A 56,439-nucleotide genomic window follows, 5' to 3' on the forward strand; every position below is an offset into this window, starting at 1 on the left:
CATCAAGGACCCGGACGAGTGGGTCACCGGCGAGGAGCCGCCGACCGCCGCCCAGGAGTCCTACCTGGCGACCCTGGCCCGGGAGGCCGGCGAGGAGCCGCCGGAGGGCCTGACCAAGGCCGAGGCCTCCAAGCGGATCGACCAGCTCCAGGAGGAGACCGGCCGCGGTCAGTGACCGGGCGGGCGGCGCGGTGGCAGGCGGTGCAGCTCGACCTCGTCGAGCCGTCCCGCCGCCACCCGCGCCGTCAGGTACGTGGCGTGGGGCTGGGCCCGCCGGTCGGTGGGCGAGCCCGGGTTGAGCAGCCGCAGCCCGCCCGGGGCGACCGTGTCCCAGGGGATGTGCGAGTGGCCGAAGACCAGCACGTCGGTGTCGGGGAAACGGGCCGCGCAGCGGCTCTCCCGCCCGGTCTTCGAGCCGGTCTCGTGCACGACGGCGACCCGCAGCCCGTCGAGGTCCACCCGGGCGACCTCCGGCAGCCGGGCGCGCAGCGCCGGCCCGTCGTTGTTGCCGTACACCCCGACGAGGCGGCGGGCCCGGGCGGCCAGGGCGTCCAGCAGCGACTCGTCGACCCAGTCCCCGGCGTGCAGCACGACGTCGGCGGCGTCGACCGCCGCCCAGAGCGGCTCCGGCAGGTCCCTGGCCCGCTTCGGCACGTGGGTGTCGGCGATGATCACCAGGCGCATCCCGCCATTCTCCCCGCAGACCGCGCCCCGCGGTCGGCACGACGGCCCGGAAAGTCGCCGGTCGCAACGCGGACTCTTCACATCGGCGCAATCAGCACGTAGTTTGACGGCGATGCATGGGAGCGCTTCCAGCGGTGCTCCTCGATGGATGGGAGATCCCGTGAGAAGCAGACCCGCACTCGCCGCGCTGAGCGCCGCGGCGGCGCTCACCGTCGCCGCCACCGTCGCCGTCGGCATCGTCCGAGCACCCGCCGCGGTCGCCGCCGACTCGGCCTTCTACGTCGACCCGGCGACGGCCGCCGCCGCCTGGGTCGCCGCGAACCCCGGCGACCCCCGGGCCGCCGTGATCTCCGACCGGATCGCGAACGTCCCCCAGGGCCGGTGGTTCACCCGGACCAACACCTCGACCGTACGCTCCGAGGTCGACGCCCTGGTCGGCGCGGCGGCGGCCGCCGGCAGGGTGCCGATCCTGGTCGTCTACAACATCCCGAACCGGGACTGCAGCGGGGCGAGCGGCGGCGGCGCGCCCGACCACGCCACCTACCGGCAGTGGGTCGACCAGGTCGCCGCCGGTCTGGCCGGGCGGCCGGCGACCATCGTCCTGGAACCCGACGTGCTGCCGCTGATGACCAGCTGCCAGAACGCGGCCCAGCAGGCCGAGACGAAGGCCTCGATGGCGTACGCCGGCAAGAAGCTCAAGGCGGGCTCGGCCGCCGCGAAGGTCTACTTCGACACCGGGCACTCGGCGTGGCTCTCCCCCGGCGAGGCCGCCTCCCGGCTGCTCGGCGCCGACATCGCCAACAGCGCGGACGGCATCTCGCTCAACGTCTCCAACTACCGGCGCACCGCCGACGAGGTCGCCTACGCCAAGGCCGTGATCGCGGCGACCGGGGTGTCGCGGCTCAAGGCGGTCGTCGACACCAGCCGCAACGGCAACGGGCCGGCCGGCTCCGAGTGGTGCGACCCGGCCGGGCGGGCGATCGGCACCCCGAGCACCACCGCCACCGGCGACCCGGCGATCGACGCGTACCTCTGGGTGAAGCTGCCCGGCGAGGCCGACGGCTGCATCGCGCCGGCCGGGCAGTTCGTGCCGCAGCGGGCGTACGACCTGGCCGTGGCCGCCGGCCCGGCACCCACCACCGCCCCGCCCACGACGACGCCCCCGACCACCGCCCCGCCGACCACCGCCCCGCCCACGACGCCCCCGCCGACCACTCCCCCGCCGACCGGCGGCTGCGCGGTGTCGTACACCCCGAACTCGTGGTCCGGCGGCTTCACCGCCGAGCTGCGGGTGACCAACCACGGCGCCGCGCTGACCGGCTGGACCGTCACGTTCGCCCCCGGCGCCGGGGTCCGGCTGACCAACGGCTGGAACGGCGACTGGACCCAGTCGGGCGAGCGGATCACCGTCCGCAACGCCACGTGGAACGCCGGCCTGCCCACGGGCGGCACGGTCTCGGTCGGCTTCCAGGGCACCTGGCCGGGCGGCGCCCTGCCCACCCCGACCGGATTCACCCTCAACGGCACCGCCTGCTCCTGACCCCGCGCGCCCGGGTCGTGCCCCGCCCGCGCGGGCGGGGCACGACCCGGGCGTTTCCGGGACGGGCGGTCGACGCCCGCATCATCTGCCCCGAGCGACGGCGCGCCCGCCGCGCCACCTGGCGGCGTACGGCAGCACGAACAGGTACAGACCGGTGAACATGAGCAGGACGAGCGGCGGTAGCGGCGCGTAGGACACCCAGACGACGGGCTCCTCCTGCGCCAGAGCGACGAAGGTGACGACGACCGTCACCGTGAAGATGATGGCCAGCCAGCGGTGGATCTGCCGGATCCACGTGTTCCACCTCAACGGAACCTCCTTGAGAAGGCGAGCTACCCGAACCCCGGCGACCTGGGGGTACGGCGTCCACGACCGCGACGCTAGGCGCAGTCCGACGACCGACGCTTCTCGATTCCTGACCGGTCGCCTCGCCTGTTGCGCCCCGCCCGACGGCCCCGGCGCCCGATACCGGTGGACGCGAATGACGGACGGGCCCGCCTAGGATCGGCGCGTGGGTGTGGCGGTGGAGGAGCGGCGGGCGCCGGTCGGGGCGCTGCTGCGGCAGTGGCGCAGGCGGCGCGGGCTCAGCCAGCTCGCCCTCGCGGTCGGGGCGGAGATCTCCACCCGGCACCTCAGCTTCCTGGAGACCGGGCGTTCCACGCCGAGCCGGGAGATGGTCCTGCGGTTGGCCGAGCACCTCGACGTGCCGCTGCGCGACCGCAACCGGCTGCTGCTGGCCGCCGGGTACGCCCCGGTCTACTCCCACGCCCCGCTGGACTCGCCCGAGCTGCGCCGGGTCCTCGACGCGGTACGCCGGGTCCTGCGGGCGCACGAGCCGTACCCGGCCGTCGCGGTGGACCGGCGCTGGAACCTGGTCGCCGGCAACGCCGCCCTGCCGCTGCTCACGGAGGGTGTCGCCGCGCACCTGCTCCGGCCGCCGGCCAACGCGCTGCGGCTGACGCTGCACCCCGAGGGCATGGCGCCCCGGATCACCAACCTCCCCGAGTGGCGGGCCCACCTGCTCGCGCGGCTGCGCCGGCACCTGGGGCTGACCGACGACCCCGAACTGGGCGCGCTGCACGACGAGCTGCGCGGCTACCCGGGCGGGCCGGCCGATCCGGCCGTGGGCCTGCCCCGCGCCGGGGACGTGGTCGTGCCCCTGCGACTGCGTCACCCGGACGGCGAGCTGGCCTTCCTCAGCACCGTCTCGACCTTCGGCACCCCGCTGGACGTGACGGTCGAGGAGCTCTCCATCGAGTCCTTCTTCCCCGCCGACGAGGCCACCGCCGCGTACCTGCGCGCCGCCGCCCGCTGAGCGCGGCTCCACCGGACGCCGAGCGGGTCTCCGCCTGCCGCCGCGCTCCTCGCCGCCGGCCGCCTCGCACGCCTCGCGCCGACCCCGGAGCCGGCATCCGCTCCGGTGCTGGCGTTACCCGTCGGCGGCGGCGGGAACGCGGGCGGTCGACGAAGGAGGAGCCCATGACCAACCCGTCGAGCCCGACCTCGGCATGGCGGCCCGGGATGCCGGGCGGCGACACCCTCCCGTCCGGTCCCGCCGGCCGGCCGACCGCCCCCGGCCACGACGGCCACGGCCCGGAGACCGGTCCGCCCACCGTGACGATCGGGTCGTACCCGGACTATCCGTCCGCCCAGCGGGTCGTCGACTACCTGGCGGACAACCGGTTCCCGGTCGAACACAGCGCCATCGTCGGCACGAACCTCACCCTGGTCGAGACCGTGCTCGGGCGGATGACGACGGGGCGGGCGGCCCTGGCGGGCGCCGGCACGGGTGCCTGGTTCGGGCTCTTCATCGGGCTGCTGTTCGGGATCTTCACCGCCGGCAACTGGATCGCGGTGATCCTGGTCGGGCTGGTCGTCGGCGCGATCTGGGGAGCGGTGTTCGGCGCGGTCGCGCACGCGATGACCGGCGGGCGGCGCGACTTCACCTCGGCCAGCTCGCTGCGCGCCGGCCAGTACGCGGTGATCGTCGACGCGCAGTACGCCGAGCAGGCCCGTCAGCTGCTCGGCCGGATGCACGTGGCGGCCCCGCCGCCCGCCCGCTGAGGCCTCCGCGCGGGGGCGTCCGCCGGTCGCGCCCGCCCCGGGGTACGTCGTCCGGCCCGGGGCGGACCGCCCCGGCGACCCCCGCGCCGCTCCGGGCTCCGGGCTCCGGGCTCCGGGCTCCGGGCTCCGGGCTCCGAGCTCCGGGCTCCGGCGAGCGCGAGCGTCCTTCGAAACCGAACGGCGCAGTTGCTTCGGAGGTGAGCGCCCTCACGGGGGACTAGTTAAATTTTGAAAGAGTGCTACTGTCGTGGCGTGACCGAGAGCCTGGACAGTGCCCGACTCGCCGCCTGGCGCGCCTACATCGAGGCCAGCCAGCGGCTCTACACGCGGTTGGAGGACGACCTGCGCGCCGACAGCGCGCTCAGCTTCGCCGACTACCACGTGCTCGTCCTGCTCTCCGAAGCGCCGGGCCAGCGGCTGCGGATGGGCGAGCTGGCGAGCCGCCTGGTCTTCTCGCCGAGCCGGCTGACGTACCAGATCACGACCATGCAGCGGCGCGGCCTGGTCGCCCGGGAGTCCTGTCCCGACGACCGCCGCGGCAGCGAGGCCGTGCTCACCGCCGCCGGGCTGCTGGCCCTGCGCGAGGCCGCCCCTCACCACCTGCGGTCGGTGCGCGCCCACCTGATGGACGACCTCGACGACGCCGAGGTCGCCTGCCTCACCCGGATCTTCGAGCGACTCGGCCGGCGCCTGCGCGCGGACCGCGACGCGTCGACCGCCCACCCGCACAGCTGAGGAGCCCCCGATGCCCGCCATCACCGTCGACAACGTGCTCGTCCTGCCCCGCCTGCCCAGGCTCGACGAGTCCACCGCGTTCCGGCCGGTCCGCCGGCTGACCACCGCGCCCAGCGGCTACGAGGGCGAGGGCTTCCCGGTCCGCCGGGCGTTCGCCGGCGTGCCGGTGGCCGAGCTGGACCCGTTCATCCACCTGGACCAGATGGGCGAGGTGGACTACGCCCCGGGCGAGCCGAAGGGCACGGCCTGGCATCCGCACCGCGGCTTCGAGACGGTGACGTACATGATCGACGGGATCATGGACCACCAGGACTCGCAGGGCGGCGGCGGCACGATCACCAACGGCGACACCCAGTGGATGACGGCCGCGAGCGGGCTGCTGCACATTGAGGCGCCGCCGGAGCACCTCGTCGTCAGTGGCGGGCTGTTCCACGGCACCCAGCTCTGGGTCAACCTGCCCCGGGCCGCCAAGATGAACCCGCCCCGCTACCAGGACATCCGCGGCCGGGAGGCGGCCCTGCTGACCACGCCCGACGGGGGCGCGCTGATCCGGGTGATCGCCGGCGAGATCGCCGGGCACCGGGGGCCGGGCTCCACCCACACCCCGATCACCATCACCCACGTGACCGTGCAGCCGGGCGCCCGCGTCGACCTGCCGTGGCGGCCGGACTTCAACGCCCTGGTCTACGTGCTGGGTGGGCGGGGCACGGTGGGCACCGACGGGCGGCCGGTGCACACGGGCCAGCTCGCCGTGCACGGCCCGGGTGACGCGCTGACCTTCGCCGCGGACGCCAGCCAGGACGGCCACACCCCGACGCTGGACCTCTACATCATGGGCGGCGAGCCGATCCGGGAGCCGGTGGCACACTACGGCCCGTTCGTCATGAACACCCGCGACGAGCTGCTCCAGGCGTTCGAGGACTTCAAGGCGGGCCGGCTCGGTGTCGTCCCCGCCGAGCGGCTGCCGCACACCGACGGCCCGGCCCCCAGGCCCTGAGCCACGCACGGCGGATGGGCGCCCCCGGCACGGCCGGGGGCGCCCACCGGCGCGTCGGGACGTGGCGTCAGGAGACGGCGAAGATGCCCGCGACTCCCAGGATCACCATGAGCAACACCGTCACCAGCGCACCCCGCTCGCTTTCGACCGCCGGCTCGCGGTACTCGGTCACGGGGTTCGTCGTCTCGCCGGGCATGGTGTTGCCTCCTCGGTGTTCGCGTCGTTATCGGGCGGAGGTCGGGGGTCGCCCGACCGGTCACCGGAGTGCCGGCCGGGATGCGGACCCGCGACCTGGGTCCTACCGTGAGGACGTTGTCGACCTCGGGGGGCTGGAACGGTGGCACCGCGCAACTGGTTCCTGAGCGCAGCCGAACGCGCCAACCCGGTGTCAGAGTTACCCGTCTGGAGCAGCGGAAACCTTGCCGAGCCGTTAATTCACGGTGCCGCATACTTCGACCGGCTGGTCGACGAGGTGGAGTCGCTGGAGGCCGGCGACCACCTCTTCTTCACGGACTGGCGCGGCGACCCGGACCAGCGGTTGCGTCCGGACGGGCCGACCGTGGCGCAGCTCTTCGCGCGCGCCGCGCAGCGGGGCGTGGTGGTCAAGGGCCTCATCTGGCGCTCCCACCTCGACGTCCTGGCCTACAGCGAGGCGGAGAACCGCACCCTGAGCGAGACGGTCGCCGCCGCCGGCGGTGAGGTGCTGCTCGACCAGCGGGTCCGCCGGGGCGGCTCGCACCACCAGAAGCTGGTGGTGCTGCGGCACCCCGCCGCGCCGGAGCGGGACGTCGCCTTCGCCGGCGGGATCGACCTGTGCCACAGCCGGCGCGACGACGCCGCGCACCGGGGCGACCCGCAGGCGGTGCAGATGTCCGCCCGCTACGGCGACCGCCCGCCCTGGCACGACGTGCAGCTCGCGGTGCGGGGGCCGGTGGTGGGCGCGCTGGACACCACCTTCCGGGAGCGCTGGACCGACCCGATGCCGCTGGACTCGGAGAACCCCCTCGCCTACCTGCGGGACCGGCTGCGCGGCGCGGACCTGCGGCCCGACCCGCTGCCGCCGCAGCCGGCCGACCCGCCGCCCTGCGGCCCGCACCACGTCCAGGTGCTGCGCACCTACCCCGCGGTCCGGCCCCGCTACTCCTTCGCCCCCGACGGCGAGCGCACGGTGGCCCGCGGCTACACCAAGGCGGTCCGGCGGGCCCGGCGGCTGATCTACCTGGAGGACCAGTACCTGTGGTCCACCGAGGTGGCCGACCTGTTCGCCCGGGCGCTGCGGGACAATCCCGACCTGCACCTGGTCGCCGTGGTCCCCCGGTTCCCGGACGTGGACGGCCGGCTGGCGCTGCCGCCCAACACGGTCGGCCGCGAGCAGGCGCTGTCGCTCTGCGAGCGGGCGGCCCCGGAGCGGGTGCACGTCTTCGACGTGGAGAATCACGCCGGCGATCCGGTGTACGTGCACGCCAAGGTGTGCGTGGTCGACGACGTGTGGGCCAGCGTGGGCAGCGACAACTTCAACCGCCGGTCCTGGACGCACGACAGCGAGTTGTCCTGCGCGGTGCTCGACGACACCCGCGACGACCGGGCGCCGACCGACCCGGCCGGCCTCGGCGACGGCGCCCGGGTCTTCGCCCGCGAGCTGCGGCTGCGGCTGTGGCGCGAGCACCTTGACCGCGATCCCGACGGCGGCGAGGACGCTGACCTGATCGACCCGGCCGACGCCGTGGCGGCGGTCACCGACGCCGCCGACGCGCTGCAACGGTGGTACGACGCCGGGCAGGCCGGCCCCCGGCCGCCGGGCCGGCTGCTGCCGCACCGGGCGGAACGGCTGCCCTGGTACACCCGGGCCTGGGCGCTGCCGGCGTACCGGCTGGTCTACGACCCGGACGGCCGGCCGCTGCGGGCCCGCCGGGCAGGCACGTGGTGAGCGTCCGGGCCCGGCACGGGGTGGAACCTCAGGCGGGCACGAAGAGGGCGTCGGCCCGGCTGCGGTCTGGCGCGGCCTCGACGTCGGCGGGGTGCACCGTCAGCCCGCCGGGGTAGGCGAACGAGGCGCGCGGCGAGTAGAACCCGAACCCGATCGTCAGCGGGTTCTCGGGGCGGAGCGCGTAGATCGGGTGTGTCGGCTCCAGGAACTCCACCGACTCGATCACGAACGGGTCGACCGGTTCGGCGACGTACGGGTAGACGGCGCTGAGCAGCTGCCCGTCCCGGGCCGTGAAGTAGCGGTGGTGGCCGCTGCTGATCGCCCGGCCCGTCTCGCCCACCTGGCAGCGGGCCCGGATCACCGGTACGCCGTCGATCTCCGTCTCGGCGACGATCTCCCCGTCGTGGCGCTCGATGCGGGTCCGGCCCGCGACGGCGGGCGCCCCCCGGGCGGTGGCGTAGGCGCGAACCGGTTCGCTACAGGTCACGTAGTGCGTCCACCAGCCGCCGGGGTTGACCCCGCCCGGCGCGTCCACCCCGGCCAGCGCCACCCCGAGGTAGGTCAGCGAGTACGCGCCGAAGCCGGAGGTCTGGCTCTCGTCGTCGACGACGTACTGGTTCATGAAGACCAGCCGGTCGGCCGACGGGCGCAGCCCGGCCGGGACCAGCGCCGCGACCGCGTCCGGGTCCGCCGGCAGCCAGCCGAAGAAGAGCGTGCGGCTGCTGACGACGAGATGGGGGGCGGCGGGGTCGAGCACGGCACCTCCGGAGCGGGGCAGGTACCCGCACGCTACGGCCCGTCCCGCCGACGGGACAACGACGGAAAGCCGACATTCGGCGCTGGCCATCCGGGGACCGTGACCGCTCGGCCCGCCGGTCCGGGCCGCACGGATGGGGCGTCGTCGATGTCCGGCGGGGCCGGCTGACCGTACGCCCGACGTAGGGCGGCTCACAATCCGAGGCTGCTTCGCCCCATTCGCACCGTACGCGCCCAAAAATTACTTAAGTACATCGTACTTTCGGCTAGATTTCGGCAGACCGATCGGGCTAAGGTGACTTCCGAACGGACATCTGAACTTAAACCTAAGCGTCACGTCTTTTCATCCGCGGACGAGGTGCAGGGAGGACCACCCATGACCGCGCCAACGATCAGCGAGCCGGCGACCACGACACCGCCGAGCACCACCCAGAAGCTCGACCCGCGTGCGCTCACCGACAGCGCTGCGGACCTGCTCAACGCGATGGCCGCGTTGCCGGCCGACCACCCGTCCCGCGCCGCCCTGCGCGACAAGGCGATCGAGGCCTGGCTGCCGCTCGCCAACCACCTCGCCCACCGCTACAGCGGCCGGGGCGAGCCCACCGACGACCTGGCCCAGACCGCCGCCGTCGGCCTGATCAAGGCGATCGACAAGTTCGACCCGTCCCGCGGCGTCGACTTCGCCGGCTACGCGATCCCCACCATCATCGGTGAGCTCAAGCGGCACTTCCGCGACCGCACCTGGGACATCCGCGTCCCGCGCCGGCTCCAGGAGCTGCGACTGGCCATCTCCGACGCCAACAGCTCGCTGCTGCAGACCCTGGGCCGGTCGCCCACGGTGGCCGACATCGCCGCCCACCTCAAGCTCACCGAGGAAGAGGTGCTGGAGGGCCTGGAGGGTGCCCGCGCCTACAACGCGGTCTCGCTCTCCACCCCGACCGGCGACGGCGACCGCGCGACCGAGCTGGGCGACATGCTCGGCGGCGTGGACGGCGAGTTCGAGCTTGCCGAGCTGCGGGTCGCCCTCGGCCCGGCGCTGGCCACGCTCGACGAGCGGGAGCAGAAGATCCTCACGCTGCGGTTCTACGGCAACCTGACGCAGTCGCAGATCGCCGAGCAGATCGGCGTCTCGCAGATGCACGTCTCCCGGCTGCTGGCCCGCGCGCTGACCAAGCTGCGGGGGCAGCTCGACGGCACGTACTAGGGGTGGTGGGCGATGGCCGGGCCGGCGGGCCCGGCCATCGCCGTGTCCGGCGCGGTCGCGCCACCACTGAGTTCCGGCGCCCGGGCCACCTCGACGGGTGGCCCGGGCGCCGTCGTTCAGCGGGCGGGCTCCCGCCACATCGGCCAGAACGGCGTGCCGTCGGGCAGGTGGAAGGGCTCGGCGACCTGGTAACCGTGCCGCGCGTAGAGGTCGCGGCCGGTCTCGCTGGCCGCCTCCAGGTAACCGGGCACCCCCTCGGCGTCGAGGACGGCGTGGTGGTGCCGCAACAGCGCGCTGCCCAGCCCCTGCCCCTGCCGGTCCGGAGCGACGGCGAGGAAGGCCAGGTGGTGGTGGTCCGCGTGCGGGTGGTGGGTCTCGAAGAGCTTGTCCAGGTGCGCGAACCGGTCGGTCCACTCCCCGCACGCCGCAGCCAGCCGGGCGTCGTAGTCCTCCGGCGGCGGGGCCGGGTCGCCCACCGACGGGAACCAGACCGCCACCCCCGCCCGGTCCGCGGTCGCGTGGACGAGGCCGTACCGCATCGCGTGGTCCACCAGGATCGCGAAGTTGCCGGCCAGCACGGACTGCCGCCGCCCGGCGTCGGGCACCAGCCACCGGGGCGCGTCGAGGGCCATGAACGCCTCGGCGATCCGGCCGGCCACCAGCGACGTCTCCTGCGGCCCGAGCCGCTCGACCCGCACCTCGCTCACCGCCGCGCCGCCGTCCCGCTCGGGACGGGCCCGCCGACGTGCCCGGCCGCCGGCACCGTCGCCGCCACGCTCTCCGCGCCCAGGCCGATCCGGGCGTACGTGTCGGGGCGGCTGCCGCGCAGCACCAGCGCCCACAGCAGGCCGAGCAGCGCGGCGACCGGGTAGACCGCCGGGACCGCCCAGCGCAGGGGCGAGTCCGGGGCCACCCCGAGCAGGTCGGCGAAGTTGGCCACCGCCAGCATGACGATCACGGCCAGGGCCACGGCGGCGAGGCCGGGGGCGACCGCGCGACGCCACAGCGTCTCGTCCACCCCACTGCGGGCGAAGAAGGCGATCACCGCGACCGAGGTGGTGGCGATCAGCAGCAGCACCCCGAAGCCGCCGGCGGTGCCGACCCAGTAGAACAGCTGCACCACCGGGTCCCAGCCGTTGAGCGCGTAGAGCAGGATCACCACCAGGCCGAGCGCGCTCTGCGCGAGGGAGGCGGCCCGGGGCGATCCGGTGCGCGGCGAGGTCTGCCCGAACACGGCCGGCAGCACCCGCTCCCGGCCGAGCGCGAACGTGTACCGGGCGGTGGTGTTGTGGAAGGAGATCATCGCGGCGAGCACCGAGGTCAGGAAGAGCGCCTGGCCGATGGTGACGGCGGTGCCGCCGAGGTGCGCCTCGGCCAGGTTGAAGATCAGCCCGATGCTCTGCTCGCCCGCCTCGGCGGCGATCCGGTCCGGCCCGACGGCGACGGTCATGCTCCACGACGACAGCGCGTAGATGCCCGCGATGATGGCGATCGAGAGGTAGGTGGCCAGCCGCACCGTCCGCCGCGGGTCCTTGCTCTCCTCGCTGAACACCACGGCGGACTCGAAGCCGACGAAGCCCAGGATGGCCAGCACCAGCACCGCGCCGGCGCCGGGCACGACGAGGTTCTCCGGTGACAGGGCGGCGAAGCTGACGTTCCCGCCGGCCGGGTGGGTCAGCTGCCCGAGGTCGAAGACGACGATCACCACCATCTCGGCGACCAGCAGCGCCGCCAGCACCAGGCCGTTGAGGTCGACGCGGAGCAGACCGAGCACGCCGACCGTCGCCCAGGCGGCCAGCGCCACCACCCACCACGCCGGGGCCACCCCGAACAGGCGGCCGAGCACCGGCTCCGCGGCGGCGCCGATGGTGCCGTAGAGCCCCACCTGGAGGGCGTTGTACGCGATCAGCGCCACCCACGCCGCGCCGACGCCGGCCGGACGGCCCAGCCCACGGGCGACGTAGGCGTAGAACGCGCCGGCGTTGGCCATCCGCCGGGCCATCGCCACGTACCCGATCGAGAAGAGGGCGAGCACCGCGGCCACCGTCAGGAAGGCCAGCGGGATGCCGAGCACCCCGACGACCCCGTAGCCGGTGGTGACCACGCCGGCCACGACGGTCAGCGGGGCGGCGGCGGAGAGGACGAAGAAGATCACCGACGGCACGCCGAGCCGGCCGCGGGCCAGGGCCTCGGAGACGTTGCTCGGTCGGCCGAGCGTTGGTGTCGACATACGCGGACTCCGGTTCGAGGGGAGGAGGGGGTGGAGGGGCGTCAGCCGACGCCGCGCAGCACGGCGGCGCCCACCGCGGCCTCGGTGTGCGCCACGAGTTCCCGCAGCGGCGGGGGCAGCGCCGGGATGAGCACGCCCAGCCGGTGGTGCGCCCGGGGGCCGGCGCTCCACAGCACCTCGCGGCTCAGCCCGGCGGCGACGACCAGGCCCAGCAGCGTCCCGTCGGGCACGCTCGGCGGTTCCGGCCGGTCGAGCAGGGCGCGCAGCCGGGTGGCCGGCCAGGCCACCGCGTTGAGGTCGATCGGCAGGTAGCTGACGGTGGTGCGGAGCAGCCGCCGGCTCTCCTGCCGGCGCAGCACTCCCGCTCTGACCAGCCGCTCCCCCACCGAGGTGGTGGCGGTCTGCGCCAGGAAGCTCAGCCAGGTACGCACCGGGTGCTGCTGCGTCTCGCCGACCAACTGGTCCAGCACGGTGTGCGCCAGCGCGTCCGCCGGCGGGCGTCGGTCGACCACCGTGACGAGCCCGGCGGAGACGGTGACGTGTCCACGCAGGACCAGTTCACCGAGCAGCCCTCCGGCAAGGCCCAGGCCGGTCGCCGTCGGGTGCAGCTTCGGCTTGCCCCGACTGTCGTTGTGGGTGATCAGGAAGAACTCGTCGGCGATGAGCAACCGGTCCTCCCACGCGGGTTGTCCACAGTGATCGCAACCGGGCAAGGATGCACCGGCCGTGACTGCAACGCAACTCCCGTTTATGGAAGTTGCACTCCGTACTTGCGCGACCTGCGGATCTTGCCGTGACAGACTCGGAGGGTGACCGCGAGCCCCACCGTCCGCCGGCGCCGCATCGCCCGGGAACTCCGCCAGTTGCGCGAGCGCGCGGGCATGACCCTGGATGTCGCCGCCCGGCAACTGGACATGTCCAAGAGCAACCTGTCCCGCATCGAGAACGCCCAGATCGGCATCAAGCCGCGCGACGTCCGCGCCGCGCTGGCGCTGTACGAGGTGACCGGGGCGGACGCCGAAGCGCTGATCGAGATCGCCCGCGGGGCGCAGCAGCGCGGCTGGTGGCAGAAGTACAGCGACGTCCTGCCGGAGTGGTTCGAGTTCTACGTCGGACTGGAGGCGGAGGCGGCCAGCCTGCGCACGTACGAGGCCGAGGCGGTGCCCGGGCTGTTGCAGACCGAGGCGTACGCGCGGGAGGTCTTCCGGCGCACCGCGGGCGAGGACGGCATCGAGCGCAAGGTCGCCGCGCGGCTGCACCGGCAGAACGTGCTGCACCGCGACAATCCGGTCGAGTTGTCCGTGGTGCTCAACGAGGCGGTGCTCTGCCGCCCGGTCGGCGGCAACGCCGTGATGGCCGATCAGATGGCCCATCTCGCGAAGGTCTCTCAACTACCGAACGTGACTCTCCAGGTACTTCCGTTCTCGGCCGGCGGGCACCCGGCGATGAACGCCCCGTACGTCGTGCTGACGTTCGCCGAGGCCGCCGACGCGGCCGTGGTTTACCTGGAAAACCTCACGATGGGGCTGGCTCTGGAGGAGGTCGGCCAGGTGCGCGGGTATAGCCTTGTGCACGAGGAGATGTGCCGGATGGCACTCGGTCCGGAGGCGTCCCTGACCCGCCTGACGGAAGCTTCTCGTCACTTTGCGTGACCGCTGACGCGGCGCGCCGGCACAGACGGGGGTACCGCGATGACCGCGTTCGACCTGACCCGGGCCCAGTGGCGCACAAGCAGCCGCAGCGTGGGCAACGGCAACTGCGTGGAGGTCGCCACCGCCGGGGACCGGGTCGCCGTCCGGGACAGCAAGGACCGGCCCGGCCCCGTGCTGGCCTTCCCGGCGTCGGCCTGGCGCGCCTTCGTCACCGGCGTCGACGGGGTACGCCCCGACTGAGCCGCTCCCCGGGCGGTGCGAGACTGGGCCGTGCTCTCGGACGTGCCCCTCGACCTGCCCGTGCGGCCGGTGCTGCCAGAACTGGTCGCGGCGCTGCGCGGCGCCGGCGCCGGGGTGCTGGTCGCCCCGCCCGGGACCGGCAAGACCACCCTCGCCCCGCTGGCCGTGGCCGACGAGGTCTCCGGTCGCGTGCTGGTCGCCCAGCCGCGCCGGGTGGCGGCCCGCGCGGCGGCACGCCGGATGGCCGCGCTGCTCGGCGAGCCGCTCGGCGAGCGGATCGGGTACGCCGTGCGCGGCGAGCGCCGCAGCGGACCGCGGACCCGCGTCGAGGTGGTCACCACCGGGCTGCTGGTGCGGCGGCTGCACCGCGATCCCGAGCTGGCCGGCACCGGCGCCGTGCTGCTCGACGAGTGCCACGAGCGGCAGCTCGACGCCGATCTGGCGCTCGCGTTCGCGGTGGAGGCCCGGGCCGCGCTGCGCCCCGACCTGTGGCTGCTGGCGATGTCGGCCACCCCGGAGGCGGACCGCTTCGCCGCGCTGCTCGGCGGCGGGGGCGCTCCCGCGCCGATCGTCCGGGCGTCCTCGGCCCTGCACCCGGTGACCCGGATCTGGGCGCCGCCGCCCCGGCCGGTGGCCGCGCCGGGGGCCGGCCGGGTCGACCGGGGCCTGCTCGACCACGTCGCGGCGACGGTGCGCCGGGCGCTGCGCGAGTGCGACGGGGACGTGCTGGTCTTCCTGCCCGGGGCCGGCGAGATCGGTGCCGTCGCGGGCCGGCTGGCCGACCTGCGCGACGCGGTCGCCGTCCTGCCGCTGCACGGCCGGCAGCGCGGCGCCGACCAGGACGCGGCGCTGCGCCCGGCCGACCGGCGGCGGGTGGTGCTGGCGACGGCGGTCGCGGAGAGCAGCCTGACCGTGCCGGGCGTCCGGGTGGTGGTGGACGCCGGGCTGTCCCGGGTCGCCCGGATGGACCTGGCCCGGGGCCTGGGCGCCCTGGTCACCGTCGGCGTGTCCCGGGCGGCGGCCACCCAGCGGGCCGGCCGCGCGGGCCGGGAGGCGCCCGGGCACGTCTACCGCTGCTGGTCGGCGGCCACCCATGAGCGGCTTGCCGCACAGCCGGAGCCGGAGATCGCCACCGCCGACCTGACCGGCTTCGCCCTGGAGCTGGCCGCATGGGGGTCGCCGGACGGCGCCGGTCTGGCCCTGCCCGACCCGCCCCCGGCGGCGTCGATGGCGGTGGCCCGCGACACCCTCACGACCCTCGGCGCGCTCGACGCGGACGGCCGGATCACCGACCGGGGCCGGGCGATCGCCGCGGTCGGGGCGCATCCCCGGCTGGCCCGGGCGCTGCTCGACGGGGCCGGCCGGGTGGGAGTGGACCGGGCGGCGGAGGTCGTGGCGGTGCTCGCCGAGGACTCCGCCGCCGGGCCGGGCGACGACCTGACCGCCGCCTGGCGCCGGCTGCGCGCGGGCACGGACCCGGGTGCCACCGCCCGCTGGCGCGCGGAGGTACGCAGACTGCGCGCCGCCCTGCCCGACGCTCCCGCGCAGCGGCCCGACCGGGCCCGCCCGCCCCACGGCTCCGGCGCGGCGACGGCGGGCGGCACCGGCCGGACGCGGCCGACCCGGCACCCGGCCGATGAGCCGCCCGCCGTGCACCCGCTCGGGCACGGACCCCTGGCCCCGCCCGGGGACGCGGACCGGGGCCGGCTGACCGACGACCTGGCCGCCGGGCTGCTGGTCGGGCTCGCCCACCCGGAGCGGCTGGCCCGGGTGCGGCGGCCGGGCGGCTCGGCGTACCTGATGAGCGGCGGGACCGCGGCGGAGCTGGCGCCCGGGTCGGGGCTGGCCGGCGCCGACTGGCTGGCGGTCGCGGTGGCGGACCGCTCCCCCGGCGCGCCGACCGCCCGGGTGCGGCTGGCCACCCCGCTCGACGAGGCGACCGCCCGGGAGGCGGGCGGGCCGCTGCTGCGCACCGAGCGGGAGGTCGGCTGGGCCGGCGAGGAGGTGGTGGCCCGGGAGGTGCTGCGGCTGGGCGCGATCGAGCTGATCGAGCGACCGCTCGCCCGGCCGGACCCGGCGGAGGTGGTGCAGGCCCTGCTGACCGGCCTGCGTCGTACCGGCCTCGGCCTGCTGACCTGGACCCCGGCGGCGCGGGCGTTGCGCGAGCGGCTGGCGTTCTGCCGGCAGTCGCTCGGCGGCGACTGGCCCGACGTGGGCGACGAGGCGTTGCTCGCCGACGCACCCGCCTGGCTGGGCCCGGAGCTGGCCCGCGCCCGCCGCCGCGCCGACCTGGCCCGGATCGACGTGGCCGGGGCGCTGCGCCGGCTGCTGCCGTGGGCGCTGGCGGCCCGGCTGGACGAGGTGGCACCGGAGCGGATCGCGGTGCCGAGCGGATCGCGGATCCGGGTCGACTACGCCGACCCGGCGGCGCCGGTGCTCGCGGTGAAGCTCCAGGAGACCTTCGGCTGGCGGGACGCGCCGCGCATCGCCGACGGCCGGGTGCCGGTGCTGCTGCACCTGCTCTCGCCGGCCGGGCGGCCGGTGGCGGTCACCGCCGACCTGGCCTCCTTCTGGCGCACCGGCTATCCGCAGGTACGGGGGGAGCTGCGCGGGCGCTACCCGCGCCACCCGTGGCCAGAGGACCCGACCACGGCCCCGCCCACCCGGCACGCCACCCCGCGCCGCCGCTGAGGGGGCTCATGTCGTCGTCTCCCTGCGGTCGGCGACGCCACGAGGCTCCAGGGCGCTGAACCGGCTGGTTCGCGCGCGACGCTCGCTCACTCCTCCACGACGTCGGCGACGACCACCGTGACGTTGTCCGGCCCGCCGGCGCGCAGCGCCAGGTCGATCAGCCGCCGGGCGCAGTCCGCGCGGTCCGGGTGCTCGGCGAGCACCTCGGCGAGGGTGTCCGGGCGCACGACGTTGGACAGCCCGTCGCTGCACAGCAGCCAGCGGTCCCCGACCCAGGGCACCATCGTCGCGTACGCCGGGGAGACCTCCTCGCCCTGCAACGCCTGGGTGACCACGGCCCGGCGGGGGTGGCTGCTGGCCTGGTCGGCGGTGATCACCCCCTGGTCGACGAGCATCTGCACGAACGTGTCGTCCCGGGTGATCTGCTTGAGCACGCCTTCGCGGAACAGGTAGGCGCGGGAGTCGCCGACGTGGGCGAGGGCCAGGCAGCTGCCCGTCCGGGCGAAGAGCAGGGCGGTCAGCGTGGTGCCCATGCCCTGCCGCTCCGGATCCTCGGCCACCGCCTGGTGGATCCGCTCGGTGGCGAGCTGGATGCCGCTCTGCAGTGCGGCCACCAACGCGTGCTCCGGGGTCTCCACGTCGAGCGGTGCGACCGCCTCGATGGCGATCGCGCTGGCCAGGTCGCCGGCCGCCATCCCGCCCATGCCGTCGGCGACGGCGACGAGCCAGGTGCCGGCGTGCAGGGCGTCCTGGTTTCCGCTGCGGATCAGCCCACGGTCGCTCGTTCCCACGGAACGCAGCTTCAGGGTCATGGGTGGCAGCCTGCCAGGCGGAGGGCTCGGTTGTCTCTAGGAGATCGAGACCTCGGCGCGTCGCGCGGCGAATCTCACTGTCCCGCGGGTCCCGCCGGGCGGTTCCGAACCATCCAGCCGGATCGATTGACAGGGCGCCGGAGGCACTGGAACCATCGACACGAACTGGGAGCGCTCCCAGGTCGCCCCCGCCGCCCCCGTCCCCCGCAGTCGTCCGGAAGGAACACCCGTGACGCCATCCCGACGTCGCCTCGCGCTGCTCGCGACCGCGACCACCATCGCCCTGACCGGAGCCACCGCCGGCACGGCCCACGCCGAACCGCCCCCCGACGCCCCCGAACAGATCGACAACGGCGACTTCAGCGCCGGCGTGTCCCCCTGGTTCTCCTACGGCACCGGCCCGCTCGGGGTCACCGACGGCCGGCTCTGCACCACCGTGCCCGGCGGCCTGGCCAACCCGTGGGACGCCGGCATCGGCCAGGACGGCGTGCCGCTGGTCGCCGGGGCCGAGTACACGCTCGGCTTCGACGTCTCCGCCACCCCCGGCACCGCCGTCAAGGCGGTCCTGCAACTGGGCACCGCCCCCTACACCACGTACGCCAGCGTCGACGCCACCGCCAGCGGCACCGCCCAGCGGTTCGAGAAGACGTTCACGGTTCCCGAGGCGAACCCGGCCGCCCAACTGATCTTCCAGGTCGGCGGCGGCGCGGCCGAGCAGACCGTCTGCCTGGACGACGTCTCGCTGCGCGGCGGCGACCCGCCGGAGCCGTACGTGCCCGACACCGGGCCGCGGGTGCGGGTCAACCAGGTCGGCTACCTGCCCGGCGGGCCGAAGAACGCCACCGTGGTCACGTCGGCGACCGAGGCCCTGCCCTGGCAGCTCCGCTCCGCCGCCGGCGCCGTCCTGGCCAGCGGCAGCACCACCCCGCGCGGCGTGGACGCCGCCTCCGGGCAGAACGTGCAGACGCTCGACTTCTCGTCGTACCGGACCCCGGGGGCGGGGCTGACCCTGGTCGTCGACGGAGAGACCAGCCACCCCTTCGACATCTCGGGCACCCTCTACGACCGGCTGCGCGCCGACTCCCTCCAGTTCTTCTACGCCCAGCGCAGCGGCATCGCCATCGACGGCGACCTGATCGGCGCCGAGTACGCCCGCCCGGCCGGGCACCTCGGCGTGGCGCCCAACAAGGGCGACACCTCCGTGCCCTGCCAGCCGGGCGTCTGCGACTACTCGCTGGACGTGCGCGGCGGCTGGTACGACGCCGGCGACCACGGCAAGTACGTGGTCAACGGCGGCATCGCCACCTACCAGCTGCTGAACACCTTCGAGCGGACCCGCACGGCCGCCACCGCCGGGCACGGCGCGGCACTCGGCGACAGCACGCTGCGGGTGCCCGAGCGCGGCAACGGCGTACCGGACGTGCTCGACGAGGCCCGCTGGGAGCTGGAGTTCCTGCTGCGCATGCAGGTGCCGGCCGGCAAGCCGCTCGCCGGGATGGCCCACCACAAGATCCACGACCGGAACTGGACCGGGCTGCCGCTCGCCCCGCACGACGACCCGGAGCAGCGCGAGCTGCACCCGCCGTCCACCGCCGCCACGCTCAACCTGGCCGCCGTCGCCGCCCAGTGCGCGCGGCTCTTCGCCCCCTACGACGCGGCCTTCGCGAAGCGCTGCGGCACGGCGGCGAAGACGGCCTACGCCGCCGCCAAGGCCAACCCGACGCGGTACGCCAGCCCGACCGACAGCACCGGCGGCGGCGCGTACGACGACACGAACGTCACCGACGAGTTCTACTGGGCCGCCGTCGAGCTCTACCTGAGCACCGGGGAGCAGCCGTACCTGGCGGACCTGACCGCGTCGCCGCACCACACCGGGAACGTGTTCGACCCGCGCGGCTTCGGCTGGCAGGGCGTCGCCGCGCTGGGCCGGCTCGACCTGGCCACCGTGCCGAACGGGTTGCCGGCCGCCGACCTGGCCCGCGTCCGCGCCTCGGTGACCGCCGACGCCGACGCCCACCTCGCCGAGGCGGGCCGGCAGGCGTACGGGCTGCCCATGCCCGGGGACGCGGGCAGCTACTTCTGGGGCGGCAACAGCAACGTCATCAACAACGCGATCGTGCTGGCCACCGCCTTCGACCTCACCCGGGACGCGAAGTACCGCGACGGCGCGGTGCAGGCGATGGACTACGTCCTCGGCCGCAACGCCCTGAACATCTCGTACGTGACCGGGTGGGGCGAGCACGCGGCGGAGAACCAGCACAGCCGGATCTTCGGCCACCAGCTCGACCCGGACCTGCCGAAGCCGCCCGCCGGCTCCCTGGCCGGTGGCCCGAACGCCGCCCTCCAGGACCCGTTCGCCGCCAAGCTGCTCGCCGGCTGCAAGCCGATGTTCTGCTACGTCGACGACATCAACTCGTACGCGACCAACGAGGTCGCCATCAACTGGAACTCGGCGCTGGCCTGGATCGCCTCGTTCCTGGCCGACCAGGGTGACTCCGCGGCGGTGCCGGCGCCGACCTGCGCGGCCACGTACACCAACCACGGCGCCTGGCAGGGCGGCACCGGATTCACCGCCCAGGTGACCATCCGCAACACCGGCACCAGCACCGTCGACGGGTGGACGGCCCGCTTCGCCTTCACCGGCGACCAGAAGGTACGCGAGGCGTGGCTGGCCAGGGCGACCCAGGCGGGGGCCACGGTCACCGCGAAGAACGAGTCGTACAACGCCAGGATCGCCCCGGGCGGCACCGTCACCTTCGGCTTCAACGCGGTGACCGGCGGCGGCGCCAACCCGGCACCCGGCCTGATCACCGTCAACGGCGCGGCCTGCACGCTCTCCTGACGATCCGGTCCGGGCGGTCCGCCGCCCGGACCGGCGAACACCCTCGCGAGCCGGGGGAGGCGGGTCGCCGCCTCCCCCGGCGTCGCCGACGGAACGGCCCGGCCGTCGATTCTCGATGGACGGCGGCCCGGGGCGTAGGACAGGGTGGCCGGCATGGACGACGCGGAGCGGCGGGTCTGGTCGCGACTGCCCGACGGCACCCGGAGCGCCCTGGCCGGCCTGGCCCCGGCGGACCTGCGCACGCTGCTGCTGGCGGTGGCCCGGGACCGGGCGGCGGCGGTACGCCCCGCGGACCTGGTCCGCCGCTGGCGCACGGACCGCTTCACCCGGCCGGCGGCGGCCGACCCCCGCGCGCTGGCCGCCGTCGAGGCCCGCCTGTGGCGGCTGCTGCCCGCCGAGTTCGCCGGCGTCGACCTCTCCCCCGTCGCGCCGCTCGGCACCTGCTCGGCCGTCACGCCGATGAGCCAGAACCGCATCGTCACCACCTTCCGCGCCACCGAGGTGCTCAGCGACCCCACCAACGCGCTCGCCATCGAGGCCGCGGTACGCCGCCGGGAACAGCCGGCCGACGGCGCCGTGCACCTGGCCGCCTGCCACCGGGTGCTGCGGGCCCAGGGCTTCGGACCGGGCTGGTCGGCGCACTTCCGGCTCTTCACGCTGGTCTCCAGCGCCCGCGACGGCGGCTCGGGGCGCACCGAGGCACGGCTGCTCACCCTGCACCTGGCGTACTGGCGGACGGTGCTGGCCACCCTGCTGCCGCAGTCGGCGGCGGCCCGGGTGCGCCTGACCGTGCTCGACAGCCCTGTCGTCGGGGAACGCATCGAGGACACCGTCCGGCCGGCGCTGGGCCCGTCGGGCGTACCGCTGGTGGACGACCCGGAGCGCCGGCGCGGCCGGGGCTACTACGTCGGCGCGGCGCTGCGGATCACCGCCGGGCACGGCGCGGACGAGATCGCACTCGGCGACGGCGGCTTCACGGACTGGACCGCCCGGTTCACCAGCGACGCCAAGGAACGCTGCCTGACCTCCTGCCTGAACACGGAACGCCTGACCACCCTCACCCCCTGACCCGCCTCCCGCACTCCCCTCCCGCCGCCCCCGCTCCCAGCGCGGTCGATCATGCAGTTGTGGTGGGCGGCCTGCCCTGGATCGCACCTCTCGCGGGGCACCGCAACTGCATGATCGAGGCGGTAGGGGCGGTAGGGGCGGTAGGGGCGGTAGGGGCGGGCGGGGCGGGCGGGGCGGGCGGGGCGGGCGGGGCGGGGACGGGTGTAGCAGCATGTCCGTCATGAGCGATCAGCGGAGCCCTAGCCTGCGTCCCGGCGGGTTGACGGACGCGCCCGCCGTGCTGCGGCTGCTCGACGACGCCACCGCCTGGCTGGTGGCGCGGGGTCGCACCGGCCAGTGGGGCACCGAACCGGCCTCGACCGACCCGCGGCGCATCACGCAGGCCGAGGCCTGGGCGACCGGCGGCGGGCTGTGGTTGGCGACGCTCGCCGAGCGGCCGGTCGGCGCACTGGTGGTCGGAACGGCGACGGAGTACGTGCCACCCGCCACCGAGCCCGAGCTGTACGTGAACCTGCTGGTCACCGACCGCGCGCACGGCGGGTCGGGCATCGGCGGCCGGCTGCTGGCGCACGCCGCCGAGCTGGCCCGGGAGCGCGGGCTCGGCCTGCTCCGGGTGGACTGCTACGCGGGCGGCGACGGCGCGCTGGTCCGCTGGTACGAGCGGCAGGGCTTCACCGCCACCGACCCGTTCACGGTCGAGCGCCCCGGCCGCGACCCGTGGCCCGGGCAGGTCCTCGTCCGCCGCCTGCCCTGACCCACCCGCCCGTCGACACGGCACGTCCCGACGCCGGCGCGGGTCGCCACGGCTCAGCCGGCGCTGCGCAGCTTCGGCAGCACCTCGGCGCCGAACGCGTCGATGAAGTCCCGCTGCTCCTGCCCGACGTGGTGCAGGGCGATCTGGTCGAAGCCCAGCTCCAGGTACTCCTCCAGCCAGCCGACGTGCCGGCCGAGGTCGGCGGAGACGTTCACGACGTCGTGGACCTTCTCCATCGGCACGTCCTGCGAGACCGCGTCGAAGTGCTCCGGGGTCTCCAGGTCCCAGCAGATCGGCGGGGCGAAGACGTTGCTGCGCCACTGGTCGTACGCGAGCCGCTCGGCCTCGGCCTGCTCCGGCGCCCAGCTCACGTGCACCTGCAGGTGCAGCGGGCCGCGCCCGCCGGCGTCCCGGTACGCGTCGATCATCTGCCGCAGGTGCGCGGTCGGGGCGTTCACGGTGATCAGCCCGTCCGCCCACTCGGCGCACCAGCGGGCGGTGGCCACGCTGACCGCCGCCCCGATGAGCGCCGGCGGCTGCTCCGGGCGGGTCCACAGCTTCGCCCGGTCCACCCGGACCAGGCCGTCGTGGCTGACCTCCTCGCCGGCCAGCAGCGCGCGGATCACGTCCACGCACTCGCGCAGCCGGGCGGCGCGGACGTCCTTGCGCGGCCAGCCGTCGCCGGTGATGTGCTCGTTGCTCGCCTCGCCGGTGCCCAGCGCGGCCCAGAACCGGCCCGGGTACATCGCCCCGAGGGTGCCGATCGCCTGCGCGATGATCGCCGGGTGGTAGCGCTGCCCGGGGGCGTTGACCACCCCGAACGGCAGGTCGGTGGCCTGGAGCGCCGCGCCGAGCCAGGACCAGGCGAAGCCGGACTGGCCCTGCCGCTCGCTCCAGGGCGCGAAGTGGTCCGAGGACATGGCGGCGTCGAAACCGGCCCGCTCGGCGTGGATCACCGCCTCCAGCAGGGCGCGGGGATGGATCTGCTCGTGGGACGCGTGGAAGCCGAACACCGTCATGACGTCACTCCGTACCCATGACGGCGTCCGGCTACGCCGACGAAGCCGGACGGGGCTACTCCGCGTGCGCCCCGGCGCCGGCCGAGGCGGCCCCCTCACCCACCCAGACGGTCTTGGTGTTGCAGAACTCCCGCATGCCGAGCGCGGAGAGCTCGCGGCCGTAGCCGGAGTTCTTCACCCCGCCGAAGGGCAGTTCGGGATAGGACGTGGTCATCCCGTTGAGGAAGACGTTCCCGGCGTCCAGATCGGTGGCGAAGCGCTCCTGCTCCTGCGGGTCGCGGGTCCAGGCGTTGGAACCCAGGCCGAAGGAGGTGCCGTTGGCCACCTCGATCGCCTCGTCGTACGACGACACCCGGTAGAGGCCCGCGACGGGCCCGAAGACCTCCTCGGACCACATCCGCATCTCCGGCCTCAGGTCGGTGACCACGGTCGGCGGGTAGAACCAGCCCGGGCCGGCGGGCGGCTCGCCGCCGCAGAGCACGGTGGCGCCCTTGTCGACCGCGTCCCGCACCTGCGCGTGGATCTCGTCGCGCCCACCCTCGCTGGCCAGCGGGCCGACGTCGGTGTCGGGGTCCATCGGGTCGCCGACCCGCAGGGCCGACATGTTCGCGGCGAACCTCTCGGCGAAGGCGTCGAAGACGTCGGCGTGCACGATGAACCGCTTGGCGGCGATGCAGGACTGGCCGTTGTTCTGGCAGCGGGCGGTGGTCGCGACCTCGGCGGCCCGGTCCAGGTCCGCCGAGGGCATCACCACGAACGGGTCGCTGCCACCGAGCTCCAGCACGGTCTTCTTCAGCTCCCGGCCGGCGATCTGGGCGATCGACCGGCCGGCGCCCTCACTGCCCGTCAGCGTCGCCGCGCGCACCCGCGGGTCGCTGAGCACCCGGTCGACCTCGGCCGAGCCGACCAGCAGGGTGGTGAACGCCCCCTCCGGGAAGCCGGCGCGGCGGAACAGGTCCTCCAGCAGCAGCGCGGTCTGCGGCACGTTGGAGGCGTGCTTGAGCAGGCCGGTGTTGCCGGCCATCAGGGCCGGCGCGGCGAAGCGCAGCACCTGCCACAGCGGGAAGTTCCAGGGCATCACCGCGAGCACCGGCCCGATCGGCTGGTAGCGGACGAAGGCCCGGACGGCCTTGACCGCCCCCGCGTCGGCGGGCTCGTCGGCGAGGAAGTCGGCCGCCTTCGCCGCGTAGAAGCGGCAGGCGCTGGCGCACTTGGTGACCTCGGCCTTGGCCGACGCGTACGTCTTGCCCATCTCGGTGGTCATCAGCCGGGCGATCTCGTCGCGCTCGGCCTCCAGCAGGTCGGCCGCCGCGTTCAGCCAGCGCCCGCGCTGCTCGACCGTGGTGCCGCGCAGCTGTCTGTATGCCAGGTCGGTCCGCTCGATCGCGGCGTCGATCTGCTCCGGCGACATCGGGTCGTAGGTCTTGAGCGTCTGTCCGGTGGCGGGATTGGTGGTCGCGATGGGCATCTCGTACTCCTGTCACTCGAAGAGTGAGTGGCGGGCGCCCGGCTCCTCCCGGCGGCGGGCGGCGCGGCGGCGCTGGATGATTACCAGGTCGACCACGGCGACCACCGCGAAGACCACGCAGAGGACACCCAGCCACACCAGGTCGGCATTGAACGCCAGCACCGCGAAGACGGTCATGGTCACCAGCCCGAACCCGGCCAGCAGGAGCCGCATGTTGAGCGCGCTGTAGGCGTGGCCGACCGTGCCACGGGCACGCCGGGGCTGCGATCTCGTCATTGCACCGACCTACCCCCGATCGACCCGCTTAACCCGCCCCGGCCGGTCGGCTCCCGCGGGCGCCCTCGTCGGTGCGCCAGGCGCCCCTGGCCGCCGCGTCGGCGGCGTACGCCGTGAAGTCCTTCGGCGCCCGCCCCGTGACCTGCCGGACGGTGTCGGTCGGCTCGGCGTCGCCGAGCTCCCGCAGGGCGGCGAAGGCGCGGATCTCCGCCTCGATCTGCGCGGGCGGGAGGCCCAGCGGGGCCATCGCGGCCCGGTAGTCCTCGGCGGCGCCCAGGTGGCGGACCGGGCGCCCGGCGGCCCGGGCGACGATGTCGACCGCCTCGCCGAAGGAGAGGGCGCGGGGCCCGGTGATCTCGTGGACCCGGCCGTGGTGGCCCTCGCCGGTGAGCGCCGCCACGGCCACCGCCGCGATGTCGTCGGCGTCGACGAATCCCTGGCGGGCGTCCCCCACCGGCACGGCCACGGTGCCGGCGAGCACGGCGTCGCGGAAGACGCCCTCGTCGAAGTTCTGGTCGAACCAGTCCGGCCGGAGGATCGTCCACTCGACGCCGCAGTCGCGCACCAACTTCTCGGCGGCCAGCAGCCGCCCGTCACGCATCGCCTCGATCGCCCGGCTGGACAGCAGGACGACGCGTCGCACGCCACTCTCCACGGCGAGCCGGACGAACGCCGGGTCGACCGGCACGTCGTGCGGGGCCATCAGGTAGAGGCGGGAGGCGCCGGCCACGGTCGGCTCCCAGGTCGCCGGCAGGGCCCAGTCGAAGCGGACGGCGCCCCGGCGCGACGCGGCCCGGACGGGCAGGCCGGCGTCCGACAGCCGGCGCGCCACCCGCCGGCCGGTCGAGCCGGTGGCGCCGAGCACGAGGATGTCGTCTGCACTCATGGGCCCAGTCGACCACCGACCTCCGACAGTTTCCGCGGCGCGTGAACCGGTCGACCGCCACCCGCCGGCGGCCCCCGTGGGTGGGCTGCCGTCAGCCCTGCCGGTGGGCCGCGTCACCCCGCTGGTGGGGTGCGTTACACAGGCGGCCGGTGAGCCGGTCGAACCGGCTCCGACCGGAGAGGATGGCCGGTATGACGATGACCCACGCGCTGCCGGTGACCGTCGCCGTCGCCCGGCGCACCGACCCCGCCCGGACCAGCGAGATGGTGGCCTGGATGCGGGCCGGCACGGCGCTGGCCGAGGCGTTCCCGGGGTTCCTCGGGTCCGGCTGGGTACGCAGCGCGCCCGGCTCCGGGGAGTGGCACATCATCTACCGCTTCGCCGACCACGACACGCTGCGCCGCTGGGAGGAGTCCCCGCAGCGGCACTGGTGGCTCTCCTCCGCGCAGGGCATCGTCGAGCACACCCGGGTCGAGCGGCGTACCGGCGTCGAGGGCTGGTTCGACCCGCCGCGGGAGCACGCGGCGCAGACCGTGCCGGTCAGCGCCGAGCCGACCGTCCCGCCGCCCTCCCCACCGCGCTGGAAGCAGGCGGTGACCATCTGGCTGGCGTTCTTTCCGCTCAGCCTGACCGCGACGCTGCTCACCAGCCGGTTCCTCCCGGACGTGCCGCTGGCCGCCCGGGTGCTGATGATGACCCTCACGCTGACCCCGCTGATGACCTACCTGGTGCTGCCCCGGATCACCCGGACCCTGCACTGGTGGCTGCACGGCCAGCCCGCGCCCTGGCGCCTCGCGCGCTGACCGCCGCCTGCCGCGCTGATCCCGGCCGGCGCGCCGACCGCCGTCTGGCACGCCGAGCGCGCTCTGACACACTGATCCCACCCGACACGCCGTTTGCCGTCTGGCGCGCGATCCGCGCCTAGCACGCGGAGTCGCGGCGGACCAGCCCTCTGCCGCATAGTCGACAGCGGCGGGTTGCCCCACCGGGCCCGCGCTTAGAGTTACCGCGCTGTCGGCTCTCCGCTGCGGGACTGGGGATGGTAATGCCTCGACGTTGGGTCACCGTGGCCGCCTGCCTGCTGGCGCTGGTCGCGCTCGCCTGCGAGGGCGGCGGGGAGCCCGGCTCCCGCCCGCCACGGGAGACGCCGTCGCCCGGCTCGCCCGGTGGCATCGCAGCCCTCGGCGACTCGATCAGCACCGGCTTCGGCTCCTGCCTGGTGCTCGTCTCGTGCCAGCGCAACTCCTGGTCCACGGGGGACGGGCTGCGCGTCGACAGCCTCTACCGCCGGCTGCTCGACCGGAACCCGGCGATCCGGGGCAAGGTCCACAACCACGCCAGCCCCGGCGCCCGCGCGGCGTCGCTGGAGGGGCAGGCCCAGCGGGCGGTACGCGACCGCGTCGACCACGTCACCGTGCTGATCGGCGCCAACGACGTCTGCCGGGGCGGCATCGAGGCGATGACCCCGGTGAGGCAGTTCCGCGCCGAGGTCGACCGCGGCCTGCGGGTGCTGCGGCAGGGCCGGCCGAAGGCCCGGGTGCTGGTGGTGAGCGTGCCGAACCTGCACCGGCTCTGGGAGGTCGGGCACACCGACGCACGGGCGGTGCGGGCCTGGAAGCGGGGCGTCTGCCCGGCGCTGCTGGCCAACCCCACCTCGACGGATCCGCTCGACCGGGCCCGCCGGGCGGCCGTCCGGGAGCGGATCGCCGACTACAACGCCCAGCTCGCCGCCGCCTGCAAGGCGTACGGCTCACGCTGCCGATACGACGGCGGGGCGGTGCACCGGGTGCGATTCGACCTGGAGCTGGTCAACCCGCTGGACTGGTTCCACCCCAACGCCGCGGGGCAGGACCGGCTGGCCGACGTGGCGTGGCGCGCCTCCGGCCTCGGCTCCTGACCCGCCGACCGACCGCACCGGCCCACCTGGACCGGGCGGCGGGATCGACGTACGGTGGCCCGCCTCAGGGCCGGCGGGGCTCGGGGACGGTCGGTCCGCCGCACTGGCGGTAGAGGGCGTGGGAGCGCGCGGCGAGATCCTTGGTGGCCGACGAGTTGGCCCAGGTGCCGAGGACGATCGCCGCGCCGGGCACCACCTTGGCGAAGACCCGCTTCGCCGCGCGCACCCCGGCCATCTGGGCCAGTCGCACGCCGAGGCGCAGCATGACCTTGCCGAGCGGGTTCTGCCCGCCGCTGCCGAAGAGGGCCCCGGCGCGCTCCCGGCCGGCGGCCACCCCGAGCGCGAGCCGGGCGCTCTCGGCGACCTTGTGCACCTTCTGCAGCACCAGCAGGTCGGTGGCCCGGTCGCCGTGCAGCGGGTCGACGCCGTACGCGGCGGCGACGTGCAGCACCATCCGGGCCTGGGTCCAGGCCAGCACGCCCACGTCGATCACGGCGCCGGGCAGCCCGGCGGCGCCCGACACCGCCCCGGAGAGCCGGGCGTGGTTGACGAACTTGCGTACCGCCTGCTCCGCCAGGGCCTCGGCGGAGATGCCGGGCTGCTCTGCCCGGGCCCGCGCGGCCCACTGTGCCGCCTCCGGCCCCATTCGGCGTACGGCCTCCAGGGCGAGGTGCTCCGGGGCGTACTGCGGGTCCTCCCGCATCCGGTCCCAGAGCTTCAGCGGCGGCGCCTCGGTGGCCTCCTGCGTCGGTGCCGGAACCACGGCCGGCGGCTGCGGTCCTCCGGCGACGTGCTGGTCGTCGGCGGGCGCGGAATCGGTCACAGGGGTCTCCCGGGGGTCGGAGAGGTCGGCGGTGACGGGTCAGCGGCGGTTCTGGAACTTGGCCGCGAGGCCCTTCAACTTCTGCTGGGTGCCGGGCTTGTTCAGCTCGCGTCGGCCGCGATCGACCATCTGCTGGCCCTTGGGCGAGCGCAGGAAGGCGCTGATCCGCTGCATCAGTGACATGTCGTCCTCCAGTCGGTGGTGCCTGCTCCATGTGTACCTCGGAGTGACAACACATGTACCCCGGATGCCCGAACCGCAACCGTCCACTGTGGCTGGTGCAAGCCTACTGCCCGGCCTCCAGGCACGCGGCGACGACCTTGGTGGCGCGCCACTCGTGCTTGGCGTAGTGCTCCGGGTAGGCGGAGATCTGCACCGCCTGGGCGGCGTCGGTGAGCCGCATCTGTTGCCAGCCCGGCACCTGGGCCAGCGCCGAGAGGAACTGCCGGGTGGCGAACTCCGGGTCCATCAGCTCACCGACCTCGCCCCAGCCGCTGCTGGAACGCTGCTGGAACAGCCCGACCGAGTCGTGGTCCCATCCGATGCCCTGGTGCGGGTACTCGCGGGACTCGGGAAGCACCCCGCTGGCGACGTTGTAGAGGTTGCTCTCCTGCATCGCGGTGGCGACCGCGATCACCAGCGCCCGCCGGGGCATCCCCATCTCGCGCCCGGTCCGCACGATCTCCTCGGCGTTCTCCATCTGGGCGTTGTCGAGCCCGACGACCGGGGCGGGGTCGACCGGCTTGCGGGTGGTCTTCTTCGGCGCCGGGGTGGTGGTGTCCGGGTCGGCGGCGCGGGTCGGGCTGGCGGAGGCGGCGACGCGCTCCACCCTGCGGGAGGCCGGGTCCGGCTCGGCGCGCTCGGTGAGCGCGGGGGGAGCGGCGGCGGGGGCCGGGTCGGCGGAGTCGTCGCGCGCGCCCTGGGCGACGGCGGTCAGCCCGAGGCAGCACAGCACGCCGGTGGCGAGGGCGATCCGGGCCCGGGCCGGCCCGCGCGTCAGCAGGCGGGCGTACGCCCCGGCGGCGCGGAGGACGATTGACCGAACGTACGAGGGGGTATCGTTCGAACGGTCAACCGGGTCACCGGGGGCGGTCTGGTCATCGAGGGTGGGGTCGTCACGCATCAGCCGAGGCTAGGCAGGCCCACCCGCCGATCACCCGGGGTGATCTCGTGGCTTTCCTCACGATATGGGCTGGGCCGGGTGGACGCCCCCGTCGCCCCGGACAGCCCGGGGGACGGACCTCGCGGACCGGTCAGACCTCCGGGTCGCCCCCGGCCCGCCCCTGCGCGGCCGGAACGCGGACAAAACCCCGACGTCCAGCCCATGATCCCCAAACTCCCCCGTTCGACCGATAGCCTGATCGTCCCGACGGTCATCGTTCGCCGCCCGACGGCGGGCTTGCGGGCATACGCCCGATTACTGGTCAGGTGACGACCCGCGGCGGGGCGCGGCGAGGAATGCACGAGGATGGCGGGTACGTTTCCCCGAACCGGGTGCCGTCGCGCGGCGACCCGTACGCACGACCAGGGAGGTCCGCACCGGTGCTCGACCCACACGAGCTCTACGAGCTCACCGACGATCTGCCCGACCTCGGTCAGCCGGTGCTGATCCAGACCCTCACCGGCTTCGTCGACGCCGGCAGCGCCACCCGACTGGCCAGGGAGCAGCTGCTCACCTCCCTGGACGCCCGCCCGATCGCCCGGTTCGACGTCGACCAGCTCTTCGACTACCGCTCGCGCCGCCCGGTGATGACCTTCGTCGAGGACCACTGGGAGTCGTACGACGCCCCGGCGCTGGAGCTGCACCTGCTCCGCGACGACGACGAGACCCCCTTCCTGCTGCTCACCGGCCCGGAGCCGGACCTGCAGTGGGAGCGCTTCGTGGCCGCGGTGGCGGGGATCTCCGCGCGACTGGACGTCCGGCTCACCGTCGGGCTCAACTCGATCCCGATGGCCGTGCCGCACACCCGGCCCGCCGGGGTGACCGCACACGCCACCCGCCGCGAGCTGATCGCCGGCTACGAGCCGTGGTTGCAGCGGGTGCAGGTGCCGGGCAGCGTCGGCCACCTGCTGGAGTACCGCCTGGGCGAGCTGGGCCGCGACGCCCTCGGCTTCGCCGCCCACGTGCCGCACTACGTGGCGCAGACGGAGTACCCGGCCGCCGCCGAGGTGCTGCTCGCCTCCGTGTCCCGCAGCACCGGGCTGTTGCTGCCCCGCGACGGGCTGCGTTCGGCGGCCGAGGTGGTCCGCGTGGAGATCGACCGGCAGGTCGCCCAGACCGACGACGCCGCCCAGCTGGTGCAGGCCCTGGAGGAGCAGTACGACGCGTTCGCGCGCGGCCGGGGCGAGAAGAACCTGCTGGCCGCCGAGGCCGGGCCGCTGCCCACCGCCGACGAGCTGGGCGCCGAACTGGAGCGGTTTCTGGCCGAGCAGACCCGCCCGGGCGACACCCCGGGCAGCTGAACCGGCGACGCGCGCGGGGATGGGGCAGGCTGGTCACATGCGTCTGGCGACCTGGAACGTGAACTCGGTGAAGGCCCGCCTGCCCCGGCTGCTCGACTGGTTGGCCGGCACCGGGCCGGACGTCGTCTGCCTTCAGGAGACCAAGTGCCCGGACGGCGCCTTCCCGGTGGCCGAGGTGGGCGAGCTGGGCTACACGGTGGCCAGCCACAGCGACGGCCGGTGGAACGGGGTGGCCATCCTGTCCCGGGTCGGCCTGGCCGACGTGACGGTGGGGTTCCCCGGCGAACCGGGCTTTCCCGATCCCGAGGCCCGGGCCATCTCGGCGACCTGCGGCGGGGTCCGGGTCTGGTCGGTGTACGTGCCGAACGGTCGGGCGCCGGACGACCCGCACTACGCGTACAAGCTCGCCTGGTTCGTGGCGCTGCGGGACGCGCTGGAGGCGGAGCTGACCGGCGGCCTGCCGCTGGCGGTCTGCGGTGACTTCAACGTGGCGCCCACCGACGCCGACGTCTGGGACCCGGCGGTGTTCACCCACTCCACACACGTCACCCCGGCGGAGCGGGCGGCCCTCGCGGCGCTGCGCGACCTCGGGCTCTCCGACGTGGTGCCCACGCCGATGAAGGGCCCGCACCCGTTCACCTACTGGGACTACCGGGCGGGCATGTTCCACCAGAACAAGGGCATGCGGATCGACCTCGTGTACGCCTCGGCGCCGTTCGCCCGGGCGGTCCGCTCCGCGTACGTGGACCGGGAGGCGCGCAAGGGCAAGGGGCCCTCCGACCACGCGCCGATCGTGGTCGACGCCGACCTGGTTCCGGCCGTCGAGTCGTTCTGAGCCCCGGCCCCGTCGCTAGGGTGGAGCCATGGCAGTCGTGAAGATCAACGCGATCGACGTCCCTCCCGGCGCGGGCGAGGAACTGGAGAAGCGGTTCGCCGCCCGGGCCGGGGCCGTGGAGAACTCCCCCGGCTTCCTCGGCTTCGAGCTGCTGCGCCCGGTGGCCGGGGAGAACCGCTACTTCGTCTACACCCGCTGGGAGACCGAGGAGGCCTATCAGGCCTGGGCCGCCGGCCCCTCCCGCGCCGCCCACGCCGGGACGGGCGAGAAGCGCCCCCCGGTCGCCTCCGGCGCCACCCTCCTGGAGTTCGAGGTAGTCCAGCAGGTCCCGGGCCGATCCTGACCCTCCCCCACCTCCCCGCCCGCCCTCTCCGGAGGCGTCGATCATGAGGTTGGCGGCGAAGTGGATCTCCCTGACCGCCGCCAACCTCATGATCGTCGGGGATCGGGCGGGACGGAGAGGGGGCGGGGGGCCGGGGTGGGTGGGGTCAGGGGTTGTGGGAGGAGAGCAGGGTGGCGAAGGCGATGATGTTGTCGGCGTAGCCCGTCCGGCCGCCGAGCCAGTCGCCGCCGCAGGTGATCAGGCGCAGGCCCGCGGGGCCCTCGTCGCCGTAGACCCGCTCCGCCGGCAGCCGCTCCTTGGGGAAGTGCTCCACGGAGTCGACCCGGAACACCACGACCGAGCCGTCCGCCCGGGCCACCTCGACGGTGTCGCCCGGGCGCAGCTTGTGCAGGTCGTAGAAGACCGACGGGCCACGCTTGGTGTCCACGTGCCCGACGATGACCGACGGGCCCGGCTCGCCCGGGGTGGGTCCCCGGTCGTACCAGCCGGTCTCGTCGGCCCGCTCGAGCGGCGGGACGGCGATCGAACCGTCCCGGGCCTGACCGACGGGAGCCACCGGGGCGGACACCTTGATCGCGGGAATCGACAGGCGCACCGGCCGGCTGGCCGCCAGCGTGCCGCTCTCGCTGCGGGCCGGCCGGTCCTGTCCCCCGCCGGCGGCCCAGTCGAACGGACCGGCGGTGCGCCCCAGGCCCGCGCCGGTGGCGAAGACCCCGGCCAGCACCAGCACCACGGCCAGCGGCACCGACCAGGGGCGACGTCCGGGCGGCCGTGGGCTCCGGGCCGCTGCGGCGGCCGGCTTCGGGGCGGGCGTGGTGGCCATGACCGGCTCAGCGTCGGGCGGCGCCACGGACGGTACGCGGGCGGCGCGCCGCCCGGACCGCGAGCACGATGCCGGTCACGATCAGCGCGAGGCCACCCGGGAGCAGCAGCCCGCCCGTGACGCCACCGGCGCCCCCGCCGAACCCGGTCGCCGGGCCGCGACTGGGCTTCACGGCCTTGACGACCTGGAGCATGGTCGAGGCGGTCTCACCGTCGCGGCACTCCAGCTTGATCCGGTAGTTGCCGGGCCGGGTGCGCTCCCGCACCATCGGCGTGGCGGTCAGCGAGCCGTTCTGCGGCTGCACCTGCACTCGGCCGAAGGCGTCCGAGACCACGGTGGCGGGGATGGAGTTGTCCCGGCAGTTGGCCCGGATCCCCACCAGGAAGCCGGGCTCGACCGTGCTCGGGCTGACCTCGACGAAGACGTGCGGCCCCGGCGGCCCCGGCTGGGGCGCGCCGGCCCGGACCAGCGAGGCGACGCCGGACTCCAGGACGACGCCGGACGGCAGGGACGACAGGACGGCCGTGGGCGGCGGGGCGGCGGAGGCCGGCGGGGCCGCGAGCAGGGGACCGGCGAGCACGGTCGCGATCGCCAGCGCCACACCGCCGCGGTGCACCGACACGACGCCCCCTCCCGGCGCGTTGGGGCAGTGCCGGGCAACACCAGGCACCCGGTCTGCCGTACGGGATGGATCCTCTCATCCCCGGGCGAACATCACATCCGATTCGGCGCGGTCGTCGCGTACCCTCGGGTCGTTGTGACCTTCACCGACTCCCCCGCCGCCGTCCCCGCGCCCGCCGCCCGGACGATCCGGACCTTCCATCCGCGCCGTGGCCGGATGAGCAGCCGCCAGACGGACGCCCTCGACCGGCTCTGGCCGGTCTACGGTCTGCACGTGCCGGAGCGGCCCGGCACGCCGGTGGACCTCGCCGGCCTGTTCGGCCGCCGGGCCCCGCTGGTGCTGGAGATCGGTTCCGGGATGGGCGACACCACGGCCGAGATGGCCGCCGCCGACCCCGGTCGAGATTATCTGGCGGTCGAGGTGCACACGCCCGGAATCGCCAACCTGCTGGACCTGGTGGACCGGCACGGCCTGCGCAACGTACGGGTGGCGCAGGGCGACGCCCTGGACCTCGTGGCGGGCCTGCCGGAGGCGTCGCTGGACGCCGTGCACGTCTTCTTCCCCGACCCCTGGCCCAAGTCCCGGCACCACAAGCGGCGGATCATCCAGCCGGCCCACGTCGCGCTGCTGCGCTCCCGGCTGACGCCCAACGGCACCCTGCACTGCGCGACCGACTGGGCCGAGTACGCCGAGGCGATGCGCCAGACCCTGGACGCCGACCCGGGGCTGGTCGACGCGCACGACGGCTTCGCCCCCCGCCCCGCCCACCGCCCGGTCACCAAGTTCGAGCGCCGGGCCCTGCGGGCGGGCCGCCCGATCTTCGACCTGATCCACCGCCGGGCGTGAAGGCGGGGGCCGCTCCGGCGCCGGAGCGGCTGGGCCGCCATGCCGCTCGGCGCCCTCGGAGCCGGCCCTTTCACGCCTCTCCCGCCAAGCCGGTTGGCGCTCGGGGGCATGATCCAGGCACGATGGACGCGCTATGACGCTCACCGCCGCGCTGCCGACAAGCGCCGACCCCGACACCCTCTTCGACGCGTTCGCCGGCTGGGCGAAGGAGCGCGGCCTCGACCTCTACCCCCACCAGGAGGAGGCGGTCATCGAGATCGTCTCCGGCGCCAACGTGATCATGAACACGCCGACCGGGTCCGGCAAGAGCCTGGTCGCGATCGCGGCGCACTTCGCGGCCCTGGCGGACGACCGAACGACCTTCTACACCGCCCCGATCAAGGCGCTGGTGTCGGAGAAGTTCTTCGCCCTCTGCGAGGTCTTCGGCGCCGACAACGTCGGCATGCTGACGGGCGACGCCAGCGTCAACGCCGACGCGCCGATCATCTGCTGCACCGCCGAGATCCTCGCCAACCTCGCGCTGCGCGAGGGCGAGCGCGCCGACGTCGGCCAGGTGGTCATGGACGAGTTCCACTTCTACGCCGAGCCGGACCGGGGCTGGGCGTGGCAGGTGCCGCTCATCGAGCTGCCGCAGGCGCAGTTCGTCCTGATGTCCGCCACGCTGGGCGACACCACCCGCTTCGTCGACGACCTGGCCCGGCGCACCGGCCGGCCCACCGCCGTCGTCCGCTCCGCCGAGCGGCCGGTCCCGCTGATCTTCTCGTACGCGATGACGCCGCTGCACGAGACCCTCGAGGAGCTGCTGGAGACCAGGCAGGCACCCGTCTACGTCGTGCACTTCACCCAGGCCGCCGCCCTGGAACGCGCCCAGGCCCTGATGAGCGTCAACGTCTGCACCCGTGCCGAGAAGGACATGATCGCCACCGCGATCGGCAACTTCCGGTTCACCTCCGGGTTCGGCAAGACCCTGTCCCGGCTGGTCCGGCACGGCATCGGCGTGCACCACGCCGGGATGCTGCCCAAGTACCGCCGGCTCGTCGAGACCCTGGCCCAGGCCGGCCTACTCAAGGTCATCTGCGGCACCGACACCCTCGGCGTCGGCATCAACGTGCCGATCCGCACCGTGCTGTTCACCGGCCTGTCCAAGTACGACGGGGTGCGTACCCGGCTGCTCAAGGCCCGCGAGTTCCACCAGATCGCCGGCCGCGCCGGGCGGGCCGGGTTCGACACCGTCGGCCGGGTGGTCGTGCAGGCACCCGAGCACGTCATCGAGAACGAGAAGGCGCTCGCCAAGGCCGGCGACGACCCGAAGAAGCGGCGCAAGGTGGTGCGCAAGAAGCCGCCGGAGGGGTCGATCGGCTGGGGCCAGCCCACCTTCGACCGCCTGGTCGAGGCAGAGCCGGAGCCGCTCACCTCCAGCTTCCACGTCAGCCACTCGATGCTGCTCAACGTCATCGGCCGCCCCGGCGACGCGTTCGCCGCGATGCGGCACCTGCTCACCGACAACCACGAGGACCGCGCCGCCCAGCGCCGGCACATCCGGCGCGCCATCGCCATCTACCGGGCGCTGCGCGCGGGCGGGGTCGTCGAGCAACTCGACGAGCCCGACGAGACCGGGCGGCGGGTCCGCCTCACCGTCGACCTCCAGCTCGACTTCGCCCTCAACCAGCCCCTCTCCCCGCTGGCGCTGGCCACGATCGAGCTGCTCGACGTCGAGTCCCCCTCGTACGCCCTCGACGTGCTCTCGGTGGTCGAGTCGATCCTGGACGACCCGCGCCAGGTGCTCTCCGCGCAGCAGTTCAAGGCCCGCGGCGAGGCGGTCGCCGCGATGAAGGCCGAGGGCATCGAGTACGAGGCCCGCCTCGAACTCCTCGACGGCGTGACCCACCCGAAGCCCCTGGCGGAGCTGCTGGACTCGGCGTACGAGATGTACCGGCAGGGGCACCCGTGGGTGGCCGACCACGAGCTCTCCCCCAAGTCCGTCGTCCGGGACATGTACGAGCGGGCGATGACCTTCACCGAGTACGTGCAGTTCTACGGGCTGACCCGCTCCGAGGGACTCGTGCTGCGCTACCTCGCGGACGCGTACAAGACGCTGCGGCAGACGGTGCCCGAGGACGCCAAGACCGAGGAGCTGGTCGACCTCATCGAGTGGCTCGGCGAGCTGGTCCGGCAGGTGGACTCCAGCCTCATCGACGAGTGGGAGCGGCTGCGCAACCCCACCGACGCCGCCGAGGCCGCGGAGGCGCTGGACGACCGTGTCCCGGCGGTCACCCGCAACGCCCGGGCATTCCGGGTGCTGGTGCGCAACGCCCTGTTCCGCCGGGTCGAGCTGGCCGCCCTGCGCCGCTGGTACGACCTCGGCGAGCTGGACGCCGCGTCGGGCTGGGACGCGGACGCCTGGGCCGACGCCCTGGAGCCGTACTTCGAGGCGTACGGGGAGATCGGGGTGGGCCCGGACGCGCGCGGGCCGGCGCTGCTGATGATCGAGCAGGGTCGGGAGCGGTGGACGGTCCGGCAGATCCTCGACGACCCCGACGAGGACCACGACTGGGGCATCAGCGCCGAGGTCGACCTCGCGGCCTCCGACGAGGCGGGTGCGGCGGTCGTCCGGATCACCTCGGTCGGCCAGCTCTAGCCACCGCCACGACGTGCGGGGCCGGCTCCGGCCGGCCCGGCGCGCTGCCCCGGGTGCGCGCACCCGGGTATCGCGTTGCCGGGGTGAGCCGCCCTGGACTAGGTTGACCCCGTGCCCGCCTCGGACAGGGTGCGCTGCCCGTAGCGGCGGCGCGAAACCCCAGACCCCCGAACGCTCTGCGTTTCCGCTCCGCCGCATCAGCGACCCTTCGCCGGTGTGGCCGTCCGGGCTGCCCGGCTCCGCATGCGATGTCCGGAGCCTTTCGTGCACACTTCTGCATCCACCTGTCCCGTCCCCTGTGACGCCCCCTGCTCCCGTCTCCACCCGACCGTCCCGGTCCCGGGTGGGTGGTCGCGGTGAACGCGCGCGCCCGCACCCTGACGGCGGTGCTGTTGTCGTCGCTGTCGTTTCCGCTGACCATCACCGGGGCGTCCGTCGCGCTTCCCGGCATCCAGCACGACCTCGACACGCCGCTCACGACGGCGCAGTGGGTCGTCAACGGCTACAACCTCTGCTTCGCGGCGTTCCTGGCCTTCGGCGGCTCGCTCGCGGACCTGCTCGGCAAGCGCCGTCTCTTCGCCGCCGGGGTCGCGGTGTTCTTCGCCGGCAGCGTGCTGTGCGTGCTGGCCCGGGACGCCACGGTCCTGAACCTCGCGCGCGTCCTCGCCGGCACGGGTGCGGCAGCGGCGACGGCAACCGGTCAGTCGATCCTCGCGGCGTCCTTCGCCGGAGCGGCCCGGACCCGGGTGTTCGGCGCGCTCGGCGCGGTCCTCGGCGTCGGCCTCGCGTTCGGACCCACGATCTCCGGCCTGCTCGTGGACGCGCTCGGGTGGCGGGCCGTCTTCGCGGTCCCCGCCGCGCTGGCGGGAGTCGTGCTGCTGCTGTGCCCCTTCCTGCCCGCCCTGCCCGGTGCCAGGAAGCGGATCGACTGGGGCGGCGGGGCGCTGTTCACCGCCGCGCTCGCGCTCCTCATCTGGGCCTTCGTCGAGGCACCTGCCCGGGGAGCCTCGCACCCGTCGGTGATCGCCGCGCTGCTCGCCCTCGGGGTCTGCGCGATCGGGTTCGTACGGGTCGAGAAGCGCCGCACCGACCCGATGTTCGACCTCGGCCTCCTGCGCAACCAGCGCTTCGTCGGGTACTCCCTGGTCGCCGCGACCATGATGGGACTGCTCGTACCCCTGCTGGTCTACCTGCCCTCCTACCTCATCGACGTCGTCGGCCTCGACGCCGGGCGAGCCGGGCTGTGGATGCTCATGCTCACCCTGCCCTCGGTCGCCCTGCCCCCGGTCGGAGCGGCGGTCGCGCGTCGCTCGCCCCGCCTGCTGTCGGTCGGGGCGATCGTCCTCGGCGCGGCCGGCATGTTCGCCCTCACCACCATCGGCCCCGACAGCACACCCCGTTCCCTCCTGCTGCCGCTGCTGCTGATCGGGACCGGTGTCGGCGCCACCACGGGCGTGATCGACGGACTCGCCATCTCCAGCGCACCTGTCCGACAGGCCGGCACCGTGGCCGGGCTGTTCAACACGGGCCGACTCGTCACCGAGACCGTCGCGCTCGCGCTCGTCGGCTCCACCCTCGCCATCGTCAGCGGCGGGCACCTCGCCGGCGACGGCTTCACCGCCGCGCTGCACGTCGTCGCGGTGGCGCTGGGGTGCTTCGGCGGCGTCTGCGCCGTCGCCGTGGGTCTGCTCCTGCGCCGACCCGATGCCGGGCGGCCGGAGGCGTGACGCGTCAGGAGGTGGTGAGGACGACGAGCTGCTGGGTCGCCCGGGTCATCGCGACGTAGCGGTCGACCGCGCCTTCGACCCCGTCGCCGAAGGCCTCCGGGTCGACGAGGACGACCAGGTCGAACTCGAGCCCCTTCGACAGCTCCGGGGTCAGCGACCGGACGCGGGGCGTCGCCCGGAACGTGGGGTCGCCGATGACGCAGGCGACCCCCTCGGCGTGGGCGGCGAGCCAGGTGTCGAGGATCGCGTCCCGGTCAGCGGCGGATCCGCGTACGACGGGAACGCCGCCGCTGCGGATGGAGGTCGGCACGTTGGCGTCCGGGAGCACGGCCCGGATGACCGGCTCGGCCTCCGTCATGACCTCCTCCGGCGTCCGGTAGTTGATGCTCAGGGAGGCCAGGGTGATCCGGTCGAGCCCGATCCGCTCCAGCCGTTCCTGCCACGACTCCGGGAAACCGTGCCTGGCCTGGGCGCGGTCGCCGACGATGGTGAAGCTGCGGGACGGGCAGCGCAGCAGCAGCATCTGCCACTCGGCGTCGGTCAGCTCCTGCGCCTCGTCCACGACGATGTGCGCGAACGGGCCGGCGAGCAGGTCCTGCTCGACATCGGGCAGTACGGTCTCATCGACCAGGGCGTCCTGGAGGTCCAGTTGGCGCAGGCTCGACAGCACACCTTCGCCGTCGTCGTAGACGTGGGCCGCGATGAGGTCGTCCACGACCGTCGCCATGCGCGTGCGTTCGACGGCGACGACGGCCTCGTGCCGGCGCCTGCGCCCGGACGCCTCCGGGTCGCCGAGCCGCGGCCGTGCCGCGTCCAGCAGCGGCAGGTCCGACACCGTCCAGGCCTGGGCGTCGCGGCGCTGCAACCTGCGGACCTCGTCGGGGCTGAGCCAGGGGGCGCACGTGCGCAGGTAGGCGGGCACCGACCACAGGTCGCCGACGAGGTCGGTCGCCTCGATCAGCGGCCAGGCGCGGTTGAAGGTCGTACGCAGCTCCCTGTTTCGCAGCAGCGACCTGCGGACCAGCTCGTCCGGCTCGTCGCCGTCGTACCTGTCCGTCAGGATCGTGAGCAGCTCTTCCCAGACCTCGTCACGCGCCTCGTTGTGCGGGGTACCGGACCCCGGCGCCTCGAACGCCACGGCCCAGTCGTCGGCGCTGAGCCAGATGTCGGACTCGTCGGTCGCGACCGTCATCCCCTCCGTCGGCGGCTCCTCGTAGAACCTGACCGCCGCCTCGATCGCCCGCACCAGGTCCGCGGACGACTTCAGGCGGGCCACCTCCGGGTCGGTCTCGACGGTCGCCACGGCGCCCTCCGGGACGAGGTCCCGCAGGGTGCACGTCTGCACGTCCTCCTCGCCGAGGCTGGGTAGGACGTCGGCGACGTAGGCCAGGTAGGGCTGGTGCGGCCCGACGAACAGCACGCCGCCGCGGCGGTGACCGAGGCGGGGGTCGGCGTAGAGCAGGTACGCGGTGCGGTGCAGAGCGACGACGGTCTTCCCCGTGCCGGGACCGCCGTCGACGACGAGCGCGCCGCGCGAGCCCGCCCGGATGATGGCGTCCTGGTCGGCCTGGATCGTGCTGAGCACGTCGCGCATCCGGGTCGACCGGCTGCCGCCCAGGCTGGCGATGAAGGCGGACTGGTCGTCGAGCGCGGCGGCGTGCCCCTCGAACCCGTCCGGGGTGAACACCTCGTCCCAGTAGTCGGTGATCCGGCCACGGGTCCAGCGGTACCTGCGACGGCTCGCCAGACCCATCGGGTTGGCATGGGTCGCGCCGAAGAACGGCTCGGCCGCGGGGGAACGCCAGTCGAGCAGCAGCCGACGCCCCGCGCCGTCCGTCAGGCCACGTCGTCCGACGTACACGGGTTCGGGGTCGTCCGCACCGACCATGTGTCCGAGGCACAGGTCCATCCCGAAGCGACGCAGTGTGCGCAGTCGGGCGGTGAGCCGCCGGATCTCCGTGTCCCGGTCGACCGCCTGCCGGCCCTTGCCGCCGGGCGCCCTGCGCTCGGCGTCAAGGCGGTCGGACAGCTCGGTGGTCAACTGATCGAGGCTCGCCGCGATGGCCGTGAAGTGGCGCTCGTCGCCCGCGATCAGCGTCGGGTCCGCCTTGGCGGAGAGATGGTCGGGAAGGTCGAACGCACTCGTGGTCAGAGGGCTCACGTCGTCAGCTCCGATCTCGTTCTGGGCCCTGGCCCGGCGACACCGGTCAGCCGCGCCGGGAACTCCTCGTCCGTGGCGCACTCAGCCGCATTCACGCGCCGGGTGCCGCGAGTTCCACCAGCGGTTCGACGTCCCCCGTTCGACGACGACACACGCGTTCAGCGAATTCCGTTTCCGCTGGTCCGGGCCTCGGCGGGTGATTCTGCGGCACGACCCGGGTCTTGCCGCAAGCCCCCCGGTGCGCTATATGTTGAGAAGGGAAAGGAGCGGATGTTCCTTTCCCTTTGTCGTTGCCGGGGCGAATAGCATTTCGCGAACCGAACGCGCCGGGGCGCCGCCGATACCGCACCGCTTTCCCGAACCACGCCGGGCACCGGTCTGCGGACCGGCCGCGGAGTCCTCGAAGCGTGCCTCGGCGGCCGCGACGGTCCTGCCGGCTGAGCGGTCTGTGTCCCTTCGCGCGAACGACCACGAAGGCACCCACAAACCCTGGGAGATGTCACACCCGTCGATTAGAATGTATGTACTAATCGAGGCCCTGACCTGGGAGGACGCCCGTGACCACGCCCGCCTCCGCCCCACCCACCCCCTACGCCACCCTGCTCGGCTTCACCCGCTACGTCGACCGCACCGGCCCGACGAAGGCCACCTTCGTCGGGGGCCTGCGCAAGCAGCGGGCCAGCCGCTCCGGCTTCAACCCGCACGGCCAGTTCGTCAAGGCGCTCAAGGCCGACATCGCCTTCCACACCGGGGGCACCCACCTCGACCAGGTGGTCGACGTGGTCAAGCCCCGCTGGCGACCGCTCTACCAGGCCCTCGTTCCCGGCGCGACGGCCTGGCTGCGCTCCCTCGGCGAGCCGAGGGAGGTCGACCTCGCCCAGACCCGCGACGCGCTCGCGATGCTGGGCGACCTGCCCGTCAAGGTCAACCCCCAGTTCGGCGTACGGCACGCCGACGGTCGCGTCGAGGCCGTCCGACTGCACTTCGACGAGGCGCCGCCCAGCGAGGAGGCGACGCTCGCCACCCTGCACCTGATGGCCCGGCACATGGACGCGGTGCTGCCGCACGCCGAGCCGGTCCTGGTCGACGTCCGTCGCGGCGAGGCCCACCGCATGCCCGCCGACGCCCGTTCGGAGCAGATCGAGCGCTGGCTGGCCGGCGAGGCGGCGGCCTTCCGGGCCATCTGGGCCACCGCCGCCTGATCCCTTCCCACCACCCGATCCGCTCGCCCGGTCCGGCCGACACGGCCGGGCCGGGCGCCGACCGAAAGCCCACATCCCGGGCGGCGGATCGACACGACGCCCAGCATCGTGAATCATCTATCTTCATGACCACCGGGTCCACGGACGCCCGTCCGCCCGCCGAGATCGCCGACCACGACCAGGTTCCCGCTCCCAGGAACCCCGGCCGGCGGGAGCGGTGGAGCTGGCTGCGCCATGAATGGACACTGGCGGTGCTCGGCGCGCTGCTGCTGGCGGTGGTGCTGACCTGGCCGACGATGCGGCATCCGGCGAGCACCATTCCCGGCGACATCGGCGACCCCACGTTGCAGGCGTGGCAGATGGCCTGGGCCGGGCACGCCGTGCTCAACAACCCGGCCGGTCTCTGGCACTCCAACACGTTCTTCCCCGAGACCTACACGTACGCCTACAGCGACACCCTGCTCGGATACGCCCCGTTCGGGATGCTCGGCTCGGGCTTCGAGGCCGCCCTGGTCCGGTACAACGTGATGTACGTGCTGGTGCACGCGCTGGCCTTCGTCGGGGCGTACGCGCTGGTCCGGCAACTCGGGGCGGGCCGGCTGGGCGGGGCGGTCGCCGGGATCGCGTGGGCGTACGCGCCCTGGCGGCTGGCGCACTCGGGCCACCTGAACATCCTGTCCAGCGGCGGGATCGCCTTGTGCCTGGCGATGCTGGCCCGCGGGCACGGCTGGTCGCTGCGGCACGGCTACCGGCCGGAGCGACGGCGTCCGGGCTGGGCCCTGGCGGGGTGGCTCGTCGCCGCCTGGCAGATCAGCCTGGGCTTCGGCATCGGGCTGCCGCTGGTGTACTTCCTGCTGGCCGCGGTGCTGGTCGGGGCCGGCGGCTACGGCTGGTCGTGGTGGCGGCGCGGGCGACGTCCCGCGTTCGGCCGGCGGCTGCTGGTCGCCGACCTGGTCGGCGGGGCCGTCTTCGGCGCGGCCACGCTGCTGCTGGGCCTGGTCTACCTGCGGGTCGTCGACCTCAACCCGCAGGCCGAGCGGTCGCTGGCCTGGACGGAGATGTTCTCGCCGCCGCTGATCGGCTTCGTCACCGCCCCGGCGGACTCGTGGTGGTGGGGCGAGCGGCACGCGGCGGCCCGGGAACAGCTGTCCTGGCCGCCGGAGATGGCGTTGCTGCCCGGGATGGTCCTGCTCGCGTTGGCCGCGGCGGGGCTGTTCGTCTCGGTGTTTCCGGCCCGGCACCGGATCGCGTTGGGGCTCGGCGTGCTCGGCACGGTGCTGCTGGGCCTGGGCGTCACCCTCGGCGGCGACGGCGATCCGGGCTACCTGACGCTGTCGAAGCACCTGCCGGGCTGGGACGCGTTGCGGACGCCGGGCCGGATGATGCACTGGACCAGCCTGCTGCTGGCGGTGCTGGCGGCGGGCACGGTGACGGTGTTCGCCACGGCGGTGCGGCGGTGGTCGTCCCGGGGCTGGGCCAGGTTCCTCGCACCGGTGCTCCTGCTGGTGCCGCTGGCCCTGGTCGGGCTGGAGGGGGTCAACCGGACGGCGCATCCGGTGGTGCCGACGCCGCCGGCCGCGATGCGTACGGCGGGGGAACCGATGCTGGTGCTGCCCGCCGGCGGCGCGGTCGACCTGATCTTCATGTTGTGGACGACGGACGGGTTCCCCCGGGTGACGAACGGGCTGGCCGGGTTCGAGCCGGTCACCCAGGCGCAGACCCGGGCCGCGACGGCCGCCTTCCCCGATCCGGGCAGCGTGGCGTACCTGCGGGGCATCGGGGTGCGGTCCGTGGTGGCGCTGCCGGGCTGGACCGCCGGGACGCCCTGGGAGGGCATCGCGGAGCGGCCGTTCGAGGGGCTCGGCATCACCCGGGAGGAGATCGATGGTGTGCTGGTCTACCGCCTCTGACCGGGGCGGCGCGGGGCCGCGCGGCGCGGGCCGGGGGTCCTCGGGCACCGGCCGGGCGGGGTGACGCGGGTGCTCCTGTCGCTGGTGGTGCCCTGCTTCAACGAGGAAGCCTCGGTGGAGCGGCTGCACACCGCGGTGACCGCCGCGGTCGCGGAGCTGTCCGACGTCGACATCGAGGTGGTGTACGTCGACGACGGCAGCTCCGACGGCACCCTCGTGGCGCTGCGCCGCCTCGCCGCCGCCGATCCCACCGTGCGCTACACGTCGCTGAGCCGCAACTTCGGCAAGGAGGCGGCGATGCTGGCCGGGCTGGAGCGGGCCACCGGGGACGCGGTGGTCATAATGGACGCCGACCTCCAGCATCCGCCACGGCTGCTGCCCGACATGGTGGCGTTGTACCGGCAGGGTTTCGACCAGGTGATCGCGCGCCGGGACCGGCGTGGTGACCGGTTCGTCCGGATGCTGGCCTCGCGGTCCTTCTACCGGGTGGTCAACTGGTGGATCGACGTGCGGCTGCTGGACGGGGCGGGTGACTTCCGGCTGCTGTCCCGGCTGGCGGTGGACGCGGTGCTGGCGATGCCGGAGTACAACCGCTTCTCGAAGGGGCTGTTCTCCTGGATCGGCTTCCGGACGGTGGTGGTCGCGCACGGCAACGAGACCCGGCAGGCGGGCCGGAGCAGGTGGACGTTCGGCAAGCTGTTCAACTACGCGTTCGACGGGCTGCTGTCGTTCAACAACCGGCCGCTGCGGCTGGCGATCTACGGCGGCCTGTTCCTCACCCTGATCGCGGTGGTCTACATGGCCTGGGTGGTCGCCGACGCCGTCAGCAAGGGGATCGACGTTCCCGGCTACACCACCATCATCGTCAGCGTGATCGGTCTCGGCGGCATCCAGATGACGATCCTGGGCGTGATCGGGGAGTACATCGGCCGGATCTACTACGAGACCAAGCGTCGGCCGCACTACCTGGTCCAGGAGACCGAGGACCTGGTCACGGAGAGCGGGGAGGCGCCCCGGGTGCCGGACCAGCCGGCGGTGCACCCGGTCGAGCGGGTCCGGCAGGGCGGGCCGGCCCGCGAGGACCTCTCCCGGTACCGCTCGCTGCGGCGCGCCGCCGGCGAGTCCGTGGCGGGTGACGCGCGGCAGCCGTAGCGGCCGCCGCGCGCGACCGCGTCAGGCGGTGAGGTACTTCGCCAGGTCGTCGAGGATCTTGTTGGCGGCGCCGATGCCGATGCCGGTCATCCAGATCTCGTCGGAGACGACGTGCGACTTGCCCGCCTTGACCGCCGCCAGCCCCTTCCAGAGCGTCCCGCCGGTCACCTTGGCCTGCTCGGCGGCGGCCTTCTCGCCGTACGCCGTGACGAAGATGACGTCGCCGTCAACCTCGCCGATCCGCTCCGGGCTGACCCGGTCCATCCGCCGGTCCTCCTTGCCGGTGAGCTGCTGGCGCTCGGGGCGGCCCAGCCCGGTGTCGCCGATGACGATGCCGGAGAACGAGTCCGGCCCGTACACCCGGATCTCGGTCGGCATGAAGCGGACGATGGAGACCTTGCGGTCGGCGGCGTCGCCGAGCTTGCCGCCGAACTCCCTGGCCCGCGTCTCGTACGCGGCCAGCAGGTCCTTGGCCTGCTGCTCCTTGCCGAGCGCCTTGCCGTCGAAGAGGAAGTTCTCCTTCCAGGTGATGCCGACCTTCTCGGTGAAGACGGTCGGCGCGATGGCGGCCAGCTCGTCGTAGAACTTCTCCTGGCGGAACTTGCTGCCCAGGATCAGGTCCGGCTTGAGGGCGTTGATGGCCTCCAGGTCGGGCTCGGTGAGCACCCCGACCTCCTTGATGCCGGCGAGCTTCTCCTCGCCGAAGTAGGTCGGCCAGCTCCGCGCCTCGCCGGCGGTGGCGGCGCCGACCGGTGTGACGCCCAGTGTCAGGGCTGTGTCGATCTTGTCGGTGTCGAGCACGACGACGCGCTTGGGCTCCACCGGCACCTTGGTGGTGCCCATGGCGTGGACGATCTCCCGGGTCTGTCCGGTGGTGGTGTCGGCGACCGGGTCGCTCTCACCGCAGGCGGTGAGAGCGACGCCGAGGGCCAGCGCCGCGGTGAGGGCGGCGGCGAGACGACGCATCAGATTCCTTTCGAAGGGTGCGAGCCGGTCAGCGGCGTCGCCGCGTTCCCGGCGGGCAGGCGGGTCAGGGAGGGACTGGTGAGCGCGGGCACCACCAGGGGCGCCCCGGTCACCGGGCAGGGCACGACCACGCAGTCGAGGCCGAAGACGTCCCGGACCAGGTCGGCGGTGAGGATCTCCCGGGGCGGCCCGGCGGCCACCACGGCACCGGAGCGCATGGCGATCAGGTGGTCGGCGTACCGGGCGGCCTGGTTGAGGTCGTGCAGCACGGCGACGACCGTACGGCCCCGCTCGACGCGCAGCCGGTGCAGCAGGTCCAGCACCTCCACCTGGTGGGCGAGGTCGAGGAAGGTGGTGGGCTCGTCCAGCAGCAGCGCCTCGGTGTCCTGGGCGAGGGTCATGGCAATCCAGACGCGCTGCCGCTGGCCGCCGGAGAGGGTGTCGACCGGCCGGTCCGCCAGCGCCGTCACGTCGGCGAGCGCCATGGCCCGGTCGACGGCGGCCCCGTCTGACTCCGACCACTGCCGCCACCACCGCTGGTACGGCTGCCGGCCCCGGCCGACCAGGTCCGCGACGGTCACCCCCTCGGGCACCAGCGGGCTCTGCGGCAGCACGCCGAGGCGGCGGGCGACCTCGCGGGTCGGCAGGTCCCGGATGGCGGTGCCGTCCAGCAGCACGGCGCCGCGCCGGGGGGTGAGCAGGCGGGCCATGGTGCGCAGCAGGGTGGACTTGCCGCAGGCGTTCGGCCCGACGATCACCGTGAACGCGTCGCCGGGCAGCTCCAGGTCGAGCCCGTCCAGCACGGTCCGCTCGTCGTAGCCGGCGACCAGGTCGCGGGTGGAGAGCATCACGCCTCCTTGCCAGGGTGGGACATCACGAGGACCGCCGCCGGCCACGGAGCAGCAGGAAGATCAAATACGGGCCACCGATGGCGGCGGTCAGCACGCCGGCCGGCAGCTGGGTGGGGGCGAACAACCGCCGGCCACCCAGGTCGGCCAGCACCAGCAGCAGCGCCCCGAGCAACGCGGCGCAGAGCAGCGGCGGGCGCTCGGCGCGGACCAGCCGGCGGGCCAGCTGCGGGGCGACCAGGGCGACGAAGTCCACCGCGCCCACCTGCGCGGTGACCATCGCGGCGGCCAGCACCCCGGTGCCGGCGAGGCCGACCCGGCGGGCCACCGGGCGCAGGCCGATCCCCCGGGCGGTGTCGTCGTCCAGGGCGGTGCTGTTCAGCGCCCAGCCGGCCCAGGCCAGCACCGGCAGGAGCGCGGCCAGGGTGAGGGCGATCCACAGGCTCTCGGTCCAGCCCTTGCCGGCGAGCGTGCCGATCAGCCAGATCTGCGCGCGCAGCCCGTCGATCGGGTCGGCGGTGAGCATGACCACCTCGGTCAGCGCCCGCAACGCGAAGGCGACCGCCACCCCGGCGAGCACGAACCGCTGGGCGGCCAGCCCGTGCCGGGCGCCGAGGACGAACAGCAGCACGGCGGCGACCAGCCCGCCGACCAGCGCCGCCGGGGCCACGAGGACGGCGGCGACACCGCCGGTCAGGGCCACCGTCGCGGCGAGACCGGCGCCCTGGGTGATGCCGACGACGTCGGGGCTGGCGAGCGGGTTGCGGGCCACGCTCTGGATCAGCGTGCCGGCCACCCCGAAGGCGGCGCCGGCCACCGCGGCCAGCACCAGCCGGGGCAGCCGCAGGTCGAGGACCACCAGGTCGTACGGGGTGCCGGCGCCGGAGAGTGCGCGCAGCACGTCGGCCGGGGCGACGTACGGGGTGCCCAACGAGAGGCTGAGCACCCCCGCGCCGAGCAGCAGCACGACCAGCGCGGCGGCGACCAGCACCGAGCGGCGGCGGACCTGCACGCTGACCGGGCCGATCCGCACCAGCGACCGGCCGGGCAGCGCGGTGACGCCCAGCCGGGAACGGCCCGCCGGCCGCCCGACGGCCGGGGTCGCGGGGGCGGTCACGCCGTCACGACCTTCGCGCGGCGGACCAGGAAGGCCAGCAGCGGGGCGCCGATCAGCGCGGTGACGATGCCCGCGGGCACCTCCCCGGGCGGCGCGACGAGCCGGCCGACGACGTCGGCGCCGAGCAGCAGCGCGGGCCCGAGCAGCGCCGAGACCGCGAGGGTCCAGCGGTGGTCGGCGCCGACCAGGGCGCGGGCCAGGTGCGGCACCGCCAGCCCGACGAACGCGATCGGCCCGGCGGCGGCGACGGCCGCCCCGGTGAGCAGCACCGCGGCGACGCCGCCGCCGAGGCGGACCAGCCCGATCCGGTGCCCGAGGCCCCGGGCCACGTCGTCGCCGAGGGCGAGCGCGTCCAGGCCCCGGGCGACGAGCGCGGCCAGGACCAGCCCGGCGAGCACGAACGGCAGCACCTGGGCGGCCACCGTGAGGTCCCGGCCGGTCAGCCCGCCGACCACCCAGAAGCGGTACTCCTCGAAGGTGCGGGCGTCCATGCTGAGCAGCGCGTACACCACGGAGGCGAGACTGGCGTCGAGGGCCGCGCCGACCAGCGCGAGGGTGACCGGGCTGGCACCCTCGCGGGCCTTGGCCGCGACGGCGAAGACCAGCACGCCGGCCCCGAACGCGCCGGCGATGCCGAACCAGACGTACCCGGCGAGGGTGCCCACGCCGAAGACGGAGATGGCCAGCACCACGCCGAACGAGGCGCCGGCGCTGATGCCGAGGATCCGCGGTTCGGCCAGCGGGTTGCGGGTGAGGGCCTGGAAGAGGACGCCGGCGACCGCGAGCGCCAGCCCGACGGCGAGGCCGAGCGCGGTGCGCGGCATCCGCAGCTCCCGCACGATGGTGGCGGCCTCGCCGCCGTCCGGGGCGACCAGCGCGCGCCACACCTCGTCGACGGCCAGCGCCCGGCTGCCGAGCGCGAAGCTCGCCAGCACGGCCAGCAGCAGCACCGACGCGGCGGCGACCGTGACCGCGAGCCGCCGGCCCCCACGCGCCCGGGGCCGGGTGCCGGCAGGTGCCGGTCGGGTGGCGAGGGTGGTCACGAGGCTCCTGCACGTTCGGGCTTAGGGTCGCCTTACCGTAGCGGAACGCCCTGGCCGGGCCTAACTCGCCGTCGTCGATCCGGGCGGCGCTGACCAGGGCGGACGGCGCCGGATCCGGTCGGGTGGCGGCCCCGGCCGCCCTAGGGTGTGGGCATGCGATTCGACCAGCACACCGTGGTGCTCCTGGTTCGGCCGTCGGACGCGCCGGAACTGCCGCTGGACGCGGCCGACCGGTTGCAGGACGCCCACCTGGCCCATCAGGCGGGGCTGGTGGAGCAGGGGCTCGTCCTGGCCGCGGGCCCGTTCGTCGACGCCGACGACGAGCGGCTGCGCGGGTTCGTCGTGCTTGCCGTCTCTCCGCAGGAGGCCCGCGAGCTCTACCACAACGACCCGGCCGTGCGGGCCGGGCGGCTGAGCGTGCAGGTGATGAGCTGGATGGTGCCGGAGCGCAACGTGCGGTTCGAGAGCGTGCCGCTGCCCCGGTCGATCCTGGAGGCCGCCGCCGGCGACTGACGGGCCGGACCGTGGGGCGGGGCGTCAGTCGGCCGGTCGCGGCGCGGGCAGCGGGCCGGCCGGCCCGTCGAGCTGCTGGTCGGCCCAGACGTACGTCTCCGGCAGCAGCTCGGCCACGTGCACCACCCGCAGCGCGTCCATCGGCCCGACGATGACCCGGACGGTGGGGAAGTAGTCGCGCAGCACCTGCCGGCAGCGCCCGCAGGGCGGGATCACCCCGCGCCCCCGGTCGCCCACCGCGACGATGGTCTCCAGCTCGGTGACGCCCTGGGTGGCGGCGGCGCCGACCGCGACCACCTCGGCGCAGGGGCCGCCGGTGAAGTGGTAGACGTTCACCCCGGTGAAGACCCTGCCGTCGGGGGTCCGCGCGGCGGCGGCGACCGTGTGGTTCTCGCTGCGGCAGCGCAGCTTGGCGACCGCCGTGGCGGCCTGCACCAGGGCCCGGTCGGTGTCGCGCATCGTCATCCAGTCCCCCGTGGCCAGGTCGGTCGACGCCCCACTCTAGACCGGTGGACCGCCCGCGCGCTCGCCCTGACCACAGCCGTCGGCGGGCGCGCGACCGGGGCGGGCGGAGGCGGCGCGGCGGTAACCCGGGGGCGGTCCGGCCGTCGGCTGCCTATCCTTGGCGACGACATGCAGAATCCAGCCGCACCCGCCGCGACCGACCCCGTCCGCGAGCTGCACCGCCGCCTCCGTCCCCTGATGTTCCGCGACCAGCGCCGCCTGCAACGACGCCTGGACGGGGTACGCCGGCTGCGCGATCCGCAGCGCCGGGAGTCGGCGCTCGACGAGATCGCCGCCGACGTGGCGCGGGCCGAGGCCGTGCTGGAGGGCCGGCGCGCCGCCGTGCCGGTGGTCACCTATCCGGCCCAGCTGCCGGTCAGCGAGCGCAAGGACGACATCGCCGCCGCGATCCGCGACCACCAGGTGGTGATCGTGGCCGGCGAGACCGGCTCCGGCAAGACCACCCAGCTGCCGAAGATCTGCCTGGAGCTGGGGCGCGGAATCACCGGGCTGATCGGGCACACCCAGCCGCGCCGGCTGGCCGCCCGTACGGTGGCGGACCGCATCGCCGAGGAACTCGGCACCGAGCTGGGTGACGTGGTCGGCTACAAGGTGCGCTTCAACGACCAGGTGAGCGACCGCAGCCTGGTCAAGCTGATGACCGACGGAATCCTGCTCGCCGAGTTGCAGACCGACCGGATGCTGCGCCAGTACGACACGCTGATCATCGACGAGGCGCACGAGCGCAGCCTCAACATCGACTTCATCCTCGGCTACCTCCGGCAGCTCCTCCCCCGCCGGCCCGACCTCAAGGTGATCATCACCTCGGCGACCATCGAGACCGAGCGGTTCGCCCGGCACTTCGCCGGGCCGCCCACCGCCGACGAGCCGGAGGGCGTACCGGCGCCGGTGGTCGAGGTCTCCGGGCGCACGTACCCGGTCGAGGTGCGCTACCGCCCTCTGGTCGAGGTGGCCGAGGGCGAGGACGACGGGGAGGACGAGGAGAACGTCCGCGACCAGGTCCAGGCCATCGGCGACGCCGTCGAGGAACTGGCCGCCGAGGGCCCCGGCGACGTCCTGGTCTTCCTCAGCGGCGAGCGGGAGATCCGCGACACCGCCGACGCGCTGGGCAAGCTGGTGGAGAAGAAGCCGGCGCTGCGCGGCACCGAGATCCTGCCGTTGTACGCCCGGCTCTCCACCGCCGAGCAGCACCGGGTCTTCGCCCCGCACGCCGGGCGCCGGGTGGTGCTCGCCACCAACGTCGCGGAGACCTCGCTCACCGTCCCCGGGATCAAGTACGTGGTGGACCCGGGCACGGCCCGCATCTCCCGCTACAGCAGCCGGCTCAAGGTGCAGCGGCTGCCCATCGAGCCGGTGTCGCAGGCGTCGGCCAACCAGCGCAAGGGGCGCTGCGGGCGTACCTCGGACGGCATCTGCATCCGCCTCTACGACGAGCAGGACTTCCTGTCCCGCCCGGAGTTCACCGACCCGGAGATCCTGCGCACCAACCTCGCCTCGGTCATCCTCCAGATGACCTCCATCGGGCTGGGCGACATCGCCGCGTTCCCGTTCATCGACCCGCCGGACCGGCGTAACGTCGCCGACGGCGTCAACCTGCTGCACGAGCTCGGCGCGCTGGACCCGGCCGAGGCCGACCCGGCGAAGCGGCTCACCCCGCTGGGCCGGCGGCTGGCCCAGCTCCCCGTCGACCCGCGGCTGGCCCGGATGGTCGTCGAGGGCGAGCGCAACGGCTGCGCCACCGAGGTGATGGTGATCGCCGCCGCGCTGTCGATCCAGGACCCCCGGGAGCGGCCCGCCGAGAAGCAGGCCCAGGCCGACCAGGCGCACGCCCGGTTCACCGACCGCGAGTCGGACTTCGTGACGCTGCTCAACCTGTGGCGGCACCTGCGCGAGCAGCAGCGCGAGCTCTCCTCCAGCGCGTTCCGGCGGATGTGCAAGGCCGAGTACCTCAACTACCTGCGGGTACGCGAGTGGCAGGACATCGTCAGCCAGTTGCGCCAGGTGCTGCGTACCCCCGAAGAGGGGCGACCGGCGAGCGACGGCGACGGCGGCCGGCGCCGGGGCGGCGCGGACCTGCCGGAGGAGATCGACACCCCGAAGGTGCACCAGTCCCTGCTGCCCGGCCTGCTGTCCCACGTCGGGCTCAAGGACGCGCAGAAGCACGAGTACCTGGGCGCCCGGGGCGCGAAGTTCGCGCTCTTCCCCGGCTCGGCGCTGTTCAAGAAGCCGCCGCGCTGGGTGATGGCGGCCGAGCTGGTGGAGACCTCCCGCCTCTGGGGCCGGGTGGCCGGCCGGGTCGAGCCCGAGTGGGTCGAGCCGCTCGCGACGCACCTGGTCAAGCGCAGCTACAGCGAGCCGCACTGGGAGAAGAAGCAGGCGGCCGTGATGGCCTACGAGAAGGTGACCCTCTACGGCATCCCGCTGGTCACCTCACGCAAGGTCAACTTCGGCCGGATCGACCCGGCGCTGTCGCGCGAGCTGTTCATCCGGCACGCCCTCGTCGAGGGCGACTGGCAGACCCACCACCGGTTCTGGGCCGACAACCAGCGGCTGCTGACCGAGATCGAGGAGCTGGAGCACCGGGCCCGGCGCCGCGACATCCTCGTCGACGACCAGACCGTCTTCGACTTCTACGACGCGCGCATCCCGGCCGACGTGGTCTCCGGGCGGCACTTCGACGCCTGGTGGAAGAAGACCCGCCGGGAGCAGCCCGACCTGCTCACCTTCACCCGGGAGCTGCTGGTCAACGCCGGCCGCACCGGCGTGGACGAGGCCGACTACCCCGACGAGTGGTCCGCCGACGGGGTGACCCTGCCGCTGACGTACCGCTTCGAGCCGGGCACACCCACCGACGGCGTGACCGTCGACATCCCGCTGCCCCTGCTCAACCAGGTGCCGGCGGAGAGCTTCGACTGGCAGGTGCCCGGGCTGCGTGAGGAACTGGTGATCGCGCTGATCCGCTCGCTACCCAAGGCGGTGCGCCGCAACTTCGTCCCGGTGCCGGACTTCGCCCGCGCGGCGCTGGCCGCGATGCCCGCCGGCGAGGAGCCGCTGCTGGACGCGCTGACCCGGCAGCTGCGCCGGATGACGGGCGTCACCGTGCCCCGCGACGCGTGGGAGCCGGAGAAGCTGCCGCCGCACCTGCGGGTCCGCTTCCGGGTGCTCGACGAGGAGAACAAGCCGGTCGCCGAGGGCAAGGACCTGCCGGCCCTGCAACGCCGGCTCAAGGCGGAGGTACGCCAGGTCGTGGCCGCCGCCGCGCCGGACGTCGCCCGGACGGGCCTCCGTACGTGGAGCATCGACGATCTTCCTCGCACCATCGAGCAGGTCCGCGCCGGCTACGCCGTGACCGCGTACCCGGCCCTGGTCGACGAGGGTGACACGGTCGGGGTGAAGGTCTTCGACTCGCCGGCCGAGCAGGAGGCCGCGCACTGGGCGGGCACGCGGCGGCTGCTGCGGCTGACCGTGCCGTCGCCGGCGAAGTTCCTCCAGGGGCGGCTCAGCAACGAGGCGAAGCTGGCGCTGAGCCGCAACCCGCACGGCGGCGTGCAGGAGTTGATCTCCGACGCGGCCGGGGCGGCCATCGACAAGCTGATCGGCGACGCGGGCGGCCCGGCCTGGGACGCCGAGGGCTTCGCCGCCCTGCGGGAGAAGGTCCGGGCCGACCTGGTCGACGTCGTGGTCGAGGTGATGGACCGCGTCCGCCGGGTGCTCGCCGCCGCGTACGCGGTGGAGCAACGGCTCGGCGCCACGAGGAACCTGGCGGTCGTGGCCGCGCTGGCCGACATCCGGGCCCAGCTGGGCGGCCTGGTGCACAAGGGGTTCGTCACCGAGACCGGGTACGCGCGCCTGCCCGACCTGCTGCGCTACCTCACCGCGATCGAGCGGCGGCTGGACCGGCTGCCGGGCAACCCGCAGCGCGACAAGCAGCAGCAGGACCGGGTCGCGGTGGTGCAGAAGGAGTACCAGGAGATGCTCGCCGCGCTGCCGCCGGGCCGCCGGCAGTCGGGGGCGGTCCGGCAGATCCGCTGGATGATCGAGGAGCTGCGGGTGAACGTCTTCGCCCAGGCGCTGGGCACCCCGTACCCGGTGTCGGAGCAGCGGATCTACCGGGCGATGGACGAGGCCGAGGGCAGGTAGGGCGACCCGCCAGCCCGCGTCAGGAGGCGCGCGTCGGCGCCCGCCGCGGCAGGGGCGCCGACGCCGTGAAGCCGCGCAGCACCCGGAACAGCACCGGCGGGGCGAGCAGCCGCGTCGGCGGGTCGACGAGGTTCACCACCCGCAGGAACGCCGCGCCCAGCGCCGGATCCCGGGTCGCCGCCGCGTGCAGCCGGCCCACGTACGCGTTGACCAGGCGTACCCGCGGCGAGCGCCGGCCGGGCACCTCGGGGAAGCGCAGGTCGGTGCCGACCGCTATGGACCACGGCCCGTCGATGAGCCGGGCCGCGCCCCGGAAGAACCGCCGGGCGAGGCGGTCGGACGGCCGCCGGAGCAGCCGGCGCAGCAGCAGGGCCTCCAGCGCGGCCACCGTCATGCCCTGCCCGTAGACCGGGTTGAAGCTGCACACCGCGTCGGCCACCACCAGGTAGCCGGCCGGGAAACGGCGCAGCCGCTCGTAGCGCCGCCGCACGCTGGCCGGGAACTTCATCGTCGCCGGCGGGCTCTCCGGCTGCGCCGTACGCAGCAGGTCGGCGATCTGCGGGGCGGCGAGGGTCTCGGCGAAGGCGGTCATGCCCTCGTCGTCGGCCGGCGGCTCCTCGCCGAGCATGCCGCTGAGCGCCACCGCGAACCGGCCCTGCTCCTGCACGGCGACGATGCCGCCCCGGGGCTGGCCGGGCACGGCGTTGGTGAGCGCGCCGAGCAGTCCCTCCAGGTGGTGCGGCTCCCGGCGGTAGGTGCGGGTGAGGTAGGTGACGCCGACCTTGACCCGCTCCTCCGGCGCGGGCCGGTAGCCCAGCTCGGCCAACCACACCGGGCTGCGGGTGCCCCGGCCGCCGGCGTCGACGACGAGGTCGGCCGCGACGGTGGTCGGGTCCCCGTCGCGGAGGCGCAGCCGCACGCCGGTGACCCGTCCCCGGTCGAGGGTGGTGGTCAGCCCCTCCACCTCGCAGCCCGCCACGATCCGCACCCCGGGCAGGGCGGCCACCCGCTCCCGGACGACCTGCTCCAGCAGCGGCCGGCTGACCCCGAGGGCGAACAGCGGGGACGGCGCGCGCCGCATCCGATGGCCGTTGTTGTACCAGTGGACCTGCTCGTGCAGGTCGACCGTGGGCACGCCCCGCGCGCTCAGCTCCGCCGAGATCCCGGGCAGCAGTTCCTCGAACGCCTGCCGGCCCCGGGTCAGCAGGACGTGCAACTGCCGCCCCTGCGGTACGCCCCGACGGCTCGCCGCCCGCTCGGGCAGCAGGTCACGGTCCACGAGGGTGACCCGCTCGTACGCCTCGGTGAGCGCGCAGGCGGTCAGCAGCCCGCCCATGCTGGCGCCGATCACCACGGCGCTGCCCGTTGCCATGCCGGCAGCGTAGGCAGGCCGGCGGGGGCCGGTCGTCTTCCCTCGTGCGCAGTCCTGCCGGCCTCAGGCCGGCGCGGCGGCGGCCTCAGAGCGGCTCGACGCCCGGCGGCAGGTCCCCGTCGGTGGTGGCGTCGCGCACGTAGTCCAGCAGTATCCGGCGCAGCTCCCGCCCGGCGTGGGTGGGCACCACGTCCCGGCGCCGGGCGACCGCGATGGTCCGCCGGACGCCGGGCGGGGCCAGCCGGGTGACGCGCACGCCGGGACGCCGGGCCACCACGATGCCGGGGACCAGCGCGACGCCCAGTCCGGCCTCGACGAAGCTCAGCACGGCGTCCATCTCGCCGCCGTCGACGGCGATGGTCGGCTCGAAGCCGGCCTCCCGGCAGGCCTGGATGGTGGCGTCGCGCAGGTCGTAGCCCTCCCGGAACATCACCATCGGCTGGTCGCGCAGGTCGGTGACGCGCAGCTGCCCGGTCTCCCGGGCCACCGACAGCTCCTCGACGGAGGCGACCACCAGGCTCTCCCGCAGGATGGGGTCGGCGCGCAGCCCGGGGTCGGTGCCCTGGGCCGGCATGATGATCAGTGCCAGGTCGAGGTCGCCGCGGAGCAGCCCGCGGACCAGGTCCTG

The 56,439-nt window shown here is 74.3% G+C and carries 52 protein-coding genes (2 of these 52 only partly in view); 27 read left to right on the forward strand and 25 right to left on the reverse strand.

The features are described from left to right. Positions 1-175 carry the 3' portion of a DUF3072 domain-containing protein gene (locus tag DER29_RS01085; protein ID WP_121398895.1) on the forward strand. 41 nt of this gene lie to the left of the window's left edge, so only the last 175 of its 216 coding nucleotides appear in the window; its start codon lies beyond the left edge, outside the window; its stop codon occupies positions 173-175. On the opposite strand, the gene DER29_RS01090 is transcribed toward DER29_RS01085, so the two are convergent. Continuing rightward, positions 169-684, reverse strand: coding sequence for a metallophosphoesterase (locus tag DER29_RS01090; protein WP_121395488.1), 516 nt, complete (start codon positions 682-684; stop codon positions 169-171). The genes DER29_RS01085 and DER29_RS01090 overlap by 7 nt on opposite strands. Before the next feature lie 160 nt (positions 685-844). Between DER29_RS01090 and DER29_RS01095 the strand changes: the two genes are divergently transcribed. Next, on the forward strand, positions 845-2,224 hold the full coding sequence (locus tag DER29_RS01095) for a glycoside hydrolase family 6 protein (protein WP_233599605.1): 1,380 nt from the start codon (positions 845-847) through the stop codon (positions 2,222-2,224). A gap of 81 nt (positions 2,225-2,305) precedes the next feature. Here DER29_RS01095 and DER29_RS01100 read toward each other — a convergent pair whose 3' ends face one another. After that, complete coding sequence (locus DER29_RS01100) at positions 2,306-2,533, reverse strand: hypothetical protein (protein ID WP_121395492.1); 228 nt, start codon at positions 2,531-2,533, stop codon at positions 2,306-2,308. Between the two features lie 214 nt (positions 2,534-2,747). On the opposite strand from DER29_RS01100, the gene DER29_RS01105 reads away from it, so the two are divergent. From DER29_RS01105 to DER29_RS01120, 4 genes are all read left to right on the forward strand, one after another. Beyond that, positions 2,748-3,539, forward strand: coding sequence for a helix-turn-helix domain-containing protein (locus DER29_RS01105; protein WP_370040235.1), 792 nt, complete (start codon positions 2,748-2,750; stop codon positions 3,537-3,539). Positions 3,540-3,703: 164 nt separating this feature from the next. Next, on the forward strand, positions 3,704-4,288 hold the full coding sequence (locus tag DER29_RS01110; protein WP_121395496.1) for a general stress protein: 585 nt from the start codon (positions 3,704-3,706) through the stop codon (positions 4,286-4,288). 252 nt (positions 4,289-4,540) lie between these two features. Beyond that, positions 4,541-5,023 carry a MarR family winged helix-turn-helix transcriptional regulator gene (locus DER29_RS01115; protein WP_121395498.1) on the forward strand — a complete coding sequence of 161 codons (483 nt, stop codon included), beginning with the start codon at positions 4,541-4,543 and terminating at the stop codon, positions 5,021-5,023. 10 nt (positions 5,024-5,033) lie between these two features. Next, the gene (locus DER29_RS01120) at positions 5,034-6,020 is read left to right on the forward strand and encodes a pirin family protein (protein WP_121395500.1); all 987 of its coding nucleotides are present in this window, start codon (positions 5,034-5,036) and stop codon (positions 6,018-6,020) included. 67 nt (positions 6,021-6,087) lie between these two features. On the opposite strand, the gene DER29_RS35895 is transcribed toward DER29_RS01120, so the two are convergent. Continuing rightward, positions 6,088-6,216: a hypothetical protein gene (locus tag DER29_RS35895; protein ID WP_255421004.1), complete on the reverse strand. Its 129-nt coding sequence runs from the start codon at positions 6,214-6,216 to the stop codon at positions 6,088-6,090. A gap of 141 nt (positions 6,217-6,357) precedes the next feature. On the opposite strand from DER29_RS35895, the gene DER29_RS01125 reads away from it, so the two are divergent. Further along, positions 6,358-7,947: a phospholipase D-like domain-containing protein gene (locus DER29_RS01125; RefSeq protein ID WP_121395502.1), complete on the forward strand. Its 1,590-nt coding sequence runs from the start codon at positions 6,358-6,360 to the stop codon at positions 7,945-7,947. 28 nt (positions 7,948-7,975) lie between these two features. Here DER29_RS01125 and DER29_RS01130 read toward each other — a convergent pair whose 3' ends face one another. Next, a complete protein-coding gene (locus DER29_RS01130) occupies positions 7,976-8,704 on the reverse strand; it encodes an acetoacetate decarboxylase family protein (protein ID WP_233599606.1) in 729 nt (242 codons plus the stop codon). A 375-nt stretch (positions 8,705-9,079) separates the two neighbouring features. Between DER29_RS01130 and DER29_RS01135 the strand changes: the two genes are divergently transcribed. Next, positions 9,080-9,907: a SigB/SigF/SigG family RNA polymerase sigma factor gene (locus DER29_RS01135; protein WP_121395504.1), complete on the forward strand. Its 828-nt coding sequence runs from the start codon at positions 9,080-9,082 to the stop codon at positions 9,905-9,907. Positions 9,908-10,023: 116 nt separating this feature from the next. Here DER29_RS01135 and DER29_RS01140 read toward each other — a convergent pair whose 3' ends face one another. Genes DER29_RS01140 through DER29_RS01150 form a run of 3 tightly spaced genes read right to left on the reverse strand, consistent with a single transcriptional unit; the run spans position 10,024 to position 12,805 of the window. Beyond that, positions 10,024-10,614: a GNAT family N-acetyltransferase gene (locus tag DER29_RS01140; protein WP_121395506.1), complete on the reverse strand. Its 591-nt coding sequence runs from the start codon at positions 10,612-10,614 to the stop codon at positions 10,024-10,026. Then, complete coding sequence (locus tag DER29_RS01145) at positions 10,611-12,137, reverse strand: APC family permease (RefSeq protein WP_121395508.1); 1,527 nt, start codon at positions 12,135-12,137, stop codon at positions 10,611-10,613. Before DER29_RS01145 ends, DER29_RS01140 begins: the two co-directional genes overlap by 4 nt. A 41-nt stretch (positions 12,138-12,178) precedes the next feature. Further along, the gene (locus DER29_RS01150; protein WP_121395510.1) at positions 12,179-12,805 is read right to left on the reverse strand and encodes a GPP34 family phosphoprotein; all 627 of its coding nucleotides are present in this window, start codon (positions 12,803-12,805) and stop codon (positions 12,179-12,181) included. Positions 12,806-12,946: 141 nt separating this feature from the next. On the opposite strand from DER29_RS01150, the gene DER29_RS01155 reads away from it, so the two are divergent. From DER29_RS01155 to DER29_RS01165, 3 genes are read left to right on the forward strand one after another with little or no spacing between them, the layout of a single operon-like run. Further along, positions 12,947-13,789 carry a helix-turn-helix transcriptional regulator gene (locus DER29_RS01155; protein WP_121395512.1) on the forward strand — a complete coding sequence of 281 codons (843 nt, stop codon included), beginning with the start codon at positions 12,947-12,949 and terminating at the stop codon, positions 13,787-13,789. 39 nt (positions 13,790-13,828) lie between these two features. Next, positions 13,829-14,029, forward strand: coding sequence for a DUF397 domain-containing protein (locus tag DER29_RS01160; RefSeq protein ID WP_121395514.1), 201 nt, complete (start codon positions 13,829-13,831; stop codon positions 14,027-14,029). A gap of 30 nt (positions 14,030-14,059) precedes the next feature. Then, entirely contained in the window at positions 14,060-16,720 is a 2,661-nt protein-coding gene (locus tag DER29_RS01165) for an ATP-dependent RNA helicase (RefSeq protein WP_121398897.1), read from the forward strand. Positions 16,721-16,806: 86 nt separating this feature from the next. On the opposite strand, the gene DER29_RS01170 is transcribed toward DER29_RS01165, so the two are convergent. Then, the gene (locus tag DER29_RS01170) at positions 16,807-17,532 is read right to left on the reverse strand and encodes a PP2C family serine/threonine-protein phosphatase (RefSeq protein ID WP_121395516.1); all 726 of its coding nucleotides are present in this window, start codon (positions 17,530-17,532) and stop codon (positions 16,807-16,809) included. A 229-nt stretch (positions 17,533-17,761) separates the two neighbouring features. On the opposite strand from DER29_RS01170, the gene DER29_RS01175 reads away from it, so the two are divergent. The 3 genes from DER29_RS01175 to DER29_RS01185 all read left to right on the forward strand — a co-directional run bounded on the left by DER29_RS01175 (position 17,762) and on the right by DER29_RS01185 (position 22,196). Beyond that, on the forward strand, positions 17,762-20,374 hold the full coding sequence (locus DER29_RS01175; protein ID WP_121395518.1) for a glycoside hydrolase family 9 protein: 2,613 nt from the start codon (positions 17,762-17,764) through the stop codon (positions 20,372-20,374). A 153-nt stretch (positions 20,375-20,527) separates the two neighbouring features. After that, positions 20,528-21,442 carry a hypothetical protein gene (locus DER29_RS01180; RefSeq protein WP_121395520.1) on the forward strand — a complete coding sequence of 305 codons (915 nt, stop codon included), beginning with the start codon at positions 20,528-20,530 and terminating at the stop codon, positions 21,440-21,442. A gap of 220 nt (positions 21,443-21,662) precedes the next feature. Continuing rightward, positions 21,663-22,196: a GNAT family N-acetyltransferase gene (locus tag DER29_RS01185; protein WP_121395522.1), complete on the forward strand. Its 534-nt coding sequence runs from the start codon at positions 21,663-21,665 to the stop codon at positions 22,194-22,196. Between the two features lie 53 nt (positions 22,197-22,249). On the opposite strand, the gene DER29_RS01190 is transcribed toward DER29_RS01185, so the two are convergent. The 4 genes from DER29_RS01190 to DER29_RS01205 are packed head-to-tail and all read right to left on the reverse strand — an operon-like array spanning position 22,250 to position 25,845. Then, positions 22,250-23,215, reverse strand: coding sequence for a TIGR03885 family FMN-dependent LLM class oxidoreductase (locus DER29_RS01190; protein ID WP_121395524.1), 966 nt, complete (start codon positions 23,213-23,215; stop codon positions 22,250-22,252). A gap of 55 nt (positions 23,216-23,270) precedes the next feature. Then, on the reverse strand, positions 23,271-24,683 hold the full coding sequence (locus tag DER29_RS01195) for an NADP-dependent succinic semialdehyde dehydrogenase (protein WP_121395526.1): 1,413 nt from the start codon (positions 24,681-24,683) through the stop codon (positions 23,271-23,273). A 12-nt stretch (positions 24,684-24,695) separates the two neighbouring features. Then, on the reverse strand, positions 24,696-24,959 hold the full coding sequence (locus DER29_RS01200) for a DUF6343 family protein (RefSeq protein ID WP_121395528.1): 264 nt from the start codon (positions 24,957-24,959) through the stop codon (positions 24,696-24,698). A gap of 28 nt (positions 24,960-24,987) precedes the next feature. Then, positions 24,988-25,845, reverse strand: coding sequence for an NAD(P)H-binding protein (locus DER29_RS01205; RefSeq protein WP_121395529.1), 858 nt, complete (start codon positions 25,843-25,845; stop codon positions 24,988-24,990). A gap of 191 nt (positions 25,846-26,036) precedes the next feature. Between DER29_RS01205 and DER29_RS01210 the strand changes: the two genes are divergently transcribed. Next, a complete protein-coding gene (locus DER29_RS01210; protein WP_121395531.1) occupies positions 26,037-26,648 on the forward strand; it encodes an antibiotic biosynthesis monooxygenase in 612 nt (203 codons plus the stop codon). Between the two features lie 242 nt (positions 26,649-26,890). Beyond that, positions 26,891-27,742 carry a GDSL-type esterase/lipase family protein gene (locus DER29_RS01215; protein WP_121395533.1) on the forward strand — a complete coding sequence of 284 codons (852 nt, stop codon included), beginning with the start codon at positions 26,891-26,893 and terminating at the stop codon, positions 27,740-27,742. Positions 27,743-27,806: 64 nt separating this feature from the next. Here the strand turns inward: DER29_RS01215 and DER29_RS01220 are convergent, their stop codons facing one another. From DER29_RS01220 to DER29_RS01225, 3 genes are all read right to left on the reverse strand, one after another. Further along, positions 27,807-28,565, reverse strand: coding sequence for an EcsC family protein (locus DER29_RS01220; RefSeq protein ID WP_370040003.1), 759 nt, complete (start codon positions 28,563-28,565; stop codon positions 27,807-27,809). 39 nt (positions 28,566-28,604) lie between these two features. Beyond that, complete coding sequence (locus DER29_RS34395; protein ID WP_199729070.1) at positions 28,605-28,748, reverse strand: hypothetical protein; 144 nt, start codon at positions 28,746-28,748, stop codon at positions 28,605-28,607. Positions 28,749-28,851: 103 nt separating this feature from the next. Then, positions 28,852-29,688, reverse strand: a complete 837-nt coding sequence (locus DER29_RS01225) for a peptidase M23 (protein ID WP_121395535.1) — start codon at positions 29,686-29,688, stop codon at positions 28,852-28,854. Positions 29,689-30,107: 419 nt separating this feature from the next. Between DER29_RS01225 and DER29_RS01230 the strand changes: the two genes are divergently transcribed. Genes DER29_RS01230 through DER29_RS01240 form a run of 3 tightly spaced genes read left to right on the forward strand, consistent with a single transcriptional unit; the run spans position 30,108 to position 32,206 of the window. Beyond that, on the forward strand, positions 30,108-31,028 hold the full coding sequence (locus tag DER29_RS01230; RefSeq protein ID WP_121395537.1) for a proteasome assembly chaperone family protein: 921 nt from the start codon (positions 30,108-30,110) through the stop codon (positions 31,026-31,028). Between the two features lie 37 nt (positions 31,029-31,065). After that, positions 31,066-31,863: an exodeoxyribonuclease III gene (locus tag DER29_RS01235; RefSeq protein ID WP_121395539.1), complete on the forward strand. Its 798-nt coding sequence runs from the start codon at positions 31,066-31,068 to the stop codon at positions 31,861-31,863. Between the two features lie 28 nt (positions 31,864-31,891). After that, a complete protein-coding gene (locus tag DER29_RS01240; protein ID WP_121395541.1) occupies positions 31,892-32,206 on the forward strand; it encodes an antibiotic biosynthesis monooxygenase in 315 nt (104 codons plus the stop codon). A gap of 145 nt (positions 32,207-32,351) precedes the next feature. On the opposite strand, the gene DER29_RS01245 is transcribed toward DER29_RS01240, so the two are convergent. Continuing rightward, positions 32,352-33,029 carry a class F sortase gene (locus DER29_RS01245; protein ID WP_121398901.1) on the reverse strand — a complete coding sequence of 226 codons (678 nt, stop codon included), beginning with the start codon at positions 33,027-33,029 and terminating at the stop codon, positions 32,352-32,354. Positions 33,030-33,036: 7 nt separating this feature from the next. Continuing rightward, positions 33,037-33,645, reverse strand: coding sequence for a hypothetical protein (locus tag DER29_RS01250; protein WP_121398903.1), 609 nt, complete (start codon positions 33,643-33,645; stop codon positions 33,037-33,039). Between the two features lie 222 nt (positions 33,646-33,867). On the opposite strand from DER29_RS01250, the gene trmB reads away from it, so the two are divergent. The 3 genes from trmB (at position 33,868) to DER29_RS01265 (ending at position 38,862) form a co-directional block, all read left to right on the forward strand. Beyond that, positions 33,868-34,497, forward strand: coding sequence for a tRNA (guanosine(46)-N7)-methyltransferase TrmB (gene trmB / locus DER29_RS01255; RefSeq protein ID WP_233599979.1), 630 nt, complete (start codon positions 33,868-33,870; stop codon positions 34,495-34,497). 133 nt (positions 34,498-34,630) lie between these two features. Then, positions 34,631-37,135 carry an RNA helicase gene (locus DER29_RS01260; protein WP_121395544.1) on the forward strand — a complete coding sequence of 835 codons (2,505 nt, stop codon included), beginning with the start codon at positions 34,631-34,633 and terminating at the stop codon, positions 37,133-37,135. A gap of 356 nt (positions 37,136-37,491) precedes the next feature. Then, the gene (locus tag DER29_RS01265; protein WP_199729072.1) at positions 37,492-38,862 is read left to right on the forward strand and encodes an MFS transporter; all 1,371 of its coding nucleotides are present in this window, start codon (positions 37,492-37,494) and stop codon (positions 38,860-38,862) included. Positions 38,863-38,866: 4 nt separating this feature from the next. On the opposite strand, the gene helR is transcribed toward DER29_RS01265, so the two are convergent. Continuing rightward, positions 38,867-41,014, reverse strand: coding sequence for an RNA polymerase recycling motor ATPase HelR (helR, locus tag DER29_RS01270; RefSeq protein WP_199729384.1), 2,148 nt, complete (start codon positions 41,012-41,014; stop codon positions 38,867-38,869). A gap of 566 nt (positions 41,015-41,580) precedes the next feature. Between helR and DER29_RS01275 the strand changes: the two genes are divergently transcribed. From DER29_RS01275 to DER29_RS01285, 3 genes are all read left to right on the forward strand, one after another. Beyond that, positions 41,581-42,225: a hypothetical protein gene (locus tag DER29_RS01275; RefSeq protein ID WP_121395550.1), complete on the forward strand. Its 645-nt coding sequence runs from the start codon at positions 41,581-41,583 to the stop codon at positions 42,223-42,225. A gap of 125 nt (positions 42,226-42,350) precedes the next feature. After that, positions 42,351-44,135 (forward strand): hypothetical protein, encoded by a 1,785-nt coding sequence (locus tag DER29_RS01280; RefSeq protein ID WP_370040004.1) that lies wholly within the window; start codon positions 42,351-42,353, stop codon positions 44,133-44,135. A 60-nt stretch (positions 44,136-44,195) separates the two neighbouring features. After that, complete coding sequence (locus DER29_RS01285; RefSeq protein ID WP_233599607.1) at positions 44,196-45,287, forward strand: glycosyltransferase family 2 protein; 1,092 nt, start codon at positions 44,196-44,198, stop codon at positions 45,285-45,287. 21 nt (positions 45,288-45,308) lie between these two features. Here the strand turns inward: DER29_RS01285 and DER29_RS01290 are convergent, their stop codons facing one another. From DER29_RS01290 to DER29_RS01305, 4 genes are read right to left on the reverse strand one after another with little or no spacing between them, the layout of a single operon-like run. After that, positions 45,309-46,253 carry an ABC transporter substrate-binding protein gene (locus DER29_RS01290; protein ID WP_121395552.1) on the reverse strand — a complete coding sequence of 315 codons (945 nt, stop codon included), beginning with the start codon at positions 46,251-46,253 and terminating at the stop codon, positions 45,309-45,311. Beyond that, complete coding sequence (locus DER29_RS01295) at positions 46,253-47,101, reverse strand: ABC transporter ATP-binding protein (RefSeq protein ID WP_121395555.1); 849 nt, start codon at positions 47,099-47,101, stop codon at positions 46,253-46,255. Before DER29_RS01295 ends, DER29_RS01290 begins: the two co-directional genes overlap by 1 nt. A gap of 25 nt (positions 47,102-47,126) precedes the next feature. After that, a complete protein-coding gene (locus DER29_RS01300; RefSeq protein WP_233599608.1) occupies positions 47,127-48,218 on the reverse strand; it encodes an iron chelate uptake ABC transporter family permease subunit in 1,092 nt (363 codons plus the stop codon). Beyond that, positions 48,215-49,261 carry an iron ABC transporter permease gene (locus DER29_RS01305; protein WP_121395557.1) on the reverse strand — a complete coding sequence of 349 codons (1,047 nt, stop codon included), beginning with the start codon at positions 49,259-49,261 and terminating at the stop codon, positions 48,215-48,217. The genes DER29_RS01300 and DER29_RS01305 overlap by 4 nt, the downstream gene beginning before the upstream one ends. Before the next feature lie 153 nt (positions 49,262-49,414). Here DER29_RS01305 and DER29_RS01310 point away from each other — a divergent pair, with 153 nt between their 5' ends. Then, the gene (locus DER29_RS01310) at positions 49,415-49,774 is read left to right on the forward strand and encodes a YciI family protein (protein ID WP_121398907.1); all 360 of its coding nucleotides are present in this window, start codon (positions 49,415-49,417) and stop codon (positions 49,772-49,774) included. Positions 49,775-49,798: 24 nt separating this feature from the next. Here the strand turns inward: DER29_RS01310 and DER29_RS01315 are convergent, their stop codons facing one another. Continuing rightward, positions 49,799-50,239 (reverse strand): cytidine deaminase, encoded by a 441-nt coding sequence (locus tag DER29_RS01315; protein ID WP_121395559.1) that lies wholly within the window; start codon positions 50,237-50,239, stop codon positions 49,799-49,801. A gap of 168 nt (positions 50,240-50,407) precedes the next feature. Between DER29_RS01315 and hrpA the strand changes: the two genes are divergently transcribed. Further along, positions 50,408-54,439 (forward strand): ATP-dependent RNA helicase HrpA, encoded by a 4,032-nt coding sequence (hrpA, locus tag DER29_RS01320; protein WP_121395561.1) that lies wholly within the window; start codon positions 50,408-50,410, stop codon positions 54,437-54,439. A 19-nt stretch (positions 54,440-54,458) separates the two neighbouring features. Here the strand turns inward: hrpA and DER29_RS01325 are convergent, their stop codons facing one another. Together DER29_RS01325 and DER29_RS01330 are read right to left on the reverse strand one after the other, a co-directional pair. After that, positions 54,459-55,811, reverse strand: coding sequence for an NAD(P)/FAD-dependent oxidoreductase (locus DER29_RS01325; RefSeq protein WP_121395562.1), 1,353 nt, complete (start codon positions 55,809-55,811; stop codon positions 54,459-54,461). 85 nt (positions 55,812-55,896) lie between these two features. Continuing rightward, positions 55,897-56,439 carry the 3' portion of a LysR family transcriptional regulator gene (locus tag DER29_RS01330; protein WP_121395564.1) on the reverse strand. 387 nt of this gene lie beyond the right edge of the window, so the window shows 543 of its 930 coding nt (coding positions 388-930); its start codon lies beyond the right edge, outside the window — the gene reads right to left on this strand; it ends in the stop codon at positions 55,897-55,899.

Origin of the sequence: Micromonospora sp. M71_S20 (assembly GCF_003664255.1) — a bacterium.
Classification (GTDB): domain Bacteria; phylum Actinomycetota; class Actinomycetes; order Mycobacteriales; family Micromonosporaceae; genus Micromonospora.

Coding starts and splice junctions, on each gene's coding strand:
- DER29_RS01090 (WP_121395488.1), bottom strand. CDS start 684: ATGCGCCTGGTGATCATCGCCGACACCCACGTGCCGAAGCGGGCCAGG.
- DER29_RS01110 (WP_121395496.1), top strand. CDS start 3,704: ATGACCAACCCGTCGAGCCCGACCTCGGCATGGCGGCCCGGGATGCCG.
- DER29_RS01120 (WP_121395500.1), top strand. CDS start 5,034: ATGCCCGCCATCACCGTCGACAACGTGCTCGTCCTGCCCCGCCTGCCC.
- DER29_RS35895 (WP_255421004.1), bottom strand. CDS start 6,216: ATGCCCGGCGAGACGACGAACCCCGTGACCGAGTACCGCGAGCCGGCG.
- DER29_RS01135 (WP_121395504.1), top strand. CDS start 9,080: ATGACCGCGCCAACGATCAGCGAGCCGGCGACCACGACACCGCCGAGC.
- DER29_RS01145 (WP_121395508.1), bottom strand. CDS start 12,137: ATGTCGACACCAACGCTCGGCCGACCGAGCAACGTCTCCGAGGCCCTG.
- DER29_RS01160 (WP_121395514.1), top strand. CDS start 13,829: ATGACCGCGTTCGACCTGACCCGGGCCCAGTGGCGCACAAGCAGCCGC.
- DER29_RS01170 (WP_121395516.1), bottom strand. CDS start 17,532: ATGACCCTGAAGCTGCGTTCCGTGGGAACGAGCGACCGTGGGCTGATC.
- DER29_RS01180 (WP_121395520.1), top strand. CDS start 20,528: ATGGACGACGCGGAGCGGCGGGTCTGGTCGCGACTGCCCGACGGCACC.
- DER29_RS01185 (WP_121395522.1), top strand. CDS start 21,663: ATGAGCGATCAGCGGAGCCCTAGCCTGCGTCCCGGCGGGTTGACGGAC.
- DER29_RS01190 (WP_121395524.1), bottom strand. CDS start 23,215: ATGACGGTGTTCGGCTTCCACGCGTCCCACGAGCAGATCCATCCCCGC.
- DER29_RS01195 (WP_121395526.1), bottom strand. CDS start 24,683: ATGCCCATCGCGACCACCAATCCCGCCACCGGACAGACGCTCAAGACC.
- DER29_RS01200 (WP_121395528.1), bottom strand. CDS start 24,959: ATGACGAGATCGCAGCCCCGGCGTGCCCGTGGCACGGTCGGCCACGCC.
- DER29_RS01205 (WP_121395529.1), bottom strand. CDS start 25,845: ATGAGTGCAGACGACATCCTCGTGCTCGGCGCCACCGGCTCGACCGGC.
- DER29_RS01210 (WP_121395531.1), top strand. CDS start 26,037: ATGACGATGACCCACGCGCTGCCGGTGACCGTCGCCGTCGCCCGGCGC.
- DER29_RS01215 (WP_121395533.1), top strand. CDS start 26,891: ATGCCTCGACGTTGGGTCACCGTGGCCGCCTGCCTGCTGGCGCTGGTC.
- DER29_RS34395 (WP_199729070.1), bottom strand. CDS start 28,748: ATGTCACTGATGCAGCGGATCAGCGCCTTCCTGCGCTCGCCCAAGGGC.
- DER29_RS01225 (WP_121395535.1), bottom strand. CDS start 29,688: ATGCGTGACGACCCCACCCTCGATGACCAGACCGCCCCCGGTGACCCG.
- DER29_RS01235 (WP_121395539.1), top strand. CDS start 31,066: ATGCGTCTGGCGACCTGGAACGTGAACTCGGTGAAGGCCCGCCTGCCC.
- DER29_RS01240 (WP_121395541.1), top strand. CDS start 31,892: ATGGCAGTCGTGAAGATCAACGCGATCGACGTCCCTCCCGGCGCGGGC.
- DER29_RS01245 (WP_121398901.1), bottom strand. CDS start 33,029: ATGGCCACCACGCCCGCCCCGAAGCCGGCCGCCGCAGCGGCCCGGAGC.
- trmB (WP_233599979.1), top strand. CDS start 33,868: ATGAGCAGCCGCCAGACGGACGCCCTCGACCGGCTCTGGCCGGTCTAC.
- DER29_RS01260 (WP_121395544.1), top strand. CDS start 34,631: ATGACGCTCACCGCCGCGCTGCCGACAAGCGCCGACCCCGACACCCTC.
- DER29_RS01280 (WP_370040004.1), top strand. CDS start 42,351: ATGACCACCGGGTCCACGGACGCCCGTCCGCCCGCCGAGATCGCCGAC.
- DER29_RS01290 (WP_121395552.1), bottom strand. CDS start 46,253: ATGCGTCGTCTCGCCGCCGCCCTCACCGCGGCGCTGGCCCTCGGCGTC.
- DER29_RS01295 (WP_121395555.1), bottom strand. CDS start 47,101: ATGCTCTCCACCCGCGACCTGGTCGCCGGCTACGACGAGCGGACCGTG.
- DER29_RS01310 (WP_121398907.1), top strand. CDS start 49,415: ATGCGATTCGACCAGCACACCGTGGTGCTCCTGGTTCGGCCGTCGGAC.
- DER29_RS01315 (WP_121395559.1), bottom strand. CDS start 50,239: ATGACGATGCGCGACACCGACCGGGCCCTGGTGCAGGCCGCCACGGCG.
- hrpA (WP_121395561.1), top strand. CDS start 50,408: ATGCAGAATCCAGCCGCACCCGCCGCGACCGACCCCGTCCGCGAGCTG.
- DER29_RS01325 (WP_121395562.1), bottom strand. CDS start 55,811: ATGGCAACGGGCAGCGCCGTGGTGATCGGCGCCAGCATGGGCGGGCTG.